At 72.6% G+C, this 56613-nt stretch carries 47 protein-coding genes (1 of these 47 running past the window's edge); 31 read left to right on the forward strand and 16 right to left on the reverse strand.

Annotated elements, in window-relative coordinates; all coding sequences use genetic code 11:
* Nucleotides 1-291 precede the first annotated feature (291 nt).
* Both cobT and ACH4KB_RS05935 read left to right on the forward strand, forming a co-directional pair.
* Nucleotides 292-1419, forward strand: coding sequence for a nicotinate-nucleotide--dimethylbenzimidazole phosphoribosyltransferase (gene cobT, locus ACH4KB_RS05930; protein ID WP_398063954.1), 1128 nt, complete (start codon nucleotides 292-294; stop codon nucleotides 1417-1419).
* 173 nt (nucleotides 1420-1592) lie between these two features.
* Complete coding sequence (locus tag ACH4KB_RS05935) at nucleotides 1593-2357, forward strand: hypothetical protein (RefSeq protein ID WP_398063957.1); 765 nt, start codon at nucleotides 1593-1595, stop codon at nucleotides 2355-2357.
* Here the strand turns inward: ACH4KB_RS05935 and ACH4KB_RS05940 are convergent.
* A complete protein-coding gene (locus ACH4KB_RS05940; protein ID WP_398063959.1) occupies nucleotides 2255-3019 on the reverse strand; it encodes a hypothetical protein in 765 nt (254 codons plus the stop codon). The two genes, ACH4KB_RS05935 and ACH4KB_RS05940, sit on opposite strands and share 103 nt — an antisense overlap.
* Nucleotides 3020-3107: 88 nt before the next feature.
* Between ACH4KB_RS05940 and ACH4KB_RS05945 the strand changes: the two genes are divergently transcribed.
* The 8 genes from ACH4KB_RS05945 (at nucleotide 3108) to ACH4KB_RS05980 (ending at nucleotide 14958) form a co-directional block, all read left to right on the forward strand.
* On the forward strand, nucleotides 3108-3890 hold the full coding sequence (locus tag ACH4KB_RS05945; protein ID WP_398063962.1) for an adenosylcobinamide-GDP ribazoletransferase: 783 nt from the start codon (nucleotides 3108-3110) through the stop codon (nucleotides 3888-3890).
* 212 nt (nucleotides 3891-4102) lie between these two features.
* The gene (locus tag ACH4KB_RS05950) at nucleotides 4103-5659 is read left to right on the forward strand and encodes a leucyl aminopeptidase (protein WP_398063964.1); all 1557 of its coding nucleotides are present in this window, start codon (nucleotides 4103-4105) and stop codon (nucleotides 5657-5659) included.
* 369 nt (nucleotides 5660-6028) lie between these two features.
* Entirely contained in the window at nucleotides 6029-7417 is a 1389-nt protein-coding gene (lpdA, locus tag ACH4KB_RS05955) for a dihydrolipoyl dehydrogenase (protein ID WP_398063967.1), read from the forward strand.
* 62 nt (nucleotides 7418-7479) lie between these two features.
* Complete coding sequence (gene sucB, locus ACH4KB_RS05960) at nucleotides 7480-9291, forward strand: 2-oxoglutarate dehydrogenase, E2 component, dihydrolipoamide succinyltransferase (RefSeq protein WP_398063969.1); 1812 nt, start codon at nucleotides 7480-7482, stop codon at nucleotides 9289-9291.
* Between the two features lie 308 nt (nucleotides 9292-9599).
* A complete protein-coding gene (locus ACH4KB_RS05965) occupies nucleotides 9600-10223 on the forward strand; it encodes a GntR family transcriptional regulator (protein ID WP_398063971.1) in 624 nt (207 codons plus the stop codon).
* Between the two features lie 386 nt (nucleotides 10224-10609).
* Nucleotides 10610-13282, forward strand: a complete 2673-nt coding sequence (gene aceE, locus ACH4KB_RS05970) for a pyruvate dehydrogenase (acetyl-transferring), homodimeric type (protein ID WP_398063973.1) — start codon at nucleotides 10610-10612, stop codon at nucleotides 13280-13282.
* Between the two features lie 108 nt (nucleotides 13283-13390).
* On the forward strand, nucleotides 13391-14374 hold the full coding sequence (locus tag ACH4KB_RS05975) for a helix-turn-helix transcriptional regulator (RefSeq protein ID WP_398063975.1): 984 nt from the start codon (nucleotides 13391-13393) through the stop codon (nucleotides 14372-14374).
* 62 nt (nucleotides 14375-14436) lie between these two features.
* The gene (locus ACH4KB_RS05980; RefSeq protein ID WP_398064652.1) at nucleotides 14437-14958 is read left to right on the forward strand and encodes a DUF4240 domain-containing protein; all 522 of its coding nucleotides are present in this window, start codon (nucleotides 14437-14439) and stop codon (nucleotides 14956-14958) included.
* A 58-nt stretch (nucleotides 14959-15016) separates the two neighbouring features.
* Here the strand turns inward: ACH4KB_RS05980 and ACH4KB_RS05985 are convergent, their stop codons facing one another.
* Complete coding sequence (locus ACH4KB_RS05985) at nucleotides 15017-15547, reverse strand: GNAT family N-acetyltransferase (protein WP_398063977.1); 531 nt, start codon at nucleotides 15545-15547, stop codon at nucleotides 15017-15019.
* Between the two features lie 62 nt (nucleotides 15548-15609).
* On the opposite strand from ACH4KB_RS05985, the gene ACH4KB_RS05990 reads away from it, so the two are divergent.
* Both ACH4KB_RS05990 and ACH4KB_RS05995 read left to right on the forward strand, forming a co-directional pair.
* Nucleotides 15610-16509, forward strand: a complete 900-nt coding sequence (locus ACH4KB_RS05990; RefSeq protein ID WP_398063979.1) for a TIGR01777 family oxidoreductase — start codon at nucleotides 15610-15612, stop codon at nucleotides 16507-16509.
* Nucleotides 16510-16856: 347 nt separating this feature from the next.
* On the forward strand, nucleotides 16857-18251 hold the full coding sequence (locus ACH4KB_RS05995; RefSeq protein WP_398063982.1) for an FAD-dependent oxidoreductase: 1395 nt from the start codon (nucleotides 16857-16859) through the stop codon (nucleotides 18249-18251).
* A 90-nt stretch (nucleotides 18252-18341) separates the two neighbouring features.
* Here ACH4KB_RS05995 and ACH4KB_RS06000 read toward each other — a convergent pair whose 3' ends face one another.
* The gene (locus tag ACH4KB_RS06000) at nucleotides 18342-19928 is read right to left on the reverse strand and encodes a regulator (protein WP_398063984.1); all 1587 of its coding nucleotides are present in this window, start codon (nucleotides 19926-19928) and stop codon (nucleotides 18342-18344) included.
* A gap of 335 nt (nucleotides 19929-20263) precedes the next feature.
* Here ACH4KB_RS06000 and lipB point away from each other — a divergent pair, with 335 nt between their 5' ends.
* From lipB to ACH4KB_RS06020, 4 genes are all read left to right on the forward strand, one after another.
* Nucleotides 20264-21091 (forward strand): lipoyl(octanoyl) transferase LipB, encoded by an 828-nt coding sequence (gene lipB, locus ACH4KB_RS06005; RefSeq protein ID WP_398063986.1) that lies wholly within the window; start codon nucleotides 20264-20266, stop codon nucleotides 21089-21091.
* Nucleotides 21092-21339: 248 nt separating this feature from the next.
* On the forward strand, nucleotides 21340-22320 hold the full coding sequence (gene lipA, locus ACH4KB_RS06010; protein ID WP_398063988.1) for a lipoyl synthase: 981 nt from the start codon (nucleotides 21340-21342) through the stop codon (nucleotides 22318-22320).
* Nucleotides 22321-22591: 271 nt separating this feature from the next.
* Nucleotides 22592-22792 (forward strand): hypothetical protein, encoded by a 201-nt coding sequence (locus ACH4KB_RS06015; RefSeq protein WP_398063990.1) that lies wholly within the window; start codon nucleotides 22592-22594, stop codon nucleotides 22790-22792.
* 30 nt (nucleotides 22793-22822) lie between these two features.
* A complete protein-coding gene (locus tag ACH4KB_RS06020; protein ID WP_398063991.1) occupies nucleotides 22823-23530 on the forward strand; it encodes a DUF4191 domain-containing protein in 708 nt (235 codons plus the stop codon).
* Between the two features lie 133 nt (nucleotides 23531-23663).
* On the opposite strand, the gene ACH4KB_RS06025 is transcribed toward ACH4KB_RS06020, so the two are convergent.
* Nucleotides 23664-24071, reverse strand: coding sequence for an RDD family protein (locus ACH4KB_RS06025; RefSeq protein ID WP_398064654.1), 408 nt, complete (start codon nucleotides 24069-24071; stop codon nucleotides 23664-23666).
* Between the two features lie 281 nt (nucleotides 24072-24352).
* On the opposite strand from ACH4KB_RS06025, the gene glnA reads away from it, so the two are divergent.
* Entirely contained in the window at nucleotides 24353-25762 is a 1410-nt protein-coding gene (gene glnA, locus ACH4KB_RS06030; protein ID WP_398063994.1) for a type I glutamate--ammonia ligase, read from the forward strand.
* 619 nt (nucleotides 25763-26381) lie between these two features.
* Here the strand turns inward: glnA and ACH4KB_RS06035 are convergent.
* The 4 genes from ACH4KB_RS06035 to ACH4KB_RS06050 all read right to left on the reverse strand — a co-directional run bounded on the left by ACH4KB_RS06035 (nucleotide 26382) and on the right by ACH4KB_RS06050 (nucleotide 28943).
* Nucleotides 26382-26948, reverse strand: coding sequence for a GNAT family N-acetyltransferase (locus tag ACH4KB_RS06035; RefSeq protein ID WP_398063997.1), 567 nt, complete (start codon nucleotides 26946-26948; stop codon nucleotides 26382-26384).
* A 39-nt stretch (nucleotides 26949-26987) separates the two neighbouring features.
* On the reverse strand, nucleotides 26988-27533 hold the full coding sequence (gene cpt / locus ACH4KB_RS06040; RefSeq protein WP_398063999.1) for a chloramphenicol phosphotransferase CPT: 546 nt from the start codon (nucleotides 27531-27533) through the stop codon (nucleotides 26988-26990).
* 60 nt (nucleotides 27534-27593) lie between these two features.
* Complete coding sequence (locus ACH4KB_RS06045) at nucleotides 27594-28421, reverse strand: M55 family metallopeptidase (RefSeq protein WP_398064000.1); 828 nt, start codon at nucleotides 28419-28421, stop codon at nucleotides 27594-27596.
* A gap of 216 nt (nucleotides 28422-28637) precedes the next feature.
* Entirely contained in the window at nucleotides 28638-28943 is a 306-nt protein-coding gene (locus tag ACH4KB_RS06050; RefSeq protein WP_050357980.1) for a hypothetical protein, read from the reverse strand.
* 120 nt (nucleotides 28944-29063) lie between these two features.
* Between ACH4KB_RS06050 and ACH4KB_RS06055 the strand changes: the two genes are divergently transcribed.
* The gene (locus ACH4KB_RS06055; RefSeq protein ID WP_012381235.1) at nucleotides 29064-29429 is read left to right on the forward strand and encodes an arsenate reductase family protein; all 366 of its coding nucleotides are present in this window, start codon (nucleotides 29064-29066) and stop codon (nucleotides 29427-29429) included.
* 28 nt (nucleotides 29430-29457) lie between these two features.
* On the forward strand, nucleotides 29458-30417 hold the full coding sequence (locus ACH4KB_RS06060; RefSeq protein ID WP_398064002.1) for a hypothetical protein: 960 nt from the start codon (nucleotides 29458-29460) through the stop codon (nucleotides 30415-30417).
* Nucleotides 30418-30495: 78 nt separating this feature from the next.
* On the opposite strand, the gene ACH4KB_RS06065 is transcribed toward ACH4KB_RS06060, so the two are convergent.
* Nucleotides 30496-31014 (reverse strand): carboxymuconolactone decarboxylase family protein, encoded by a 519-nt coding sequence (locus ACH4KB_RS06065; RefSeq protein ID WP_398064004.1) that lies wholly within the window; start codon nucleotides 31012-31014, stop codon nucleotides 30496-30498.
* Nucleotides 31015-31061: 47 nt separating this feature from the next.
* On the opposite strand from ACH4KB_RS06065, the gene ACH4KB_RS06070 reads away from it, so the two are divergent.
* On the forward strand, nucleotides 31062-32480 hold the full coding sequence (locus ACH4KB_RS06070) for a PLP-dependent aminotransferase family protein (RefSeq protein WP_398064006.1): 1419 nt from the start codon (nucleotides 31062-31064) through the stop codon (nucleotides 32478-32480).
* A 170-nt stretch (nucleotides 32481-32650) separates the two neighbouring features.
* On the opposite strand, the gene ACH4KB_RS06075 is transcribed toward ACH4KB_RS06070, so the two are convergent.
* A complete protein-coding gene (locus ACH4KB_RS06075) occupies nucleotides 32651-33571 on the reverse strand; it encodes a Gfo/Idh/MocA family protein (RefSeq protein ID WP_398064009.1) in 921 nt (306 codons plus the stop codon).
* Nucleotides 33572-33904: 333 nt separating this feature from the next.
* Between ACH4KB_RS06075 and ACH4KB_RS06080 the strand changes: the two genes are divergently transcribed.
* The 4 genes from ACH4KB_RS06080 (at nucleotide 33905) to ACH4KB_RS06095 (ending at nucleotide 38792) form a co-directional block, all read left to right on the forward strand.
* Nucleotides 33905-35431: a hypothetical protein gene (locus ACH4KB_RS06080; RefSeq protein ID WP_398064011.1), complete on the forward strand. Its 1527-nt coding sequence runs from the start codon at nucleotides 33905-33907 to the stop codon at nucleotides 35429-35431.
* Nucleotides 35428-36570, forward strand: a complete 1143-nt coding sequence (locus ACH4KB_RS06085; protein ID WP_398064014.1) for an ARPP-2 domain-containing protein — start codon at nucleotides 35428-35430, stop codon at nucleotides 36568-36570. The genes ACH4KB_RS06080 and ACH4KB_RS06085 overlap by 4 nt, the downstream gene beginning before the upstream one ends.
* Before the next feature lie 163 nt (nucleotides 36571-36733).
* Nucleotides 36734-37768, forward strand: coding sequence for a glutamine synthetase (glnII, locus tag ACH4KB_RS06090; protein ID WP_398064017.1), 1035 nt, complete (start codon nucleotides 36734-36736; stop codon nucleotides 37766-37768).
* Between the two features lie 361 nt (nucleotides 37769-38129).
* Nucleotides 38130-38792, forward strand: coding sequence for a winged helix-turn-helix domain-containing protein (locus ACH4KB_RS06095; protein WP_398064019.1), 663 nt, complete (start codon nucleotides 38130-38132; stop codon nucleotides 38790-38792).
* A 79-nt stretch (nucleotides 38793-38871) separates the two neighbouring features.
* Here ACH4KB_RS06095 and ACH4KB_RS06100 read toward each other — a convergent pair whose 3' ends face one another.
* On the reverse strand, nucleotides 38872-41019 hold the full coding sequence (locus ACH4KB_RS06100) for an MMPL family transporter (protein ID WP_398064021.1): 2148 nt from the start codon (nucleotides 41017-41019) through the stop codon (nucleotides 38872-38874).
* A gap of 296 nt (nucleotides 41020-41315) precedes the next feature.
* Here ACH4KB_RS06100 and ACH4KB_RS06105 point away from each other — a divergent pair, with 296 nt between their 5' ends.
* Both ACH4KB_RS06105 and ACH4KB_RS06110 read left to right on the forward strand, forming a co-directional pair.
* Nucleotides 41316-42584, forward strand: coding sequence for a sensor histidine kinase (locus tag ACH4KB_RS06105; protein WP_398064023.1), 1269 nt, complete (start codon nucleotides 41316-41318; stop codon nucleotides 42582-42584).
* Nucleotides 42569-43216 carry a LuxR C-terminal-related transcriptional regulator gene (locus ACH4KB_RS06110; protein WP_398064026.1) on the forward strand — a complete coding sequence of 216 codons (648 nt, stop codon included), beginning with the start codon at nucleotides 42569-42571 and terminating at the stop codon, nucleotides 43214-43216. Before ACH4KB_RS06105 ends, ACH4KB_RS06110 begins: the two co-directional genes overlap by 16 nt.
* 87 nt (nucleotides 43217-43303) lie before the next feature.
* Here the strand turns inward: ACH4KB_RS06110 and ACH4KB_RS06115 are convergent, their stop codons facing one another.
* Nucleotides 43304-43798, reverse strand: coding sequence for a MarR family winged helix-turn-helix transcriptional regulator (locus tag ACH4KB_RS06115; RefSeq protein WP_398064028.1), 495 nt, complete (start codon nucleotides 43796-43798; stop codon nucleotides 43304-43306).
* A gap of 53 nt (nucleotides 43799-43851) precedes the next feature.
* Here ACH4KB_RS06115 and ACH4KB_RS06120 point away from each other — a divergent pair, with 53 nt between their 5' ends.
* Nucleotides 43852-44394, forward strand: a complete 543-nt coding sequence (locus ACH4KB_RS06120; RefSeq protein ID WP_398064031.1) for a carboxymuconolactone decarboxylase family protein — start codon at nucleotides 43852-43854, stop codon at nucleotides 44392-44394.
* A gap of 73 nt (nucleotides 44395-44467) precedes the next feature.
* On the opposite strand, the gene ACH4KB_RS06125 is transcribed toward ACH4KB_RS06120, so the two are convergent.
* Complete coding sequence (locus ACH4KB_RS06125; protein ID WP_398064034.1) at nucleotides 44468-45220, reverse strand: class I SAM-dependent methyltransferase; 753 nt, start codon at nucleotides 45218-45220, stop codon at nucleotides 44468-44470.
* 90 nt (nucleotides 45221-45310) lie between these two features.
* Between ACH4KB_RS06125 and ACH4KB_RS06130 the strand changes: the two genes are divergently transcribed.
* The 4 genes from ACH4KB_RS06130 (at nucleotide 45311) to ACH4KB_RS06145 (ending at nucleotide 48790) form a co-directional block, all read left to right on the forward strand.
* The gene (locus tag ACH4KB_RS06130; protein WP_398064036.1) at nucleotides 45311-46216 is read left to right on the forward strand and encodes a metal-dependent hydrolase; all 906 of its coding nucleotides are present in this window, start codon (nucleotides 45311-45313) and stop codon (nucleotides 46214-46216) included.
* Nucleotides 46217-46219: 3 nt separating this feature from the next.
* Nucleotides 46220-47302, forward strand: a complete 1083-nt coding sequence (locus tag ACH4KB_RS06135) for a PDR/VanB family oxidoreductase (protein WP_398064038.1) — start codon at nucleotides 46220-46222, stop codon at nucleotides 47300-47302.
* A gap of 149 nt (nucleotides 47303-47451) precedes the next feature.
* On the forward strand, nucleotides 47452-48021 hold the full coding sequence (locus ACH4KB_RS06140) for a TetR/AcrR family transcriptional regulator (protein WP_398064040.1): 570 nt from the start codon (nucleotides 47452-47454) through the stop codon (nucleotides 48019-48021).
* Between the two features lie 43 nt (nucleotides 48022-48064).
* A complete protein-coding gene (locus tag ACH4KB_RS06145; RefSeq protein WP_398064042.1) occupies nucleotides 48065-48790 on the forward strand; it encodes a TetR/AcrR family transcriptional regulator in 726 nt (241 codons plus the stop codon).
* Nucleotides 48791-48805: 15 nt separating this feature from the next.
* Here the strand turns inward: ACH4KB_RS06145 and ACH4KB_RS06150 are convergent, their stop codons facing one another.
* The 3 genes from ACH4KB_RS06150 to pulA form a co-directional block, all read right to left on the reverse strand.
* A complete protein-coding gene (locus tag ACH4KB_RS06150; protein WP_398064045.1) occupies nucleotides 48806-49510 on the reverse strand; it encodes a DUF2470 domain-containing protein in 705 nt (234 codons plus the stop codon).
* Nucleotides 49511-49638: 128 nt separating this feature from the next.
* The gene (locus tag ACH4KB_RS06155) at nucleotides 49639-51870 is read right to left on the reverse strand and encodes an ATP-binding protein (RefSeq protein ID WP_398064047.1); all 2232 of its coding nucleotides are present in this window, start codon (nucleotides 51868-51870) and stop codon (nucleotides 49639-49641) included.
* A gap of 179 nt (nucleotides 51871-52049) precedes the next feature.
* A protein-coding gene (gene pulA, locus ACH4KB_RS06160; protein ID WP_398064050.1) for a pullulanase-type alpha-1,6-glucosidase crosses the window boundary here: on the reverse strand, nucleotides 52050-56613 show its 3' portion. Its footprint extends 755 nt past the window's final position; the window shows 4564 of its 5319 coding nt (coding positions 756-5319); its start codon lies beyond the right edge, outside the window; the stop codon is at nucleotides 52050-52052.

A 56613-nucleotide genomic window follows, 5' to 3' on the forward strand; every position in this document is an offset into this window, starting at 1 on the left:
TGCGCAGGCAGGGGCCGGTGCTGCGCAGGCAGGGGCCGGTGCTGCGCAGGCAGGGGCCGGTGCTGCGCAGGCAGGGGCCGGTGCTGCGCAGGCAGGGGCCGGTGCTGCGCAGGCAGGCGGCTCGCGGCGGGGGCGGGGGTCCGGCCCTTCCCCTCCCCTGTGCCCCCGTCCGGGGCACGGTCCTCCGGGCGGGCCGACCGGTACTGTTCCGGCTGGGGCGGACACGCCCTGGGGGCCCGCCGCCGGGTTCCCGGACCGGACCCGACGTGACGACCCGCGAGGCAGACCTCCGTGAACCTGGACGACTTCTCCGACCTGATCCAACGCCCCGACGGGGGTGTGCGGCGCGACGCCGAGGAGCGGCGCGAGCGACTGACCGTACCCCCGGGGGCCCTCGGGCGCCTCGACGAGCTGGGCGAGTGGCTCAGCGCCGCGCAGCAGTCCGTGCCGGTCAGGGCCGTCGAGCAGCCGCGTCTGGTGCTCTTCGCGGGTGACCACGGGGTGGCGGAGCTGGGCGTCTCCGGCCGGCCCGCGGGAAGCGCGTACGAGCTGGTGCGCGCCGCCCTCGACGGGGCGAGCCCGGTCTCGGTGCTGGCGCGGCGCTTCTCGGTGCCGATGCGGATCGTGGACGTCTCCCTGGACTGCGATCCGGAGCTGCTGCCCGAGTCCGTGGTGCGGCACCGGGTGCGGCGGGGTTCGGGGCGGATCGACGTCGAGGACGCGATCAGCGCGGAGGAGGCCGAGCAGGCGGTCCGTCTGGGCATCGCGATCGCCGACGAGGAGGCGGACTCCGGCACCGATCTGGTGGTGCTCGGCGACCTCAGCGTGGGCGGGACCACGGCCGCGGCCACCCTCGTCGCGGCGCTCTGCGGAACGGACGCCTCCGTGGTGACCGGTCGCGGCGGTGCGGGCATCGACGACCTGGCGTGGATGCGCAAGTGCGCGGCGATCAGGGACGCGCTGCGCCGGGCTCGGCCGGTGCTCGGTGACCAGCTGGAACTGCTGGCGGCGTCGGGCGGGGCGGATCTGGCGGCGATGACGGGCTTCCTGTTGCAGAGCGCGGTGCGCCGGATGCCGGTGATCCTGGACGGGGTCGTCTCGGCGGCCTGCGCGCTGGTGGCGCAGCGGGCGGCGTTCCGGGCGCCGGACTGGTGGCTGGCCGGTCAGGTCAGCGGGGAGCCCGCGCAGACGAAGGCGCTGGACCGGATGGCGCTGACCCCGCTGCTGGACCACGGTGTGACGGTGGGCGAGGGCAGCGGTGCGCTGCTGGCCCTGCCGCTGGTGCGGGCCGCGGCGGCGCTGGCCGCCGAACTGCCTGAGCGGGAACCGGAGAAGACCGCGGAGGAGAAGGACGCGGAGGGCGCGGAAGCCCCGGAGTCGGGGCCTGGGTCGGAGGCGGCGGCCCTCGACGAGGTCTGAGGCTCCCGGCTTCCCAGCCCACCGCGGACGAGATCGGCGTCACTCGGGTGTCGCTCAACTTCGCCGTCTCCCGGTCCGTCTTCGAGAGGGGATCGCGGCTCGGCGCGCTTCCTCGCCGAACCGCGTACCGACCGACCGGGGGCCCGTTCCATGCTCATGTTCGAGAAGCGCGGATGAGCCGTCTCCCGGCCCTGCGCCGGGCGGCGGTCCGGGAGTGGGGCCCGCTGTTCACGGCCGTACGGCAGGGGGTCGCCGGACGCGGTGCGCGGGCGCTCGCGCTGACGCTGACGGCGGTGACGCTGACCGCGGCCGTCCAGCTGACGCAGAACCAGGCCTGGGGCTACCGGCCGGTGCGGGCCCTCGGAGCCGTACGGGCCGAGGACCCGCTCTGGCTCGCCCTCCTGCGTACCCCGCTGTCCCTGTTCGTGCCCGCGCTCGATCTGCCGGTGTGGGGTGCGCTGGCCCAGATCCTGCTGGTGTTCGGCGTCGCGGAGGTGTGCCTGGGGCGGTGGCGCACGCTCGCGGTGGCGTACGTCGCGACGCTGGCGGGGACGCTGTACGCGCGGATCGGTATCGCGCTCGGGCCGGGGACGTTCCTCGGGCTGCCCGCCTCCGACGCGCAGGTGGTGGACACCGGCCCTTCGGCGGCCGTCGTGGGGCTCGCGGTGTACGTCTGTCACCGGCACCGCGCCTGGTTCACCGGGGCGCTGGTGGTCCTCGCGATGGTCGTGGAGGTCCTGGTCAAGGACAACCTGGCGGGCCGTGAGCATCTGGCCGCCATCGCCGTCGTCCTGGTGGTGTGCGGCGTACGGGAGTGGCGCGGGCGGCGGCGCGTTCAGGATCCGGGCGCGGGCGGCGGCGGGACGCGGTCCGGGGCGCCGACGATGAGGTCCTGGAACTTCCGGCGCGGCCCGGCCCAGCGCACGTCGTGGTGGTAGGCCCGCAGCAGTGCCCGGGAGCGGGCCCGGTGGCGGTGGCGGTAGAAGCGCCGGGCCCAGGGCGAGGTGGGGCGGGCCAGCCGGATCGCGCCGACCAGGGCGACGAACGGGACGAGGGTGCCGAGCACCGCCATCCGCACCTTGCCCTTGAACAGGGCGATCAGGACGAAGCAGAAGTTGATCACGTACGTCGTGATGAGGCCGAGCCTCCCCTGTTGCTCCTCGTCGGTGACGTCGTCGACGCCGAGCGGCGAGAAGCCCGCCAGGACCAGCGCCACCAGCGAGACGGTCAGCACGACCACCTCCACGCTCCGGCGGCCCTCCTCGGTCCAGTACACGTCGTCCAGATGGAGGATCAGGGCGAACTCGTCCAGCACCAGCCCGGCCCCCACCCCGAAGATCACCGCGCAGATCCCCGCGGCCACGCCGTGCCGCCCGCCGGCCACCGCGCCGAATCCGCCGATCACCGTCAGCACGACCCCGGGCACCACGTGGTGGATGTGCACCCCGCCCGGGGTGATGTCGCGGAACGGACCCTTCCCGGCGCGGATCATGCGGGTGATGGTGCGGGTGATCGCGAAGGTCAGGACGAAGGCGGCCAGCGCGAGGAGCAGGGGCGTCTTGCCCGGCTCCGCGATGTTGTCGTGCCACCAGTGACCCATGCCACCCACTCCCGATACGTCAGGTTTCACGGAGATTGGCGTGTTTCGCCCAATCTATCGGTGGGGCCCAGCGGCTAGCCTGCGCGCGGTGACCTCCCTGAACAGCCACGGCATACGTTTCGCCTTCGGCACCCTGACCGTGCTGCCCGTCCGCGTGTCCCGCTGGGACCGCGCGACCGCCCGCTCCGGAATGCTCTGCGCCCCGCTCGCCGGGCTCGTCGTGGGGCTGCTCGCCGGGGCCCTCGGCTCGCTGTCCCTGCTGGCCGGCTCGGGGCCGCTGCTCGCGGCGGTCGCCTCCGCCGCCGTGCCCGCCGCCCTCACCCGGGGGCTGCACCTGGACGGCCTGGCGGACACGGCGGACGGCCTCGGCAGCGGAAAGCCGGCCGAGGAAGCGCTGCGGATCATGAAGCAGTCCGACATTGGGCCGTTCGGTGTCATCACGCTGCTCCTGACCCTGCTGGCCCAGGTCGCGGTCCTCTTCGAGCTGTACGGGGAGAGCTGGGCCCACGGGGCCCTCGCGGCCGTCGTCGCGGGCGTCGCCGCCCGCCTCGCGCTGACCCTGGCGTCCCGTCAGGGCGTCCCGGCGGCCCGGCCGGAGGGGCTCGGCGCGGTGGTGGCGTCCACGGTCCCGGGCGGGCGGGCGCTGCTCGCGGGGGTGGTGACGGTGGCGCTGTGCGCGGCGGCGGGCGCGCTGCTCGGTCCGTACGGGGCGCTGCGCCACGCGCTCGCGGTGCTCGGTGCGCTCGCCGCGGGCGAACTGCTGCTGCGGCACTGCGTGCGGCGGTTCGGCGGGGTCACCGGGGACGTCTTCGGGGGCGTCGAGGAGACGGCGGCGACGGCGGCCCTGGTGGCGCTGACGCTCGGGACCTGACGACGCGGCACATCGACCGCCGCGCTTCCCGGGCCGTTCCGGACCGCAGTGACGGTCGGAGAAGGCCCCGGGAGCCCCGCCGCCGTCATGGAGCAGGAACCGCGCGCGTAGGCTCATTCCCGGCACATCGTCGGGGCGTCTACGATGCGCCGGGCACGGTCGGCCCACCCCTCGACCGAACTCGAACTCAACGGAAGCGAGATTTCACCACCGTGACTGCTCTCACTCTCAGCACTGCCGGTGCGGCGACGCTGCGCGCCGACGCACTCGTCGTCGGCGTCGCCAAGGGCGCTGGGTCCAAGTCGGGTCCGGTCCTCGCGCCCGGCGCCGAGGCCGTGGACAAGGCGTTCGACGGAAAGCTCGCCGCCGTCCTCGCGACCCTGGGCGCCACCGGTGCCGAGGGCGAACTGACCAAGCTGCCCGCCGCGTCCGGCCTCAAGGCCCCGGTCGTCGTCGCGGTCGGTCTCGGTCCGGTCCCGGACAAGGAGGACGCCTACGACGCCGAGGCGCTGCGCCGAGCGGCGGGCACCGCGGCCCGTGCGCTGCACGGCTCCAAGAAGGCCGGCTTCGCGCTGCCCGCCGCCTCCGTCGAGGACGCCGCCGCCGTCGCCGAGGGCGCGCTCCTGGGCGCGTACGCCTTCACCGCCTACCAGGGCGGCGAGAACAAGCTGGCCCCCAAGGACGCGAAGTCCAAGGACAGTGGCCCGAAGCTGCCGCTCGCCGAGGTGGCCCTGCTCGGCGCGAAGCCGCGTGACAAGGCCTACAAGGCCGCCGTCGAGCGCTCCCTGGCCCTGGTCGAGGAGATCAACCGGGCCCGCGACCTGGTCAACACCCCGCCGAACGACCTGTACCCGGAGTCCTTCGCCGCCGTGGCCACCGCCGCGGGCAAGGAGCACGGCGTCAAGGTCCAGGTCCTCGACGAGAAGGCCCTGGTCAAGGGCGGCTTCGGCGGCATCCTCGGCGTCGGCCAGGGCGCCGAGCGCGGCCCGCGCCTGGTGAAGCTCGCCTACACGCACCCGAAGGCGGAGAAGACCCTGGCCCTGGTCGGCAAGGGCATCACCTACGACTCGGGCGGCATCTCGCTCAAGCCGGCCGGCCACAACGAGACGATGAAGTGCGACATGGCCGGCGCCGCCGCCGTGTTCGCCGCCGTCGTCACCGCCGCCCGTCTGGGCCTCAAGGTCAACGTCACCGGCTGGCTGGCGCTGGCCGAGAACATGCCCTCCGGCAACGCCACCCGCCCCGGTGACGTGCTCCGCATGTACAGCGGCAAGACCGTCGAGGTCCTCAACACCGACGCCGAGGGCCGGCTCGTCCTGGCCGACGCGCTGACCCGCGCCTCGGAGGAGAAGCCGGACGCGATCGTCGACGTGGCGACGCTGACCGGCGCGATGGTGCTGGCGCTCGGCAACCGCACCTTCGGCGTGATGGCCAACGACGACGCCTTCCGCACCTCGATCCACGAGACCGCCGAGGAGGTCGGCGAGCCGTCCTGGCCGATGCCGCTCCCCGCCGACCTGCGCAAGGGCATGGACTCCCCCACCGCCGACATCGCCAACATGGGCGAGCGGATGGGCGGCGGCCTGGTGGCCGGCCTGTTCCTGAAGGAGTTCGTGGGCGAGGGCATCGCCTGGGCGCACCTGGACATCGCGGGCCCGGCCTTCCACGAGGGCGCGCCGTACGGCTACACGCCCAAGGGCGGCACCGGCTCCGCGGTCCGCACCCTGGTGCGGCTCGCCGAGCGCACCGCCGACGGCGACCTCGGCTGAGTTCCCGCCTTCCGTCGCGTACGGCCCCGGGCATAGGTCCGGGGCCGTACGTGTTCTCGGAGCGTAAGCGGCAAGGATGAGCGGCACAGGACGGATGGGCGACGGTGGGCGAGCGGGTTTCGCTCTCGACGAACACCGGCCGAAACCGTAGGTATCTACGCAGCAGTAACCCTCCGGAACGGACGATCATCCGTTCCGGATCCGGGCCCCGCGTCCCGCCCACCGTCGACAAGTGCGAAGATGGGTTCTCGGCAGGACAGGGCCCCCACCACAGGGCCGAAGACAAAAGCGGCCGCACACCAGCCGACCGGCCGGTCACACCCCAGCGACGGGGCCCGGCGTACGGCGCACATGCATGGAGGACGTGACGTGGCGAACGACGCCAGCACCGTTTTCGACCTAGTGATCCTCGGCGGTGGCAGTGGCGGTTACGCCGCGGCCCTGCGCGGAGCGCAGCTGGGCCTGGACGTCGCCCTGATCGAGAAGGGCAAGGTCGGCGGCACCTGCCTGCACAACGGCTGCATTCCCACGAAGGCACTGCTGCACGCGGGCGAGATCGCGGACCAGGCCCGCGAGTCGGCCCAGTTCGGCGTGAAGGCGACCTTCGAGGGCATCGACATGGAGGCCGTCAACAAGTACAAGGACGAGGTGATCTCGGGCCTGTACAAGGGTCTCCAGGGACTCATCGCCTCGCGCAAGGTCCACTACATCGAGGGTGAGGGCAAGCTGTCCTCCCCCACCTCGGTGGACGTGAACGGCCAGCGTGTCCAGGGCCGCCACGTGCTGCTGGCGACCGGCTCCGTGCCGAAGTCGCTGCCCGGCCTGGAGATCGACGGCAACCGGATCATCTCCTCGGACCACGCGCTGAAGATGGACCGCGTCCCGAAGTCCGCGATCGTCCTGGGCGGCGGCGTCATCGGCGTCGAGTTCGCCTCGGCGTGGAAGTCCTTCGGCACCGAGATCACCATCGTCGAGGGCCTCAAGCACCTCGTCCCGGTCGAGGACGAGAACAGCTCCAAGCTTCTTGAGCGCGCGTTCCGCAAGCGCGGCATCAAGTTCAACCTCGGCACCTTCTTCGAGAAGGCCGAGTACACCGAGGACGGCGTCCGCGTGACGCTCGCCGACGGCAAGACCTTCGAGGCGGAGCTGCTGCTCGTCGCCATCGGCCGCGGCCCGGTCTCGCAGGGCCTGGGCTACGAGGAGCAGGGCGTCGCGATGGACCGCGGCTACGTCCTGGTCGACGAGTACATGCAGACCAACGTCCCGACGGTCTCGGCCGTGGGCGACCTCGTCCCGACCCTCCAGCTCGCCCACGTCGGCTTCGCCGAGGGCATCCTGGTGGCGGAGCGTCTCGCCGGTCTGAAGACCGTCCCGATCGACTACGACGGCGTGCCCAAGGTGACGTACTGCCACCCCGAGATCGCCTCCGTCGGCATCACCGAGGCCAAGGCCAAGGAGATCTACGGCGCGGACAAGGTCGTCGCCCTCAAGTACAACCTCGCGGGCAACGGCAAGAGCAAGATCCTGAAGACCGCGGGCGAGATCAAGCTCGTCCAGGTCAAGGACGGTGCCGTGGTCGGCGTCCACATGGTGGGCGACCGCATGGGCGAGCAGGTCGGCGAGGCCCAGCTGATCTACAACTGGGAAGCGCTGCCCTCCGAGGTCGCCCAGCTCATCCACGCACACCCGACGCAGAACGAGGCGATGGGCGAGGCTCACCTGGCGCTGGCCGGCAAGCCTCTCCACGCCCACGACTGATCCCCCGGTCCCGGGCGCGACGACCGACCACTTCCGCAATTTCGTAAGGAGCAACTGAAACCATGTCGGTTTCCGTAACCCTTCCGGCGCTCGGCGAGAGCGTCACCGAGGGCACTGTCACCCGTTGGCTGAAGGCCGAGGGCGAGCGCGTCGAGGCCGACGAGCCGTTGCTCGAGGTCTCGACCGACAAGGTCGACACCGAGATCCCGGCCCCCGCGTCCGGTGTTCTGGCCTCCATCAAGGTCGCCGAGGACGAGACCGTCGAGGTCGGCGCCGAGCTGGCCGTCATCGACGACGGCTCGGGCGCGCCGGCCGAGGCCGAGGCTCCCGCAGCCGAGGCCCCCGCCGCCGAGCCCGCCTCCACCCCGGCCCCGCAGGCCGAGGAGGCGCCCACCGCCCCGTCGACCGAGACCGAGGCTCCGGCCCAGGCCCCGACCGCCGAGGCGACCACCGGCGGTTCGTCCGCCGAGGGCACCGACGTCACCCTCCCTGCGCTCGGCGAGAGCGTCACCGAGGGCACCGTCACCCGCTGGCTCAAGGAGGTCGGCGAGGAGGTGGCCGAGGACGAGCCGCTGCTGGAGGTCTCGACGGACAAGGTCGACACCGAGATCCCCGCCCCGGTCGCCGGTGTGCTGCTGGAGATCGTGGTCGGCGAGGACGAGACCGCCGAGGTCGGCGCGAAGCTCGCCGTCATCGGCGCCCCGGGCGCGGCTCCGGCGCAGCCCGCCGCTCCGGCGCAGGAGGCCCCGAAGGCCGAGGCCCCCAAGGCCGAGGAGCCGAAGCAGGAGGCCCCCGCGGCTCCCGCCCCGGCCCCCGCCGCTCCGGCCGCCCCCGCGGCTCCGGCTCCGGCCGCCGCTCCGGCCCAGGCCCCGGCGGCTCCGGCTGCCCCGGCGCCGGCGCAGCCCGCCCCCGCCGCCCCGGCGCCGGCCGCGCCCTCCGGTGACGACGGCGCGTACGTCACGCCGCTGGTCCGCAAGCTCGCGTCCGAGAACAACGTGGACCTGAGCGCGGTCCAGGGCACCGGCGTCGGTGGCCGTATCCGCAAGCAGGACGTCGTCGCCGCCGCGGAGGCCGCCAAGGCCGCCGCGGCCGCTCCGGCCCCGGCCGCTGCTCCGGCCGCCGCCAAGGCGCCGAAGCTGGAGGCGTCCCCGCTGCGCGGTCAGACGGTCAAGATGACCCGCATGCGCAAGGTCATCGGCGAGAACATGATGAAGGCGCTGCACTCGCAGGCCCAGCTGACCACGGTCCTCGAGGTCGACATCACCAAGCTGATGAAGCTGCGCAACCAGGCGAAGGCCGCCTTCGCCGCCCGCGAGGGCGTCAAGCTGTCCCCGATGCCGTTCTTCGTGAAGGCGGCGGCCCAGGCGCTGAAGGCCCACCCGGTCGTCAACGCCCGGATCAACGAGGACGAGGGCACCATCACGTACTTCGACTCGGAGAACATCGGCATCGCCGTGGACGCCGAGAAGGGTCTGATGACCCCGGTCATCAAGGGTGCGGGCGACCTGAACCTCGCCGGCATCGCCAAGAAGACCGCGGAGCTCGCGGGCAAGGCGCGCGGTGGCGGCCTGAAGCCGGACGACATGTCCGGCGCCACCTTCACCATCAGCAACACCGGTTCGCGCGGCGCCCTGTTCGACACCGTCATCGTGCCGCCGAACCAGGCCGCCATCCTGGGCATCGGCGCCACGGTCCGCCGCCCGGTGGTCATCGACCACCCGGACCTCGGCGAGACCATCGCGGTGCGCGACATGACGTACCTCTCGCTCTCCTACGACCACCGTCTGGTGGACGGCGCCGACGCCGCCCGCTACCTGACGTCGGTCAAGGCGATCCTTGAGGCGGGTGAGTTCGAGGTCGAGCTCGGCCTCTGAACGCCCCGGCTGTAACCAGCCTCACCAGCGGCGCCCTCGTCCGGAACTCATCCGGGCGGGGGCGCCGCCGTATTGTCTAGGACGGAGCGGCACGTGGAGGGCGGAAAAAGGAGCGAGGCTGGGTGCGTGCAGCTGCAAGGCGGAGAATTGAGGCATGGCGGAGCCATGGTGATTGACGACAACGCCGCAGATGCGCGTGCCCAGCCTCGCGACGCCGCCCGCCACGTGCCGCTCCGTCCGACACCACAGAAGGCCTACCGCCGCCGTGATGATGTAGGCAGCACCGGTCTGCCCTGAAGGAGCCCTCCATGACCCCGCCCGTCGTCCACTCGCTGCGCGAACAGATCCGCGAGCACATCGTGGAGGGGATCGTCAGCGGGCGCTGGAAGCCGGGTGAGCGGATCGTGGAGCGCCGCATCGCCACCGAGCTGGAGGTCAGCCAGACGCCCGTGCGCGAGGCGCTGCGCGAGCTGGAGACTCTGCGGCTGATCGAGTCGGCCCCCAACAAGGGCGTCCGCGTCCGCAACCTCACCGCGGCCGATCTGGAGGAGAGCTACCCGGTCCGGGCCGGCCTGGAGCAGATCGCGGCGGAGCTGGCGGCCCCGCGGCTCGGCCGGGACTGCTCGGCGCTGGCCCCGCACGTGGCCGCGCTGTACGAGGCGGACCGGCTGGCCGACGGCGAGGCGCAGGTGCGGCACACGGTCGGCTTCCACCGGGAGCTGGTGCGGGCGGCCGGGAACGCGGTGCTGCTGCACACCTGGGAGGGGCTGGGCATCGAGGTGTTCACGGCCCTGTCGATCCGCTGGCTGGGCACGGTGCAGAAGTCGTACGCGGAGGAGCACCAGGCGCTCATCGACGCGTTCCTCGCCGAGGACCCGGGGATCGGGTCCCTGGTGAAGGCGCACGTGCTGGGCTGCGCGCCTCGCGCCTGAGCCTTCCCGGCGCCTGCGAGCCTTTACGGCTCCCGCGAGCCTTCCCGGTCCCGGCGAGCTTTCCTGGTACCTGCGAGCTTTTCCGGTGCCTGCGAGCTTCTCCGGTGCCCCGCGCCCGACCGCTTCCGCGAAGCCCCGATCATCTGGCGCCCGGCCTGCTCTTCCGTGCAGGTCAGCGCCCTATTTGCACGCTATTTCGCGTCACTCCGTGCCCTCTTTCGAGGCACCCCATGCCACTTTTCTTCGTATCGAGAAGTTTTGCCTTCAATCCTTTGATCGATCATCGATCAGCGCCTTACAGTTCATCCGCGGGCCCACCGGCCCCATCGCCCTGTCCTGCCAGTCAGGGCCTTCTCCACCCCCCTCCTCTCCGGAAGGCGGCGATCATGACCGACCCCGTAGGAAAGCTTCCGAGCGAGCTCGACCAGCTCCCGGACCGTGACCCCGAGGAGACCGCCGAATGGGCGGCCTCCCTGGACGCCGTCACCCAGGCCGCCGGCCCGCACCGTGCCGCGTACCTGATGCGCCGCTCGCTGCAGCACGCCGAGGGCGCCGGTCTCGCGCTGCCCAAGCTGCTGGAGACCGATTACGTCAACACCATCCCGACCGCCGCCGAGCCCGCGTTCGACGGCGACCTGGAGATGGAGTCGAGGATCACCGCGTGGAACCGCTGGAACGCGGCCGCGATGGTGACCCGGGGCGCCCGGTACGGGGTCGGCGGCCACATCGCCACCTTCGCCTCGGCCGCCTGGCTCTACGAGACCGGCTTCAACCACTTCTTCCGCGGCAAGGAGGGGGACGGCTCCGGCGACCAGCTCTACATCCAGGGTCACGCCTCCCCCGGCATCTACGCCCGCGCCTTCCTCGACGGCCGGCTCAGCGAGCAGCAGCTCGACAACTTCCGCCAGGAGGCGGGCGGCGACGGTCTGCCCTCCTACCCGCACCCGCGGCGGCTGCCCTGGCTGTGGGAGTTCCCCACCGTGTCGATGGGCCTCGGCCCGCTCTCGGCCATCTACCAGGCGCGCTTCAACCGCTATCTGGCCAACCGCAGCATCAAGGACACGGCCAACTCGCACGTCTGGGCGTTCCTGGGCGACGGCGAGATGGACGAGCCCGAGTCGACCGCGGCCCTCGCGCTGGCCTCCCGTGAGCAGCTCGACAACCTGACCTTCGTCATCAACTGCAACCTGCAGCGCCTCGACGGCCCGGTCCGCGCCAACTTCCGCGTGGTCCAGGAGCTGGAGGCGCAGTTCCGCGGGGCCGGCTGGAACGTCGTCAAGACGCTCTGGGGCAACGCCTGGGACGAGCTGTTCCAGCTGGACACCACGGGCGCGCTGCTGCGCCGCCTGCGCGAGGTCCCGGACGCGCAGTTCCAGACGTACGCCACCCGCGACGTCGCCTACATCCGCGAGCACTTCTTCGGCGCCGAGCCCGCGCTCGCCGAGCTGGCGAAACTGCTCACCGACGCGAAGATCGGCGAGTGTTTCTACACCTCGCGCGGCGGCCACGAGGCCCGCAAGGTGTACGCGGCCTACCGCGCGGCCGTGGAGCACAAGGGCGCGCCGACCGTGATCCTGGCCCAGACGGTCAAGGGCTACACGCTCGGCAAGGGCTTCGAGTCCAAGAACGCCAACCACCAGATGAAGAAGCTGTCGATCGACGAGTTCAAGGGCATGCGCGAGCTGCTCGGCCTCCCGATCCCCGACAGCGCCTTCGAGGACGGTCTCGTCCCCTACGGCCACCCCGGCGCCGACTCCCCCGAGGTCCGCTACCTCCAGGAGCGCCGTGCCGCCCTCGGCGGCCCCGCCCCGGCCCGCCGGATCCACGCCGCGGCTCCGCTTCCGCAGCCCGAGGAGCGCGCGTTCAAGGCCCTGTACAAGGGGTCCGGCAAGCAGGAGATGGCCACCACCATGGCGTTCGTCCGCCTGGTGAAGGACCTGATGCGGGACAAGGAGACCGGCAAGCGCTGGGTGCCGATCGTCCCGGACGAGGCCCGTACCTTCGGTATGGAGTCGCTCTTCCCGTCCGCCGGCATCTACTCGCCGCTGGGCCAGACGTACGACCCGGTCGACCGCGACCAGCTGATGTACTACAAGGAGGCCAAGGACGGCCAGATCCTCAACGAGGGGATCACCGAGGCCGGGTCCATGGCCGACTTCATCGCCGCCGCCACGTCGTACGCGACGCACGGCGAGACGATGATCCCGTTCTACATCTTCTACTCGATGTTCGGCTGGCAGCGGACCGGCGACCAGATGTGGCAGCTCGCCGACCAGCTCGGCAAGGGCTTCATCGTCGGCGCGACGGCCGGCCGTACGACCCTGACGGGTGAGGGCCTCCAGCACGCGGACGGCCACTCGCACCTGATCGCGGCCACCAACCCGGCCTCGCTCAACTACGACCCGGCGTTCGCGTACGAGGTCGCGGTGATCGTCAAGGACGGTCTGCGGCGGATGTACGGCCCCGAGGCCGAGGACGTCTTCTACTACCTGACGGTCTACAACGAGCCGAAGCCCCAGCCCGCGATGCCCGAGGGCGTCGAGGAGGGCATCGTCAAGGGCCTGTACCGCTTCAAGGAGGGCACGCCCGCGAAGGCGGACGCGCCGCGCATCCAGCTGCTCTCCTCCGGTACGGCGATCCACTGGGCCCTGGAGGCCCAGGAGGTGCTGGCCGCCGACTGGGGCGTCACGGCCGACGTCTGGTCAGCCACCTCGTGGGGCGAGCTGCGCCGCGACGCGCTGGAGGCCGACGAGGCGCTGCTCCGCGGTGAGCAGCGGGTCCCGTACGTGACGCAGGCGCTCTCCGGCGCGCCGGGCCCGGTGCTCGCGGTCAGCGACTGGATGCGCCAGGTCCCGGACCAGATCAGCCAGTGGGTGGAGCAGGACTGGTCCTCGCTCGGCACGGACGGCTTCGGCCTCTCCGACACCCGCGCCGCGGCCCGCCGCCACTTCGGCGTCGACGCCCAGTCGATCGTGGTGGCGTCGCTGGCCCAGCTCGCCAAGCGCGGCGAGGTCCCGGCCTCCGCGATCAAGGAGGCCCGGGAGCGCTACGGCCTCTGAGCCGCCGGCCCGACCCTGCCCCCCGGCTGCCGGGGTGGAAGTGCCCGACAGCGCTTCCGCCCCGGCAGAAGCGCTGTCGGGGGGGTCCGCTACCGCCACAATGGGGCCATGCGCGCTGCCCGGCTGATCAAGATGGTGCTGCTCCTTCAGGCCCGCCCGGCGATGACCGCCGCCGAGCTGGCGGCCGAGCTGGAGGTGTCGGAGCGTACGGTCACCCGGGACGCGCAGGCGCTCTCCGACGCGGGCGTCCCGGTGTACGCGGAGCGCGGCCGGGCCGGCGGCTACCGGCTCGTCGGCGGCTACCGCACCCGGCTGACCGGCCTCGCCCGGGACGAGGCGGAGGCGCTGTTCCTCTCCGGACTGCCCGCCGCGCTGCGCGAGATGGGGCTGGAGGACGCGGCGTCGGCCGCCCGCCTCAAGGTGTCGGCGGCGCTGCTGCCCTCCCTCCGTGACGCCTCCTCCTCCGCTGCCCGGCGCTTCCACCTGGACGCGCCCTCCTGGTACCACGAGCCGGAGCCCCCCGAACTGCTGCCCGTCATCGCCGACGCGGTCTGGGACGACCGGCTGCTGCGGGCCCGCTACCGCAGGGGCGGGGGCCGCGAGCAGGAGGGGACGGAGGTGGCGCGGGAGCTGGCTCCGTACGGTCTCGTCCTCAAGGCCGGCGTCTGGTATCTCTGCGCCCGGGCGGGCGAGGACTTCCGGGTCTACCGGATCGACCGCTTCACCGCCGTGGAGCCCGACGAGAGACGCTTCGACCGGGACGAGACCTTCGACCTGCCCGGGTTCTGGGAGGAGCGGGCCGCCGGGTTCGCCCGGTCCCTGCTGCGCAGCGAGGTGACCGTACGGGTGTCCGGGCGCGGGGCGCGGATGCTGGCGTACGCCGGTGACCGGGCGGCGGCCGCCACCGCGCTCGCGGAGGCTTCCGAGCCGGGCCCGGACGGCCTGCGCACCCTCACGCTGCCGGTGGAATCGCTGGACGTGGCCTACGGCCAGCTGCTGGCGCTGGGGCCCGAGTTGGAGGTCCTGGCGCCCGAGTCGCTGCGGGTGCGCTTCGCCGAAGCGGCCGAACGTCTGCGCGAGATGTATCGCTGAAAGGCTTCAATTCGGTGTCTGCGCGTGCGGGAGCCCCCGGCAGGCTGGATGCTGGACCCGTGATGGACGAAACGGAATTCTGGGAGATCATCGACAGCACCCGCGAGGCCGCCGAGGGCGACCCCGAGGACCACGCCGACCTGCTGGTGGAACGGCTGGTGCAGCTCGATCCCGATTCCGTGCTGGACTTCGCCCGGCACTTCGAGGCCCGCTACAACCGCGCCTACCACTGGGATCTGTGGGGCGCGGCGGCCGTGCTGCTGGGCGGGGCGAGCGACGACGCGTTCGACTACTTCCGCTGCTGGCTGATCGGCCAGGGCCGGGAGGTCTTCGAGGGGGCGCTGCACGATCCGGACGGCCTGGCGGAGTCGCTGGAGGACTTCGACGAGCAGATCGACGGGGACGGCGAGGAGCTGGGCTACGCGGCCGACGAGGCGTACGAGCAGCTCACCGGCGTGGTCGCGCCGGACCTGGGGCTGCCGCCGCAGGCCGCGGAGCCGCTGGGCTCCCCGGTCGACTTCGAGGACGAGGAGGCACTCGCCGCCCGCTTCCCCGAGCTGTGGGACCGCTTCGGGCCCCGGTGACCCCCGGCGCCAGATCCTCGGCGCCCGGGCCCTCGGCGCTCGCTCGGACCCCCGGCGCTCAGGCGGGGCCGAGCGAGCGTCCCATGCAGACATCGTCGACGTAACGTCCGTTCAGGAAGAACTCCCCGGGCAGCACCCCCTCGACGGCGAAGCCCTCGGAGACGTACAGGGCGCGGGCGGGGTCGTTGTGCGCGAGCACCCGCAGCGTGATCCGGTTGGCGCCCTGACGGCGGGCCTCGGCGAACGCGGCCCGCAGCAGGGTCCGCCCCACGCCGGCCCCGCGCGCCCAGGTCGCCACGGCGAGGCCCCGGATCTGGCGGACATGGGCGTTGGCGGCTAGCGGGGTGGGCGGGACGATGCCTATGTACCCGGCGATCCTTGGTGCGCCGCCCGCCGTCTCCGCCGCGTCCGCCTCCACCACCAGGAACTCCTCCGGCGGGTTCCGCTCCCCGAAGAAGGGGTCGAACGGGGGCACGGGCTTCGGCAGGACCGCGTGCAGGGTCGACCAGGTGGACCGGTCGAGCTCGGCGAGCTGGTCGTCGTCGGCGGGCGCGGCGGTGCGGACGGGGCGGAGGGTGAGTGCGGCCATGGGGTCACTTTGTCACGCGGTGCCCCCGGTGTTCGAGGCGTTTCATGGGGCAGGATGGGCCCATGCCGAGCTCCCGTATCGCCGTCAGCGGATCGTCCGGACTCATCGGGGCGGCGCTGGTGCGCTCGCTGCGCGCCGACGGGCACGAGGTGGCCCGCCTGGTGCGCCGCCCCGCCAGAACCGGCGACGAGGTGGAGTGGGACCCCAGGCGCGGTTACGTGGACGTGGCCGGCCTCGTCGGCTGCGACGCCGTCGTGCACCTGGCCGGGGCCGGGGTGGGCGACCACCGCTGGACCGACGCCTACAAGCGGGAGATCCGGGACAGCCGGGTCCTGGGGACCGCCGCGGTCGCCGAGGCCGTCGCCTCGCTCGACACCCCGCCGCGCGTGCTGCTCGCCGGGTCCGCCATCGGCTTCTACGGCGACACCGGGGACCGCCCGGTGGACGAGGGCGCGCCGCCCGGGGACGGGTTCCTGCCCTCGGTCTGCGAGGAGTGGGAGGCGGCCACCGCCGCCGCCGAGGAAGCGGGCGTCCGCACGGTGCACGCGCGGACCGGGCTGGTCGTCGGCCGCGAGGGCGGGGCCTGGGGGCGGCTGTTCCCGCTGTTCAGGGCGGGGCTGGGCGGGAAGCTGGGCAACGGCCGCCAGTACTGGAGCTTCATCGCGCTGCACGACCAGGTCTCGGCGCTGCGCCACATCCTGGACACCGAGGCGCTGACCGGCCCGGTGAACCTGACCGGGCCGAAGCCCGTCACCAACGCCGAGGTGACCGCCGCGATGGGGCGGGTGCTGCGCCGCCCGACGCTGTTCCCCGTGCCGGCGCCCGCGCTGCGGCTCGCGCTCGGAGAGTTCGCGGAGGATGTGCTGGGCAGCCAGCGGGTGATCCCGGCGAAGCTGCTGGACTCCGGCTTCTCGTTCGCCTTCCCGGGCATCGACGAGGCGATCCGCGCCGCGCTGCCCTGATCCGGCCGCACGTCCACCGGTCCCTCGCAGTCACGCGCCGTTCTTCGCGGCGCCGGCCGGTCACGGGCCGTTCTTCGCGGCGCCGGCCGGTCGCGCTCGCGGTTTCTCATGGCCCCAACGGTCGCGCCTCGCGGTTTCTCACGAGGCCGACCGGCCGGGCTCACGGTTTCCCACGGGCCGACGGTCGCACCGGGGGCGCGTGTGCGACCCCGTGCCCCTGTGCTCCCCGGCACGCGCGTCTGACCGAGTATCAGCCATCGTCCTAGCTTCGTTGCGAACTCCGGCATTCCGGGGGCCTGTTGGGGGCAAGAGCCCCCCACCAGTCGCACCGACTCGGGGAGGGGCACGTGCGCAGCACGGCACACCACGCAGACGTGATCATCATCGGGGCCGGAATCGCCGGCCTGTCAGCGGCCCACCTGCTCGTCCGGGCGGGGCTCGGCGTCAGTGTCCTGGAGGCCGAGCCCCGGGTGGGCGGCCGGCTCACCACCGACGAGACGGACGGGTTCCGGCTCGACCGGCTCGGGCCGCTCCTCTGCACCTCCTGGCCCGAGCTGACCGGCACCCCGGGGCTCGGCGTCCCGGAGCTGCGGGAGTTCGCGCCGGGCGTTCTGGTCCACAGCGAGGGCCGCCGCCAGCTCACCGGCGATATACGGAGCGCGAGGGGCGCATTCAAGGCAGTGCGCACCCGTTCGAGCGCCCCCCGAGCCGCCCGGGCTTCCCGCACGCCCTGGGCACCGCAGAGCGCGTACGGGCACGAGCACGGCGCCCCGGCGCGCGGGGGCGGCCGGGGCGCCGTGGTGACCGGTGCGATCGACCGGGCCCGGCTGAGCGCGGCGCTGTCCCGGCTGGCGGCCACCCCGCAGGCCCGGCTCCTGGCCCGCCCGGAGCGGACCACCGGGGGCGCCCTGCCCGGCGTCGGCCTGCCCGCCCGTACGGTGGACGGCGTCCTGCGCCCCCTGCTCACGGCCCTGCTCAGCGACCCCGTCCTCACCACGTCGAGCCGGCGCGCCGATCTCGCCCTGCGGGACTACGCACGCGGCGGCCTGTGCGTACCGGCGGGCGGGTCGTCCGCGCTGCCGGAGCTGCTGGCGGCCGCACTGCCGCCGGGCACGGTCAGGACCGGGGTGCACGTCACGGCCGCCGACATCACCTCCGTACGCACCAAGGAGCACGGTGAACTGGGGTGCCGCTCCCTGCTGCTGGCGACCGGCGCGGGGGCCGCGGCCGAGCTGCTGCCCGGTCTGCGGGTGCCGTCCTTCCACCCGGTGACGGTCCTTCACCACACCGCGCCCGCCCCGCCGCCCACGGGCAGGTCGCTGGTGCTGGACGGCGACCGGTCGGGCCCGGTGGCGTACACCGCGGTGATGAGCGAGGTCGACCCCTCGCGGGCGCCGGAGGGCCGGACGCTGATCACCTCGACGGTGCTCGGGACCCCGCCGCCGGGCCTGGACCGCTCGGTGCGGGCGCACCTGGCGGCGCTGTACGGCGTACCGACGGGCGGCTGGGAGCTGCTGGCGGCCCACCACGACCCGGAGGCGGTGCCCGCGATGGAGGCCCCGCACGATCCGCGCCGACCGGTGCGGGTGCTGGCCGGGCTGTACGTGTGCGGCGACCACCGCGACACGAGCACGGTCCAGGGCGCGCTGCACTCGGGGCGGCGGGCGGCCGAGGCGATCCTGACCGACCTGGCGGTCCCGGGCACGCACGAGGGGAGCCCGCGCCTGCCGGAGGCCGCGTGACGCACCCGGACGCACCCCTTGCCGCGGCCTTTGCCGTGCTCCTGACCGCGCCCCGGCCGGGGCGGCCGAGAGCTTCCGCCGAGGGGCGGTTCAGCCCAGGGCGGCGACCCGGTCGCGGTAGCCGCGTACGGCGACCGCGTCTCGGTAGGGCTCCAGGCTGCGCTCGAAGGCGCGTACGTACTCGGTGGCGCGCACCGAGCGCATCTCGGCCGCCTGCTGCGCCGCCTCCGCGCCCAGCAGGCAGGCCTGGTCCAGCTCGCCCAGGCCCAGCCGGGCCGAGGCGAGAACCACCCGGCAGAACAGCCTGCTGCGGGCGTACGCCGGTGCGCGCAGCTGGAGCGACCGCTCGGCGTGCTGGGCGGCGGCCCGGTACTGCTGGAGGTCGCGATGGCAGTGGCCCAGCTCGTCGGCGAGCTGCGCCTCGTCGAAGGTGCGGGCCCAGTGCGGCACCTCGTCGCCGGGGCGCGCGGTCTCCAGGGCGTGTTCGGCCCGGGTCAGGGCGGCGGTGCAGGAGCGCGCCTCGCCGAGCACGGCGTGGCCGCGCGCCTCGACCGCGTGCAGCAGCGCCTGGACGAGGAGCGGGGCGGCCGAGCCGACGCCCTGCTGGGCCACGCGGGCGAGCTGGACGGCTTCCCTGCCGTGCCCGAGGTAGACCGCCTGGCGGCTCATCGTGATCAGGACGTAGGCGCCGTACGCACGGTCGCCGGCCGCCTGGGCGAGCCGCAGCGCCTGGACGAAGTACCGCTGGGCCAGGCCGTGGGCGGCGATGTCGTACGAGGTCCAGCCGGCCAGCCGGGTCAGGTCGGCCACCGCGGCGAACAGCCGCCGTCCGGTGGCCTCGCCGTACGTGCCCCGGAGCATCGGCTCGGCCTCGTGCTCCAGATACCGCACGAGGGCCTGCCGGGCATGGCCGCCGCCGTAGGCGTGGTCGAGGGTGCGGAACAGCTCGCCGACCGAGCGCAGCGCGGCGACGTCCCCGCCGCCGACCCGCTGGCCGGGGCCGCGGTCCGTCTGGCGCTGGCGCGGGACCATGGGCAGCGCCCCGGTCCCGGGCGACGCCCCGGCGGCGGGCGGGTGCGTGGCGGACGGGCCCGGGGGCGCGGGCCTTGGCGGGCCGGTGGCCGGGCGCGGGAGTCCACGGGCCTCGGTGCGCGACGCCCTCTCCGGGCGGCCGGGCGGGGTGGCCGTGGACTCTCCCCCGGCCCGGCGGGCGGCGGCGCCGTCCCGGGCCACCCATTCGTCGGCCCGGCCGATCAGCCAGTCACGGCTGGGAACGACGAGTCCGGCCGGGGTGAAGGCGATCTTGCGCAGCTCGACGTGGGTGCCGGAGTCCTTGCGCCAGAGACCGCTGACGATGTCGACCGCCTCGGCGGGGGTGGCGGCGAACTCCAGCCCCGCGTAGACGGGCGCGCAGGCGTCGAGCCCGAGGTCCTGCGCGGAGAGCCGCCTCCCGAGCCGCCGGGTGAACACCTCGGCGATCAGCGCGGGCGTGGTACCGCGCGGCTGCTGCCCCCGCAGCCAGCGAGTGACCGAGGTTTTGTCGTACCGCAGGTCGAGGCCGTGTTCGAGTCCGAGCTGATCGACCCGGCGGGCCAGGCCGGCGTGCGAGAAGCCGGCTTCCGCGATGAGTGAGGCGAGTCTGCGGTTGGGCGTGCGCTGCGGGGGTCGTTCCGACATCAGCTGTACGGTCTCCTGCCTTCGGGGCCGGACGGGCAGCCCTCATGGGAACGGCGCGAATTTAGCGGCCACCGGAGGGGTCACAGCCACCCTTTGCTCCTCGTTCATCCGATCGTGTGAGGATTCCGGGCGGAGCTGACGGAAACGTCCGGCTCGTGGACGATCCGGCCCCGCGCCGCGAACCGGTGCGGGGCCGGTCCCCCGCGCCGGCCCCGCACCTGCCGGGGGGCTGTTCGGGCGACGGTCGTACAGTGGACGAGGGCGCGATCAGTGCAGGGTTCCGTCACCCCGGGGACACCCCTCCGGGCACGCGGAACCCACATAGGGAGGCATCGGTGAGCGAACTGCGGTTCGTCCGTCTGGGCTTCGGCGAACAGGCCGTCGAGTACACGGAGGCTTGGCAGAAGCAGCGCGAGGTGCACGCGGACCGGTTCGAGGACCGGGTGCCGGACACCTGTCTGCTCCTGGAACACCCGCCCGTCTACACCGCGGGACGTCGCACGGCGGAGAGCGAGCGTCCGCTGGACGGCACCCCGGTCATCGACGTGGACCGCGGCGGGAAGATCACCTGGCACGGCCCCGGGCAGCTCGTCGGCTACCCGATCCAGAAGCTGCCGCGCCCGGTCGACGTCGTCGCGCACGTCCGCCGGCTGGAGGACGCGCTGATCCGCACGGCCGCGGACTTCGGCGTGGAGACCTCCCGGGTCGAGGGCCGCAGCGGCGTCTGGGTGCTCGGTGACCCGGTCGAGCAGCGCCGGGCGCTGGGCGGCCTCTCGCTGGACTTCGACCCGAGGCTCCAGGACGAGGAGTTCGACGCGCGGCTGAACGGCCCCGAGTACGCCCCGTCCAACGCCGGCCAGCGCCGCGAGGACCGCAAGCTGGCCGCGATCGGGATCCGGGTCGCCAAGGGCGTCACGATGCACGGCTTCTCGCTCAACGTGAACCCGGACAACACCTGGTTCGACCGGATCGTGCCGTGCGGCATCCGCGACGCGGGGGTCACGTCCCTCGCCAACGAGCTGGGCCGGGAGATCACCATCGAGGAGGTGCTGCCGGTCGCCGAGAAGCATCTGCGCGACATCCTGGAGAACGCGGAGCTCGCGCCGCGCGTGATCGAGCGGCCGGAGGCCGCGTCCACGGTTCCGGCCCCGGCCCCCGCCTGAGGACCACGAGCCGAACCGACCTACCGACCTGCCGACCTGCCGGCTTACCGGCCAGTAGCCCCGAGCGCCGCCACCGGCCGGGGAATAGGCCCCGTCGGCCGCAGGTTGGGCAGGCGTAAGACCGTTTGATGTACGGGCGTACCCTGGTGTTCGCCAAAGAATCCCAAGCGATTCCCTCGCGCATCGCTCGCGCATCCCACGCGAACCCGACGCGAATCCAACGCAGCAGAGAGCAAAGGGGAGCCGGAGTGTCCGCTGTCGCACCCGACGGGCGCAAGATGCTGCGCCTGGAGGTCCGGAACAGCCAGACCCCCATCGAGCGCAAGCCCGAGTGGATCAAAACGCGGGCGAAGATGGGCCCCGAGTACAAGCAGCTGCAGCAGCTGGTGAAGGGCGAAGGGCTGCACACGGTCTGCCAGGAGGCGGGCTGTCCCAACATCTTCGAGTGCTGGGAGGACCGCGAGGCCACCTTCCTCATCGGCGGCGACCAGTGCACCCGGCGCTGCGACTTCTGCCAGATCGACACGGGCAAGCCGCAGGCGCTGGACCGTGACGAGCCCCGCCGCGTCGGCGAGTCGGTCGTCACGATGGACCTGAACTACGCCACCATCACCGGCGTCGCCCGCGACGACCTGGAGGACGGCGGCGCCTGGCTGTACGCCGAGACCGTCCGCCAGATCCACACGCTCACCGCGGAGCGGGAGGCGGGGGCGACCAAGGTCGAGCTGCTGATCCCCGACTTCAACGCCGAGCCCGAGCAGCTCGCGGAGGTCTTCTCCTCGCGCCCCGAGGTGCTCGCGCACAACGTGGAGACGGTGCCGCGGATCTTCAAGCGGATCCGCCCCGGCTTCCGTTACGAGCGTTCCCTGGAGGTCATCACCCGGGCCCGCGAGGCCGGTCTGATCACCAAGTCGAACCTGATCCTCGGCATGGGCGAGACCCGCGAGGAAGTCAGCGAGGCGCTCCAGGACCTGTACGACGCGGGTTGCGAGCTCATCACGATTACGCAGTACCTGCGCCCCTCGGTACGGCACCACCCGGTCGAGCGCTGGGTGAAGCCGCACGAGTTCGTCGAGCTGAAGGACGAGGCCGACGCGATCGGCTACTCCGGCGTGATGTCGGGCCCGCTGGTGCGGTCCTCGTACCGCGCGGGACGTCTCTTCCAGCAGGCGATGGAGGCGCGCGGCGTCGCCGTCGTCGGGAGCACCCAGGCCGCACAGGCCGTGTGAATCCGCTCACGAGCGAATACCGAGCAGTAACCGCATCGCCCGAAGCGGTCCGGACGCTCCCCGCAGGTCGGGGACGCGTACGGACCGCTTCGGCGTGCGCGGCGCCGGAATCAAGGCTTCATTGGTGTTTGACCGCCCGGTCATGCACTGGTAACACCAAACAGTGACCCTGGGTACACGTGCGGCAGCGGCTCCGGCAGCCGTCGCCGCCACCGCTTCCCACACTCATCCGCGCCCCGGAGGCGCATCCGTTCCGAGGGGGAACACCACGATGCAGGCCGCACCGGTCCGCGCCCACGCCCTTCCGTCCGTCACCACCGCCCTGCGCGCCGTCGAGTCGCTGCTGCTCAGCAGCGGCCAGCGCACCGCCCGTCGCAACGCCTGGACGGCCGTCCTGGAGGACCGCCGCCGCGCCAAGGACCGGGTGGAGGCCGAGCACGTGCTGGAAGCCGTGGCCGACCAGCGTTCCTAGGTCGCTCCCACGCCACGTAAACTTCCGTACATGGCGAGGAAGGCAAAAACTGAAGGCGCGGACAGCGCCGAGAACGCAGGGCGGCTCAAGCAGATCGCCCTGACCTACAAGATGACCAGGCGGACCGACAGCAAGATCGGTCTTGTCGTCGCGGGTGTCGGAATCGTCACGTTCGGTGTCCTCCTCGGCATCGGCTTCGCGATCGGACACCCGGTCTATCTGGGCATCCTGGGCTTCGTCCTGGCCATCCTCGCGATGGCGATCATCTTCGGCCGGCGCGCCGAGCGGGCGGCCTTCGGACAGATGGAGGGCCAGCCCGGAGCGGCGGCCGCCGTCCTGGACCGGATCGGACGCGGCTGGACCACCACCCCCGCGGTGGCGATGAACCGCAGCCAGGACGTCGTCCACCGGGCGGTCGGCAAGGCCGGCATCGTCCTGGTGGCCGAGGGCAACCCGAACCGGGTGAAGAGCCTGCTCGCGGCCGAGAAGAAGAAGATGGCCCGCATCGTGGTGGACGTGCCGGTGCACGACATCATCGTCGGCAACGGCGAGGGCCAGGTGCCGCTGAAGAAGGTCCGCACCAAGATGCTGAAGCTCCCCCGCGTCCTGACCGGCCCGCAGGTGACCTCCACCAACGACCGGCTGCGCGCGATGGGCGACCTGATGAGCAACATGCCGCTGCCGAAGGGCCCGATGCCCAAGGGCATGCGGATGCCGCGCGGCGGGAAGATGCGCTGAGTCACGGCGGGAACATGCGCTGACTACGGCGACAGTCGTGAAACGGGGCGGCCCCGGACCGGTGAACGGTCCCGGGGCCGCCCCGTTTCTCATACGCGGGTCGGGGAGATCACATCCGCGCGGGCCGGGGGTGTCACATCCGGACCTGCACGGCACGCGACAGCCGGTCGTGCAGTCCGCGTCCGTCGCGGTCCCAGACCAGCGCGGGGATGACGAGCAGGAGCAGTGCGGTCCGCACGGCGACGCGCACGAACCCGAGGCGCCCGCCGTCCTCGGCGACCACCCGTACGCCCAGGATGCGCTTGCCGGGCGTGCGGCCGATGGTGCCGACGGTCAGCAGGCTCATCACGAGGAAGACCCCGAGCGCCCAGTTCCCCGCCGCCTGCTGGTCACCGCGAGCGAGCAGCCCGTATGCGATCAGCATGCAGAGTGTCCAGTCGATGAAGAGAGCCCCGAAGCGCCGGCCGAGCGGAGCGACCGAGCCGGGCCCTTCCTCGGGCAGCCCGAGCCCCTTGCCGCGGTAGCCGAAGTCGGCGCCCATCTCCTCGGCGGCCGCGCGGGGCCCCGAGAGCCACGATCCGATTGCTTGCCTGTTGTCCACCCGTCCACGGTACTGCGCCCGTGTTTGCCCCCGGCCGGGCGGGGCACCGGAAACAGTCGCGGAGATGCCGCCCACCACCGCCCCGGTTAACTTGGGCGAAACAAATGGGTCACGCTTGAGAAATCACGCCTGCCTATGGTCGGGTCCAGCGTGCGCCACCGCACTGGCCGCACCACAAGCTGCAACCCCGTCCCGCCCGGGCCGGGAGTAGGAGGAGTTGGATGTTCCAGAACGCCGACGAAGTGCAGAAATACGTAGCGGACAACGACGTGAAGTTCATCGATGTCCGGTTCTGCGACCTGCCCGGGGTGATGCAGCACTTCACGATCCCGGCAGCGACCTTCGACCCGGCCGAGGAACTGGCCTTCGACGGTTCGTCGATCCGCGGCTTCCAGGCCATCCACGAGTCGGACATGGCGCTGCGCGCGGACCTGTCGACGGCTCGGGTGGACCCCTTCCGCCGTGACAAGACCGTCAACATCAACTTCTTCATCCACGACCCGATCACGGGCGAGCAGTACAGCCGTGACCCGCGCAACATCGCCAAGAAGGCCGAGTCGTACCTCGCCTCGACCGGCTTCGCGGACACCGCGTACTTCGGCCCGGAGGCCGAGTTCTACGTCTTCGACAACGTCCGCTTCCAGACGTCGGCGAACGAGAGCTTCTACCACATCGACTCCGAGGCCGGCGCCTGGAACACCGGGTCGGAGGAGAACAACCGCGGCTACAAGGTCCGCTACAAGGGCGGCTACTTCCCGACCCCGCCGGTCGACCACTTCGCCGACCTGCGTGCCGAGATCTCCCTGGAGCTGGACAAGAACGGCCTCCAGGTCGAGCGTCAGCACCACGAGGTCGGCACGGCCGGCCAGGCCGAGATCAACTACAAGTTCAACACCCTGCTCGCCGCGGCCGACGACCTGATGCTCTTCAAGTACATCGTGAAGAACGTCGCCTGGCGCAACGGCAAGACCGCGACCTTCATGCCGAAGCCGATCTTCGGCGACAACGGCTCGGGCATGCACGTGCACCAGTCGCTGTGGCAGGGCGGCGTTCCGCTCTTCTACGACGAGCAGGGTTACGCCGGCCTCTCGGACATGGCCCGCTACTACATCGGCGGCATCCTGAAGCACGCCCCGTCGCTGCTGGCCTTCACCAACCCCACGGTGAACTCCTACCACCGCCTGGTCCCCGGCTTCGAGGCCCCGGTCAACATGGTGTACTCGCAGCGCAACCGCTCCGCCGCGATGCGCATCCCGATCACCGGCTCGAACCCGAAGGCCAAGCGCGTCGAGTTCCGCGCCCCGGACCCGTCCTCGAACCCGTACCTCGCGTTCTCGGCTCTGCTGATGGCGGGCCTGGACGGCGTGAAGAACAAGATCGAGCCGGCCGAGCCGATCGACAAGGACCTCTACGAGCTGGCTCCCGAGGAGCACGCCAACGTCCAGCAGGTCCCGACGTCCCTCCCGGCCGTGCTCGACGCCCTGGAGGCGGACAACGAGTACCTCCAGGCGGGCGGCGTCTTCACGTCGGACCTGATCGAGACGTGGATCGACTACAAGCGCACCCACGAGATCGCCCCGATCCAGCTGCGGCCGCACCCGCACGAGTTCGAGCTGTACTTCGACCTCTAGAAACACCACGGGCGGGGCTCGCCCGCGCCCGGGCCACCGAGGGCCGTCACCTCCTCCTGGAGGTGACGGCCCTCGGGCGTGTTGTCAGGCGCGCCTGACGTCGCCTGTCGACGGTGATCTCTTGGCCTTGCGCGTCCATCGAAAGCCCCGCCCCCGGGTGATGGTCGCGATCAACACCGAGGACAGCGGAATAAGCAACCTGGTCTCAGGCGGAACGACGCACGGACCCGTCTTCCAGGCGCGCTCAATCCATGTGCAGTTTCAACAGGACCAGGCCGAAGACGAACCCGCAGCGCTGCACACAGCCCCGTGGATGCGGGCCGCTATCCATTCCTCTGTGTGGGATCACGTACCACCGAACCGGGACTTGTCGGCGTTCCAAGACCACGTCATCGGCGTGATGGAAAGAACTGACCCTGCTGCGCGATGGTTACCAAACCAACCCGGCACAAGATCCATGGCAGGACCCGGGCATGGCAGTACGATTCGCGGAACGCGTTGAATGGCTGCTGGGGAAGACGACGCTGAAGGCATCGTCAAGGAGGCACACACTCCGCGACCGTCGCCCCGCACGTTTCGGCTGATTCCAGGCGCAGGGCGACCAGTTGCCGCCTCGTCCTCACCGCAACGAAGGCCGCGCCCGCCCCGCCCAGTACTCGTCCGCCGTGATGCCCAGCAGGACCACGTCGTGGTACGTGCCCGCGAAGAACTCGTGCTGGCGCAGGCGGCCCTCCTCCACGAAGCCGAGTTTGCGGTAGAGGGCCAGGGAGGCGTCGTTGAAGGCGTAGACCTCCACCTCGCACTTGTGGCAGCGCTGTTCGGCGAACATGTAGGTGAGGACCAGCTCGGAGGCCTCGGCCGCGTAGCCCTGGCGGCGGTGTTCCCGGGTGACCTCGATGCCCGTACGGAAGCGGCCTGCCCGGGCGTCCGTCTCGCCGACCGACACCGCGCCGACGAAGGCGTGCTCGAAGCGGGTCTCGATGACCAGGTGGTACGCGGCCGGGTTCGGGGCGCGGCCGGCCCGTTCGGCGACCCAGGCGCGGAAGCTCTCGTCCGAGCGGGGCGGCTCGACCACGTCGGCGTTGCGGGCGTCCACGGTGTGCAGGGCCAGGGCCCGGAAGCCCTCCCAGTCCTGCGGTTCGACGCCCCGCAGGCGTACCCTCTCGCCGGTCCACAGGTCGGTCATCTCGCTCCAGCCAGGTAGGGGGGTGCAGGGACAGGTCGGTCAGTCGGTCGGTCGGGTTACGTGGGCCGCGATCTCGCGTGCGCAGGTCAGGGACTCCGCGTGGGTCGTGTCGACCTCCAGGTCGTACACCACGCCCCGGTGGACCGCCTCCGCCTGTGCTGCGGCCATGCCCCTCGGGCGGTCCCCCCGCGCCATCTCGCGGGCCTCGGCTGCCGTGCCCTCGCAACGGACGCCCACCCAGAGGACGTCCAGGCCCGTCAGCGCCTTCCGCCACGGCTCCTGGGAGGCCGGGCCGCCGAGGAACACGTCGTCGACGATGACCTTGGCGCCCGCGCGGACCATCGCCGCGACGCCCTCGCGCCAGGCCGCCTCCAGCCTGCGGAACTCCGGGCCGACCGCCACGCCGCCGTCCTCGGCGAACTCGATACCCGCGTCCGAGGTGCGCAGGGACGCGGGCAGCGAGTCCACGAACGTGTCGATCGCGGCGGCGAGCCACGGGTCCGGCAGTTCCGCCTGGAGGCAGCGGACGATGCCCGACTTGCCGGAGCTGGAGCCGCCGTTCAGCACGATCACCTCGGTTGCCACCTGGTCACAGTAGAGGGAACCGGGGGCGTGTTCGACGCGTTTTCGGGCGACGGCCGTGGGTCAGGCGGGCTTGATCGTGGCCAGTTGCGCGAGGAGGAGGATCAGCCGGTACGCCGTCGCGTAGTCGGGGGACGTGAAGGTGACCGTACGAGCGCCCCGGGCGCGCGAGACGCCCGGGACGAGGGTCGCCAGGTCGATGGTGTGGGGGCTCACGAGGTCGACTTCCACGTCCAGGGCCCCGGTGAGGGCCAGGGGCGGGATCTCGGCGCGGCGGGTCACCGCGTCCGCCGCCGCCCGGCGCAGCCGGTCCCGGGCCTCCTCCGGGTGCAGCGTCACGGCCGCCGCCATGCCCAGGGCCTCCTTGACCGCGACGGTGACCGTCTCGGGGACCAGGGCGTTCATCTCGGCGCAGGCCGCGTCGTCGCCGCTGAGCAGGACGACCGGTACGCCGAGGTGGCCGGCCATGGCGGCGTTGAGCCCGGTCTCGCCCAGGGAGCGGCCGGCCACCCGTACGTCGAGGATCGCGTCGTTCATGGTGTGCGCCAGCACGCCCGGCCCCTCGCCCGCGCGGACGTGGTAGCCGACGAAGAGCGCGGCGTCGGTGGCCTCGTCGAGCCCGGCGAGCATGTGCAGTGTGCGCGGCTTGCCCCGGACCAGGCGGGCCCGGCGGTCCAGCTGTTCCGGCAGGAGGTTGCGGAAGGTGCCGTGCGCGTCGGCGACCAGTACCTCGGCCGTGGGATCCGCGTCCAGGACGCCCGCGACGACCGCGTTCGCGTCGGCCGTCATCAGCTCCCGGCCGCGCTGGTAGTCGTAGCGCTCGGGGTTCGTCTCGCTGGGATGGACGATTCCCGAGACGCCTTCCATGTCGACCGAGATGAGTAGCTTCATGGGTGCGGGAGCCTACCTCTCGTACGCGTGGCCGGGTCGGCGTGGTGGCGTGGTGGCGTTCCTCGACGCGTTCTGCCGAGCGCCGGGTGGCGTGCTGGGCGCGTTTCTCTGTTCGGTCGGGCCATGGTCCCTTACGGCGGAGCCCGGCAGCCGGGTGCCCCCGGACACGTCGCTCGACGGTCCGGGGGCTGTGGTCGGGGCTCCGGTCGGTTCCGGTCAGCGGCCGTAGCGGATCAGGGCGCGGACCATGCGGCAGGTGGTGTCGGACGGCGGGTGGATGCCCAGGCGCTCGGCGGTGATCCGTATCCGGTGGTTGCCGGCGCTGGAGGGCTGGTAGACCCCGCTGTCGAGCAGGGCGATGGCCAGGCGCATGGCCTTGAGGCGGCGGTTGTGGGAGACGTACCACTCGCGGGGGCGGCCCGCGGGCAGTCGCTTCTTCGGCAGCGGGGTGGGAAGCGGCGGGTGGAAGGGCATCGGGAGCTGTCGGTCGAGCGGCTCGGTCGTGACTGTGGCAACAGCCATTCGGCATCCTCCTGGCAGCGTGGTGGAACCCTCACGAACTCCCTCCATTTTACTGCCCCCCACTGACAATCGCCCCTGGCCAGAGCCTATTTCGGCAGCCCCTCGCGTAACCTTGGCCCCATGGAGATCTGGATCAATCCGGCCTGTTCGAAGTGTCGCGGCGCGCTCACCCTGCTCGACGCGGAAGGGGCGGATTACACCGTCCGCCGCTACCTGGAGGACGTGCCATCGCCCGAGGAGATCCGGGCCGTGCTGGACCGGCTCGGTCTGGAGCCGTGGGACATCACGCGGACCCAGGAGGCGGCGGCGAAGGAGCTGGGGCTGAAGGAGTGGCCGCGGGAGGCCGGTTCGCGGGAGCGGTGGATCGCCGCCCTGTCCGAGCACCCGAAGCTGATCCAGCGGCCGATCATCACCGCCGAGGACGGTACGGCCGTGGTGGCGCGGAGCGAGGAAGCGGTGCGGGACGCGCTGGGGCGCGGTGTCTGACTCCGTATCCCGTCAGGTCTCCCCGGGGATGAGGTTCTTCACCGACTTCGTCGTCACCGGTGCTGTGGGCGGTGCCGACGCCACGAGTACGCCCGCCGAGGTCACCGGCCTCCTGGGCCACGGGTTCGTCGAGAGCTTCACCGGGCCAGGGCAGTTGCTGCGCTGCTACGACCTGGTTGAGCTGGCCTGGCAGCGGGGCGCAGCCGGGGAGCCCTGGCAGGGCCTCTACGTCACGGTGCAGGCCCACCGGCTCGACGTGCCGTTGCCGGTCGACCGGCTCTCCGCGGCGCTGGACCGGATCGGCTTCCCGCTGGTGGAGGTCGCGCCCGACGGGGTGGGGTGCCGCCGCCTCGTCCGGGCCGACAGCAGGGTCGGGGTGCTGGCCGACGAGACCACCGGCCAGGTGCTGCAGATGACGGCCCCCGCCTGGTTCGCACCCGGTCCCCGGGGCGAGCCCGCGCCGTGGTCCCGGAATGCCGGACGGGACCGGGTGCGTCATCTGGCCGGGCTCGGTGCACCGGAGCGGGAGGCCTGGGCGCGGCGGCGGCAGCCCGAGGAGTCGGGTGAAGCAGCCCGTTGGTGGTGGTCCCTGTGGGTCGCGTGCGGACAGCGCATACCGGCCGAGGGCGAGCGGAGCGCCGGCCTCAACCGGTCAGCTTGGCTGGAGGCCGCGCTCTGGCTGCTCGGGAAGTGCGAGACCGCCGGAGTTCTCGACCGTACCGAAGCCGTCTGCGAGATCGCCCGCTACGGGCTGCTTGCCCCGGACGCGGCCGTACGGGCCTGCCTTGAGGCCATCCCGGTGTCCCGGGCGGACGTGGCGACCCGGGAGGCGACCCCGTACAGCGAGGGGCACCTGGTTGCGGTCAATGCCTCCCGGGCGGCCAAGCGGCTCTCCCTCGCAGCCGGTGCGCTGCTGCCCCGGGTGCGGGACCCGGAGCTGCGGGCCGAGGTGCGGGCCTGGCTGGATCTCCGGCCCCGGTTGATGTGACCACCGGGCCGGGCCCCGGGCGCCGAGGTCCCTTCCAGCGGAGCCGGGGACCTCGGCGCCCGGGGCCTGCCACGGTGCTCAGCGTTCGTCCGTGCCCGCGCGCTTGGCGGTGGACAGAGCTATGCGGTTCCAGGTGTTGATCGTGAGGATCAGGGCCAGCAGGTGGGCCAGCTCCTCCTCGTCGAAGTGGGCCGCCGCGCGGTCGTAGACCTCGTCGGGGACGCCGGCGTCCCCGATCCGGGTGACCGCGTCCGTCAGGGCCAGGGCGGCCTGTTCCCGCTCGGTGAAGAAGTGGTCCGCCTCGTGCCACACCGCGACCATGTGCAGGCGCTCCTCGCTCTCGCCCGCCTTCCGCGCGTCCGTCGTGTGCATGTGCAGGCAGTACGCGCAGCGGTTCAGGTGCGAGGCGCGGATCTGGACCAGTTCGACCAGTGTCGGGTCCAGGCCCGCGCGGGCCGCCGCGTCCAGGCCGATCACGGCCCGGAAGACCTTCGGGGCGCTCCTCGCGAAGTCGAGCCTGCCGGTGGCGTTGCTACTCCGGACGGTGGTGGCCGGGGTGGTGGTGCGGTCGTTCGTCTTGATCTGCGTCGTCGTCATGGGTACGAATCTAGGGCGACGGGCGACTGGGTGCGGGGTGCATTTCTGTGATCAATTCATGGGTCAATTCGGCGGAGATCCTGGGCAGCGATCTGCCCCTTGAGCTCTCCGGAACCGGTAACCGCCGGGCCCTGCTGATGGACGCGCTGCGCGAGGCCGTGCGCAGCGGACGGCTCGCCCCCGGTACCCGGCTGCCGCCCTACCGTTCCCTCGCCGCCGATCTCGGCCTCGCCCGCAACACCGTCGCCGACGCGTACGCCGAGCTGGTCGCGGAAGGGTGGCTGGCCGCCCGGCAGGGCTCGGGGACGCGGGTCGCCGAGCGGGCCGTCCCGGTCACCCCCGTGCACCGGCCGCGCACCCCCGAGCGCGCCGCCCGCCCGGTCCACGACCTGGTCCAGGGGCAGCCGGACCCCTCGGTCTTCCCGCGCACCGCCTGGCTGGCCTCGGCGCGGCGTGCGCTCGCCGCCGCCCCCGACGACGCGTTCGGGCCCGGCGATCCGCACGGGCGGCCCGAGTTGCGGCGGGCCCTCGCCGGCTATCTGGCCCGGGTGCGCGGGGTGCGGGCCGCGCCGGAGCGGATCGTGCTGTGCTCGGGGGCCGCGCACGGGCTGCGGCTGCTGGCGGAGGTGGTGGGCGGTCCGTGGGCGGCGGAGGAGTACGGCCTGCCCTTCCACCGTGCGCTGCTCGGCTCCCACGGGGTCGGCACCCGGCCGCTCGGCGTGGACGCGGACGGCGCCCGGGTCGACGGGCTCACCCGGCACGACCGTGCCGTGCTCCTCACGCCCGCCCACCAGTTCCCCACCGGCGGACCTCTGCACCCCGCGCGGCGGGCGGCCGTCGTCGACTGGGCCCGGGCCACCGGCGGGCTCGTCGTGGAGGACGACTACGACGGGGAGTTCCGCTACGACCGGCAGCCCGTGGGTGCTGTCCAGGGGCTCGATCCCGAGCATGTGGTGTTGGTCGGGTCGGTGAGCAAGAGTCTGTCCCCCACCCTCCGGATCGGGTGGATGGTGCTGCCCCAGCGGCTCGTCGGCCCCGTCGTCGCGGCGAAGGGCGAGCGGGAGCTGTTCTCCAGCGCGACCGAGCAGCTGACGCTCGCGGACTTCGTGGAGTCGGGCGCGTACGACCGGCAGGTCCGCCGGATGCGGCAGCGCCACCGCCGCCGCCGGGACCAGCTGGTGGCGGCCCTGGAGCGGCGGGCCCCGCACGTCCGGGTCACCGGGATCGCCGCCGGCCTGCACGCGCTGCTGGAACTGCCGCCCGGCACCGAGCGTTCGGCGGTCCGGGCGGCGGCCTGGCAGGGGCTGGCGGTCGAGGGCCTCGCCGACTACCTGCACCCGGGCTCGGAGCGGGCGGGGCCGGCGGAGGACCCCCGGGACGGCCTCGTCGTCGGGTACGCGACGCCCGCCGAATCCGCCTACCCGGAGGCGTTGGAGGTCCTGTGCCGGGCCCTGCCACCGGGGTGAGCCGGCGGCAGGGGCGGCGGGGGCGCACGCCCGTGGGCGCTGGAGGCGTTGGAGGCCCCGGAGGCGTTGGAGGCCCGGAGCCCCCAGGCCCGGAGGCGCTGAAGGCCCGGCCCGGAGCCCCCAGGCCCGGTAGCAGGGGGCCGCACGCCCGTGCCCCTCGCTCCTGCCGGTCAGCCCGCCTGTGCCTGCGTCTCCGCCGCCACCAGCAGCTCCGTGAGGTGGAGGCCGAAGCGCGCGTCGCAGGCGTGCGGCACCCCCGTGCGTGCCGCTTCGGCCAGGGCGTCCACCGCGCCCCTGAACGCGGTCTCCGCGCCGTCCCACCCGGGGAGCGACGCCGTGCCCCGCTCGCCCCGGAACTCGATCTCGGCGCCCGCCGCGCCGGGCGGGGCGCTGAGCCCGAGGGTCACCGTGCTGGAGGCGCCGGAGGTGTGACGGAGAATCAGGTGGGTGGTGTCGGCCGGCCCCCGGGCGGCGGTGAGGTGCTCCACGTCGCCCAGGACCGGGATCAGCACGGAGAGCACGTGCGGGCCGACGTCCCACAGGCCGCCCTTCTCGCGCCGCCACGGGGAGTCCGCGTACGCGCTGGTCGAACCTGCCGCGTAGAGCGATCCCAGCCATTGGGCGCGAGCCGTGAACCAGCCGTCCACCGCCGCCTGTTCGGCGATCCACGCGGAGGTCTCGGGCGCGAACCGGAGCGTGCAGAAGACGATCGAGGCCACCCCCGCCTTCTCCGCCGCCCCGGCCACCGCACGGGCCCCCTCCACCGTCGTGGCCACCGGCTTGTCCATCAGGAGGTGACAGCCCGCCTCGGCGGCGCGGACCGCGAGCGGGGCCTGCACGTCCGGCGGCAGCGCGAAGGCCACCGCGTCGCTCGCCTCCAGAAGCGCGTCGATGCCCTCCTCCCCGGTGTACGCGCGGGTCCCGTGGACGGCGGCGAGGGCATCCGCCGCCTCGCCCCTGCGGCCCCACACCCCGCTCAGTTCGACGCCGGGATGGGCGGCCAGCGCGGGGCCCTGGGTGTTGTGCGCCCAGGGGCCGGTGCCGAGGAGGCCGATGCGGAGAGGTGGCGTGGTGGCGGCAGATGAGTCCATGGGGCCAGTCTGCCGGGTGCGCCGGCCGGCCGTGCGGGGGGCCGGGGCGTTCGCACCCGGGCACGGGCCCGCCCGCGCACGAGGAGCCGGCTCTTCGCGCGGGACGTGGCCGGGCGTCCGAATGCGGTGGCGCGGAGCGGGCCCGCCCCGTTACGTTTCCGGGGCCGGCCGCGGGACTCCGGCGCGACTTCCGAGACGTGCCTATGAAGCGATGATTTCGTTGTTCGCGCCTCCATTCCCCGGCCGGCATCTCTGCTTCTCCCAGGGGATTTCATGAACACGCCCGAATACGCGGGAGCGTCCGAGGCGGCACGCCCGTCTGAGGCCGTACGCGTGCCTGAGGCCGCAGGCGCGGCCGAGACCGTACGCGCGGCCGAGACCGTCGCCGACCTCGTCGCCGCCGAGGACGTCCTGCTCTTCGTGAACGCGGCGATCACCGCGACGGGGCAGCGCGAGTTCCGCTCGGGCACCGCCGGCCAACAGCTGTCCCTGGACTTCCTGCACGCCTACGTACGGGTCAACTACCGCCGGGTGTACGCGGCTTCGCTGGCCCTGGACATCAACCACCACAACGCGGCCCTCATCGTGCGCCGGCTGCTGGAGACGGCGGGCGAGGCGAGCCCCGGGGAGCGGCGTACCGAGGGGCGGCTCATCGCCGCCCGGCTGGCGCTGCTGCCGCCGCCACGCGTCTACCGGCTCTTCGGCGAGCTGCGCCGCGGCAAGGTCAACAACCGGCGCACCCGGGCGATCATGCGGGACTGGCTGGCGGCCCGGCCGGATCTGGGCCATGACGCGGTGAAGTACCGGGCCGGGCTGAAGACGGCCGTCCGGCACATCCACCTGCCCTGCCCGGACGGGGGTGAGCCGCTCGCCGAGGTCGGGGCGTTCCTGTTCCGCCCCGGCCGGCTGCCGCGCTACGAGCACGGGCTGCTCGACGCCTGGCGCCGCGCCCACTACGAGCAGAGGGCCGTGGCCGAGCTGCCGTTCACGGTGGCGGAGGGGTTCGCCGCCCAGCACGGGATGCGGCGCGAGGTGTTCCTGAAGCGGGCCGCGCCCCGGATGACCCGGCTGGAGCGGCTGCGTACCCAGGAGCAGCAGGCCGCGGTCCGGCGGCGAGACGCCCCGGCGGCGCAGGTGGATCTGACCGTGATGCCGCTGACCCGGCTCGCCCTGTACGTGCTGTCGCTCGGCTTCGAGCAGCGCGCCGAGCGGCGCGCGGAGCTGACCGGCGCCCTGCGCGCGGCGGCCCGCCGGGCGGCGGGCGGACACGCGGGGAGCTGGGGGCGGGTGCACGCGGTGCTGGACGACAGCTTCTCCTCGTCCGGTTCGGGTCAGAAGCGGCGGCGGCCCCTCGCCGTGGCGCTGGCCTGCCACCACCTGCTGGAGGTGCTCGCCGCGCCCGGCGCGTACCGGGGGCTGTGGACCTCGGGCGCGGACGACGCGCTGCTCGTACGCCCGTGGGGGCCGACCCCGCTGGGGACGCGGGTCCTGGACGCGCTGGAGCCGGGCCCCGGCGGCGCGGCCCCGGACCGGCTGATGATCGTCTCGGACGGCTGGGACAACGCTCCGGCGGGGCTGGCGGGCGAGGTGTTGCGGGTGTGGCGGCGCCGGCTGGATCCGGAGCGGCGGACGGCGGTGGTGCACGTCAACCCCGTATACGACGCGGAGGGTTTCGACGTGCGGCGGCTGGCGGCGGGGGTGGCGACGGCCGGGATCCGGGACGCGGAGGATCTGCCCGCGCTGGTGGAGATCGCCCGGTTCGCGGAGGGGCGCACGGGGCCGGCGGAGCTGTACGCGTATCTGGACCGGCGAGTGGCCCGGTTCACCGGAGCAGGCGAAGAGGAGGGGGTGGCCCCGTGAACCGGCTGGAGCTGACCGGGCTGACCGCCCGGCCCTCGCAGGTGTGGGGCGGTGTCCGTCTCGTCCCGCTGGTCCGCGAGGCGCCGGTGGAGGGGCTGCGGCTGCACCGCGAGGTGTACGAGGGTCTCGGCGCGGGGATCGTCGAGCTCGGGCCCCGGGCCCGCTATGTCTCGTACATCCCGCACGGTCTGGTCGCCGACTGGTCAAAGGAGGACGGCCCGGCGCCGGTGGCGGGCCGCCGCCAGTCGGCCGCGTACGGTACCCAGTTCGGCGGGGGCGGGGCGCCCCGGGCCGTCCCGCTGCCGCCGCTGCCGCATCACCGGATGGCCAAACGGCGCCCCGGCGACCGGCTGCGGTTCCTGCCGTTGCACCTGGCGCTGGAGGGGTATCTCGCCCTGCACTTCGGCGGTCCGTCGACCGCCTGGGAGGAGTGGTCGCGGACGGCCCTGCGCGACGGGCTCTCGCCGCGCGCCGAGGACGCCTACCTCGGGCGGTCGGTGCGCGGGCTCGCGGACGCGCTGCGGATCTTCGAGATCCACCCGGGCCAGTGCGGGGTGATGGTGTACGTCTCCGACGCGCTCGCCGCCGCGTTCGTCGTCCCGCATCCGGACGACTACCGCCTTCTGCACGCCTCGCTGGTGGAGGACCTCTACGGGGAGCTGGTGCACCAGTACGCGCTGTACGGGGCGCCGGTGCCCCAGGTGCCGGTGCGGATCGGGGGCGAGGAGCACATCCGTACACTCGCCGAACTGCGGTCGGCGGCGCGGGAGCGGGAGCGGGCGTGGGAGGAGGCGCACGGCACCCTGTTCGCGCGGGAGCTGCTGGACACCTCGTACGCGTTCGACCGGGCGTACCGGATGAAGTCCTTCACCCTGTGGCGCTTCCTGCCGCCGTTCGTCCGGGACGCGGGCGGGCAGCACATCGGGGAGACGATCACCGATCACCGGGGGCGGGTCGCCTACCTCAAGACGTTCCGGCTCTCCGACGCCCAGATCCGCCGGGGCCATATCCTGCGGACCGTGGCCGGGGCCGGCTGGGAGCTGGACCGGGCGGCCGCCGCGCTGGGGTCGAGCCGCCAGGAGCTGGTCCGCCGGCTGCGGGCGGCCGGGTTCTCGGCCCTGCTCAAGGGCGGTGTCTGAGCTTCTCCCGTCGCCCCCGGGCCCTGGGCGACGGGCCTGGGCACGGGCCCCCGTAACGCAGGAAGCCTCGGTAACACGGGGTTCACATCCGGGCAACGGACGGGAAATCGCGTCTTGCCAAGCTGCGGCGCATAGACCGCTGCACCCGCAAAGGATGGCGTCCGTGACGTTCAAGGCTGAGTACATCTGGATCGACGGCACCGAGCCGACCGCCAAGCTCCGTTCCAAGACGAAGATCATGGACGGCGCGCCGTCGGGCGACGTGGCGGATCTGCCCATCTGGGGATTCGACGGCTCCAGCACCAACCAGGCCGAGGGCCACGCGTCCGACCGGGTACTGAAGCCCGTCTTCACCTGTCCGGACCCGATCCGCGGCGGCTCGGACATCCTCGTCCTGTGCGAGGTCTTCAACATCGACATGACGCCGCACGAGTCCAACACCCGGGCCGCGCTGCGCCCGCTCGCCGAGCGGTTCGCGGGCCAGGCCCCGATCTTCGGCATCGAGCAGGAGTACACCTTCTTCGACGGCCACCGGCCGCTCGGCTTCCCCGAGGGCGGCTTCCCGGCCGCGCAGGGCGGCTACTACTGCGGCGTCGGCGCGGACGAGATCTTCGGCCGCGACATCGTGGAGAAGCACCTCGACAACTGCCTGGCGGCGGGGCTCGGCATCTCCGGCATCAACGCCGAGGTCATGCCCGGCCAGTGGGAGTTCCAGGTGGGACCGCTGTCCCCGCTGGAGGTCTCCGACCAGCTGTGGGTGGCCCGTTGGCTGCTCTACCGCACCGCCGAGGACTTCAACGTCTCCGCCACCCTGGACCCGAAGCCGGTCAAGGGCGACTGGAACGGCGCGGGCGCGCACACCAACTTCTCCACGCGGGCGATGCGCGAGGGCTACGACGCGATCATCACCGCGTGCGAGTCGCTGGGCGAGGGCTCCAAGCCGATGGATCACGTGAAGAACTACGGCGCGGGCATCGACGACCGGCTCACCGGCCTGCACGAGACCGCCCCGTGGAACGAGTACAGCTACGGGGTCTCCGACCGTGGCGCCTCGGTCCGCATCCCGTGGCAGGTCGAGCAGGACCAGAAGGGCTACATCGAGGACCGCCGCCCCAACGCCAACGTCGACCCGTACGTCGTCACCCGGCTGATCGTCGACACGTGCTGCACCGCGCTGGAGAAGGCCGGCCAGGTCTGACCCCGACGCCGGTCACGCGAGGAGGGGCCCGCCGGTTCGCCGGCGGGCCCCTCCCCCGTGGGCGGTGACGGCCGGGCGTGAGAAGCGTTACGCAAAGGGTCCGTATCGACGGGTGGGAGGAGTCTGCTGTACGGCCGCGATGTCTGCTTCAATGGAGCACATGGCCAGCTACCAGCACATCGCGTCGGGTCGCAGCGACCTCGAACCGTTCTGGCCTTCCCGTCAGCACCATGATTTCGACCGGGTGTGTTGCCGCGCGTGGAACGCGCAGGCCCACTAAAGCCGCTCACCCCGGCCTTCGGTCCGCGCGCACGACGTAAGTCCGTCCCTGACGACTCCTCGCGCGAAAGAGCTGACCCTCATGGCGAACACCCGTACTTTCTCCGCCGCGTCCGCCGCCACCGCGGCGTCACCGGCGCCTGCTGCGGCCCGTCCCACCGCCCGTTCCCTCCCCGCCCACCCGAACCGGCACCGGCTGCGCGCGGTCGACCGTGACGAGGTCGCCGGGCCGCCGGCCGGCGTGGCGGACTTCCTCCCGCCCGGGGCCACTTGGCTGCCCGCCCCGCAGCACACCCTGCCCGCCCTGCCCGGTCAGCCGCCGATGATCGGTTACCTGGTGCTCGTGCCGGCCGACCAGCAGCAGGCGCTCGCGGGGGCCGTCGCGGCCTCCCGGCCCCGGCCGGGCGGCTCACCCCTCCCCCCGCGGCCGGAGCCCGACCGGTCGGTCGGCGAGGGGGCGCCCGCCGGTCCGGTCCGGATCGACGCCACCCGGCGTACGGCTTCGGTCGACGGCGTCGCCCTCGACCTCACGTATCTGGAGTTCGAGCTGCTGTCGCATCTGGTGGCGCACCCGCACCGGGTGCACACCCGCGACCAGTTGGTGACGACGGTGTGGGGTTACGGGCATGTGGGCGACGGGCGCACCGTCGACGTCCATGTCGCGCGCCTGCGCCGCAAGCTCGGTGCCCAGTACCGCCGTTCGATCCAGACGGTCCGGCGGGTCGGGTACAAGTACACGCCCTGACCGGCTCGGTCCACCCGGAACGTCCGGCGGCCCCGGACCGCGGTTCCTCCTCACCGTGGTCCGGGGCCGTCCGGGCGTCTCAGAGCTGCCGGCCCGCCGGGACGGGGGTGCTCACCGGGCCGGCCGGCTCGTCGTACCCCTCATGGCTCTCCTCCGCCAGGCTCGGCAGGCGCGAGAGGAGGCGCGGCGTACGCCAGTTGCGCTCGCCCAGGAGCAGCATCACGGAGGGCAGCAGCACCATCCGTACGACGGTGGCGTCCAGCAGCACCGCGACGGCGAGGCCGACGCCCATCTGCTGCATGTCCTGCATGGACAGGGTGCCGAACACCGCGAACACCGCGACCATGATGGCCGCCGCTCCGGTGACCGCCCCGGCCGTGCGCCGGATGCCGGTCTCGATCGCGGCCCGGTTGTCCAGGCCGCCGCCGCGCGCCTCCCGGATGCGGGAGACGACGAACACGTGGTAGTCCATGGACAGGCCGAACAGGACGACGAGGACGAAGAGCGGCATCCACGCCTCGATCGCGCCGACCCCCTCCGAGCCGATGAGCGACGCGCCCCAGCCGTGCTGGAAGACGGCGGTCATCACGCCGTAGGAGGCGGCCACCGAGAGCAGGTTGAGGGCGATGGACGTCACGGCGATGACGTAGCTGCGGAAGCAGAACAGCATCAGCAGGAAGGTGACCGCGGTGATGAAGGCGAAGACCGGGACGATGCCGCGCCGGAGCTGGTCGTTGAAGTCGACCGATCCGGCGGTCTCCCCGGTGACGTGGGCCTTCGCACCGGTGGAGTCGAACGCGGCGGGCAGGCGCTTCTCGCGCAGTTCGGTGAGGTCGGTGGTGCCGCCCGGGAGCGGGATCTCGATCTCGGCGACGTTCTCGGCGCGGTGGACGGTGACGTCCTCGAAGCCGTCGAGGGCCCTGGTGACGTCCGGGGCGGTGATGTCGGGCGCGGTGACGACGACGAGGGCGGGGGCGGGGCCGCCGGGGAAGCTCTCGGTGATGCGGCTGTGGGCGATGGAGAGCCGCGAGTCGGAGCCGAACTGCTTCTCCAGGCCGAGGGATTCGGTCTTCATGCCGAGGGCGGGCGCGGCGAGGGCGAGCAGCAGGACGACGGCGGCGACGGCGAAGGCGCGGGGCCGGGCGAGTACGGGGCCCAGCACCCGGCCGACGATCCGGCCGCTGCCGGCCTGGCCGTGCTGGGCGCGGCGGTTGAGCAGCGGGATGCGGCCGGCGTCGATGCGGTCGCCGAGCCAGGAGAGCAGGGCGGGCAGGACGGTGACCGAGCCGAGCATGGCGATGAAGACGACGATGATCGTGGCGAGCGCGAACCCCTTGAACAGCAGGAGTCCGGAGAGGAACATGCCACCCATCGCGACCATCACGGTGAGGCCGGAGACGAGCACCGCCCGGCCGCTGGTGGCGGCCGCGATGCGCAGGGCGGTCTCGGCGTCCCGTCCGGCGGCGCGTTCGTCGCGTTCGCGGCGCAGGTAGAAGAGGCAGTAGTCGACGCCGACGGCGAAGCCCATCAGGAACATCACCGAGTAGGTGGTCTGGAACAGGTGCAGCTGGTGGCTGGCGATCGACAGGAGGCCGAAGGCGGCCATGCACGCGGTGAGGGCGAGCCCGACCGGGAGCAGGGCGGCGACGACCGCGCCGAAGGCGACGAGGAGTATGCCGAGGGCCAGGGGTACGGCGGTGAACTCGGCCTTCTTGAAGTCCTCGGCCAGCAGGTCGCCGAGCCACTTGCCCGCGCTGGCCTCGCCGAACTGGTGGATCTCGGTGTCCGGGTGGTCCTCGCCCACGGCGGCGACCGCGTCCAGGACGGGCTGGATCCGGTCGGACGAGGTGGCGGCCTCGCCCTTCATCTCGAAGGCGATGAGGGCCTCCTTGCCGTCCTCGGAGGCGACGGGCGGGGCGATGTTCTGTGCTTCGCCGGTCTGCCGTACGGCGTCGGCGAGGGCTTCGGCGGCCGGCTTCCAGTCCCCTGCGGCGGGGGCGGAGACCATGACGAGTTCGCCCGCGGGTTTGTCGAGTCCGGCGTCGAGGAGGATCTGCTCGGCGCGGGCGGACTCGCCCGCGCCGTTCTCTGCGTTGGTCATCTCGACCATGCCGGTGGCCCCGCCGATGCCCGTGGCGAGCACGACGAAGAGCAGCCAGCCGAATACGGCCGTCTTGCGATGACGGGTGCTCCACACGCCGATGCTTGCGGCGAGATTGCGCCTCATGCGGTTTCCGGGCCTCGTGCGGTTTCCGGGCATCGTGCGGTTTCTGCGCCTCATGCGGTTCTCCCCCGGAGGTAAGCGTCAGGTAAGTGATCGGGACGCTTCGAATCTAGGAATCGGACGCGGTCCGCCCCAGCCGTCGGGGCCCCCGGTCGCGGAGGCGTAGGGGGCGGATGCGGGGTGGTGCCAGGTACACCCCCTCCGGGTGGCGGACCGGCTGACGCGGCGGGGCGGGGCCGGGTGAGACTGGCACCCGGACCGGGACCAGCCCGGCTCCGGTGAGGGGGGAGAGACCCGCGATGAAGGTGTTCTCTGGACGGCTGCGGTCGGCGGCGCTGGCGGCGGGGCGCGGACTGTTCCTGTCGGTGGCCGGCCTGGCGGCGTCCATCACTCTGTTCGTGCTCGCGGTGCTCTCGATCGCCTTCATCCTGCTGGGCGTCGGCGTGTTCACCACCCCGGTGGTGCTGGAGGCGGTCCGCAAGCACGCCAACCAGCGGCGGCTGTGGGCGGCGACCTGGTCGTACGTGCGGATTCCGGTCCCGTACCGGCCGTTCCCGAAGGATCTGCGGCCGGGCGTCACGGGTCAGGTGGAGCGCACCACGCTGATGCTGAAGGACCCGGCGACCTGGCGGGACCTGCTGTGGCTGCTGATGGACATGACGGCCGGCACGGTGCTGGCCGTGGTGTCCGCCGGGCTGATGCTCTACCCGATCGAATCGGTGGTCCTGGCGGCGGGGCTGTGGCGGGTGTTCCAGGACGACCCGTACTGGTACATGTTCGTGCCGGTGAGCAGCCAGCTGACCGGTCTGGCCGCCCTGGCGCTGGGCATCGTGCTCTTCCACCTCGGCATGCGCGGTGCCGAGCCGGTGCTCCGGGCGCACTTCCTGCTCGCCCGTACGCTGCTGGGGCCGAGCCGGGACGAGAAGCTGGCGCAGCGCGTCGAGCGGCTGACCGAGACCCGGCACGAGGCCGTGGACACCGCCGCGTCCGAGCTGCGCCGCATCGAGCGGGACCTGCACGACGGGGCGCAGGCCCGGCTGGTCGCGATGGGCATGAACCTGGGCACGATCGAGGCGCTGATCGAGAAGGATCCGGCGCAGGCGAAGAAGATGCTGGCGATGGCCCGGGAGTCCTCGGCGGAGGCGCTGACCGAACTGCGCGACCTGGTGCGCGGCATCCACCCGCCGGTCCTCGCGGAGCGGGGCCTCGGCGACGCGGTCCGGGCGCTGGCCCTGCGGCTGCCGGTCGCCTCCGAGGTGACGGTGGAGCTGCCGGGGCGGGCACAGGCCCCGGTGGAGTCGGCGGCGTACTTCGCGGTCAGCGAGGCCCTGACGAACACGGTGAAGCACGCGGGGGCGGAACGGATCTACGTGGACCTCCACCACGCGGAGGGGATGCTCCGGATCTCGGTGACGGACGACGGCAGGGGCGGTGCGGTCGTCGGATCGGGCTCGGGGCTGAGCGGAATCGAACGGCGACTGGGTACATTCGACGGCGTCCTGGCCGTCAGCAGCCCCGCGGGCGGTCCCACCATGGTGACCATGGAGATTCCTTGCGAGTTGTCCTAGCCGAAGATCTTTTCCTGCTGCGCGACGGCCTGGTGCGCATGCTGGAGGCGTATGGCTTCGAGATCGCCGCGGCTGTGGAGACCGGGCCCGAACTGACCAGGGCCCTGGCAGAGTTGGAGCCGGACGTCGCCGTCGTCGACGTCCGGCTCCCGCCGTCCCACACGGACGAGGGCCTCCAGTGCGCCCTGGCCGCCCGCCGGGCGCGTCCGGGGCTTCCGGTGCTGGTGCTCTCGCAGCACGTGGAGCAGTTGTACGCACGGGAGTTGCTGGCGGACGGCGACGGCGGCATCGGCTATCTGCTGAAGGACCGGGTCTTCGACGCGGACCAGTTCATCGATGCCGTACGGCGGGTGGCGGCGGGCGGCACGGCGATGGACCCGCAGGTCATCTCCCAGCTCCTGTCCCGCCGTTCGCAGGACCGGCCGATGGGCGGACTCACCCCGCGCGAGCGGGAGGTGATGGAACTCGTGGCCCAGGGCCGCTCCAACGCCGCCATCGCCTCGCAACTGGTGATCACGGAGCGGGCGGTGGCCAAGCACACGTCCAACATCTTCGGCAAGCTCGATCTGCCCCCGTCGGACGACGACAACCGCCGGGTGCTGGCGGTGCTGGCCTATCTGGACCACGGCTGATCCGTCGTACGCGGCCGGGGGCGCAGGGTGTCGATCAGCCCGCGAACCAGCCCGCCGCGCGCGGCCGGGGTGTGCGCAGGGTGTCGATCAGCCCGTGAACCAGCCCGCCGCGTCCAGCCGGAACGCTCCGGCGGGGGCCATCGCGCGCAGGTCCCGCTCCAGGGCGGCCAGCCGCTCCTCGCCGAGTGTGCGGGCCCATTCCGCCCGCAGCCGGTCGAAGCCCTCGGCGGACCGGGTCAGCAGGTCGCCGCCGTGCGGGGTGAGGCGGATCAGGGTGCGCCGGCCGTCGGCGGGGTCCGGGGCGCGCTCCACGTAACCGAGCGCCTCCAGCTTCTCGACGGTCTTTCCGGCGGCCTGTTTGGAGACCCCGAGCCGCCGCCCGATTTCGCCGATGGCCGCGCCGTCGCGTCCCACCGCCTGGAGGGCGAAGCCGTACGCGGGCCGGGCCCCGGGGTGTCCGTGCTCGGCCAGCTCCCGGTGCAGGGCATCGATGATCGAGCGGAAGCCGGCGAAGAGCAGCAGCGGCAGCTCGAAGCCATTGCGAGGTTCGACAACCTGGTTTACCTTTTTTTCGTCAACCATGTTGTCGACCTTAGTCGGCCCTGCCCGATCCGCCCACGTAGTGAGGCATCGCCATGCCCTTTCCCGATCTCACCCCCGAGACCGCCCCGCCCGGTTCCCGGCGGGCCATGGAGGCGGTGACCGAGCGGCTGGGCTACCGGCCCGCCGCCATCGCCCGGCTCGCCGCCTCGCCCCACACCCTGGACGGCTTCCTGAAGATCAGCGCGATTTTCGAGGCCTGCACCCTGGACCCGCTCTCCCGCGAGGTCCTGATCATGACGATGGCCACCCGCAACGACTGTCACCTCTGCGTCGCGATGCACACCGCGAAGCTGACCGCCCTGGACGCCGATGCGGCGCTCGTCGCCGCCCTGCGCGACCGCACCGGCCCCCCGCTTCCCGACGAACGCCTCGAAGCCGTGCGGCGGTTCACCCTGGCGGTGCTCGATTCGGCGGGCGCGGTGGACGACGCGACCCTGCGGGACTTCCTGGCGTACGGCTACACCGAGCAGAACGCCCTCGAAGTGGTCCTGGGGATCGGCGCGTACACCCTGTCGACCCTGGCCAACCGGCTCACCGGAGCCCCCGTGGACGCCCCCTTGGCCGCCTTCGCCTGAGGGTCGGCGGTCCGGTCCGCTTCCGGCCGGAGCTTTCCACGAACCGGCCGGGACGCCGAAACCGGAAGGGGGTTCAGGGGTGGGCGACGGCGAGACTCACCACGTACGCCTCCTCGACCTCGCCGTCCGGGAACTCGGCGGCCAGCAGCGCCCTTTCGCGGTCGAAGAAGTCGCGGACCTCGACCGGGTCGCCGATCAGGAAGTCGGAGTGGGTGGCCAGGTTGGCGATATGGGCGTCGATCGGTACGCGCCGGCTCCATGCCACCTGCCGGGTGCGGAAGTCGAGCCCGTCGGGCAGTCCGGCCCGGAAGCGGGCCCGGTGGGACGGGACGGCGGGGACCTCCACGCCGAAGAAGACCCGCATCCGGTTCTCCTGGTCCACCAGCCATGGCACGGACGGGTCGCCGTCGTTCCACCAGAGCGCCAGCGCCCCGCCCGGGCGCAGGACCCGGCGGGCCTCGGGTATCGAGCGTGCCGGGTCGGTCCAGTGCCAGGCCTGGGCGTACGTGATCAGGTCCATGGAACCGGTCCGCAGCGGCAGGTTGTTCCCGTCGCCCCGGACCAGGGAGACGTCCGGCAGCCCCCGGCGGAACTGCTCGGCCATCCCGTCGCCCGGCTCCACCGCCGTGACCCGGGCGCCGCGCTCGTACAGCCGTGCCGTACCGAGCCCCGTCCCCGCTCCGACGTCCGCGACCCGGGCTCCGGCGAGCGGCACTCCGGCCAGCTCCTCGACGGCGTCGAACAGGGCGGGCGGGTAGGAGGGGCGGTGCGCGTCGTAGTCGGCGGCGATGGCGTCGAAGGAGCGGGCCTGCACGGGTTTCGTCATACGGCAATCATCGCGCGGAGCCTTGGGGAACGGCACGGAACTCTCTGCACGCCTCTGGTTCCCCCGCATACCCGTCAGTACATTGACATCATGTCTAATACGCAGCCAGCGGCGGTCGCGTCGGAGCGGACGCCCCTCAAGGCCCGCAAGGTCTCCTTCGCCTGGGAGAAGACTCCCCTGCACTGGGTGCCGGGCGACCCGTTCACCACGCACACCATCAACGTGCTCCACCTGCTGCTCCCGGCCGGGGAGCGGTGGTTCATCCACGTCTACCGGCAGATACTCCCGTACATACACGACGACCGACTGCGCGAGGACGTCCTCGGGTTCATCGGCCAGGAGGCCATGCACTCCCAGGCGCACGACGATGTGCTGCCGCATCTGCGGGAGTTGGGGCTCGACCCGACCCCGTACACCGCGCAGGTCGACTGGTTCTTCGAGAAGCTGCTCGGGGACCGGACCCTGCCGCCGGGGCGGGCCTCGAAGTGGTGGCTGATGGAGCGGGTGGCGATGATCGCGGCGATCGAGCACTACACCGCGTTCCTCGGCGACTGGATCCTCAACGCCGAAGCCCTGGACCGCCGGGGCGCGGATCCGACCATGCTCGATCTGCTGCGCTGGCACGGGGCGGAGGAGGTCGAGCACCGGTCGGTGGCCTTCGACGTCTTCACGCACGTGGACGGCGGCTACCGACGGCGGGTGCGCACCTGGGCGGCGGCGTTCTCCGCGCTGGTGTTCCTCTGGCAGCGCGGCACCCGCTTCTTCATGGAGAACGACCCCACGCTGCTGGGCGGCAAGGCTTCGTTCAAGGCGTTCCACGCGAGCGGAAAGCAGGGCACGCTGCCCAGCACGGGCGCGATCCTGCGGTCCGTGCCGAGCTATCTCAGCCGGTCCTACCACCCCTCCCGGGAGGGCAGTACGGCCCAGGCCGTGGACTACCTCACGCACTCCCCCGCCGCGCTTGCCGCCGAGACCGCCACGACGGGAAGGTTCTGAACCATGGCCCTGCCTCGTCTGCGTACCGTCGTGCTCGTCTCCGGCGCCGCCCTGCTCGCCCGGCGCGCCCTGAAACGCCGGATCGCCCGGTCCCCGCTGTGGCCGCTGCCCGCCCTGCCCGAGCCGATATCGGGCCACTCGAAGCGGCGCGCGGCCTCGGTGCGCCGACTGCTGATCACCGGGCGGAACGAGGTCGCCGACGGTGTCGTGCAGCTCCGGCTGGAGGGGGCCGTTCTGCCGCGCTGGGAGCCGGGGGCCCATCTGGACCTGGTGCTGCCGTCCGGTCTGGTGCGGCAGTACTCGCTGTGCGGCGACCCGGAGGACACCGGCGCGTACACGGTGGCGGCCCGGCTGGTGGAGGACGGCCGGGGAGGCTCGCGGGAGGTGCACGAGCAGCTCCGGGAGGGGCTGGAGATCGAGGTGCGCGGGCCGCGCAACCGTTTCCCGCTGGCCGAGGCCAGGGCTTACGTCTTCGTCGTCGGCGGCATCGGGATCACCCCGGTGTGGCCGATGCTGCGGTCGCTGGCCGCGTCGGGGGCCGACTGGCGGCTGCTGTACGGGGGCCGGTCGCGGAGGTCGATGCCGTTCCTGGCGGAGATCGAGAGGCTCGGCGCGGACGGGGACCGGGTCACGGTCGTCGCCCAGGACGAGGCGGGCCACCCGGGCGTCGCGGCGACGCTGGGCGGTCTCGCCCCGGGCACGGCGGTCTACTGCTGCGGGCCCGAGCCGCTGATGGACGCCGTGGCCGCCGCGCTCCCGGAGGGGCTCCCGCTGCATCTGGAGCGGTTCTCCGCCGCGACGGAGGACGCGGCGGGCCCGGGCTCCGGGGCGTTCGAGGTGGAGTTGCGGCGCAGCGGGCGCACGGTGCCGGTCGCGGCCGGGCAGTCGGTGCTGGCCGCTGTCCGAACGGCGGCGCCCCATGTCGCGTACTCCTGCGAGCAGGGATTCTGCGGGACCTGCCAACAGCGGGTCCTGGAGGGCGAGATCGATCACCGGGACGATCTGCTGACCGACGACGAGCGGGGCGACTCGATGCTGATCTGCGTCTCGCGGTGCCGGGGCGGGCGTCTCGTCCTGGACCTCTGAACGGCTACGGCGAAGTCACGCACTGATCCCTGTCCGGCACGGGTCTGTCACGGCCACCCCCCATCTGTACGACCTCGTACAGATGAGAGCCCAGCACCCATCTATACGATGTCGTACAGATGGGTGGTCGGAGCGGAACGGAGCAGATCATGGCGGTGGCTCGCACCCCGCGTCACAAGTGGATCGACGAAGGATTGCGTGCGCTCGCGGCGGGCGGCCCGGACGCCGTCCAGATCGAGACGCTGGCGAAGACTCTCGGCGTCTCCAAGGGCGGCTTCTACGGATACTTCGCCGGTCGGCACGCCCTGCTGGAGGAGATGCTCGACCGGTGGGAACGCGAGATCACCGAGGACGTGGAAGCACGTGTCGAGGAGGAGGGCGGCGACGCGAAAGCCCGGCTGCGCCACCTGTTCGCGATCGTCGACTGGGGGCACGGGCTCGGTACGGACATCACGACCGACCTGGCGATCCGTGACTGGGCCCGGCGCGATCCGGCGGTCGCGACACGCGTTCGGCGCGTCGACAACCGCCACATGGACTACCTGCGTTCACTGTTCCGCGCGTTCTGCGCCGACGAGGACGAGGTCGAGGCACGCTGCCTGGTCACCTTCTCGCTGTACATCGCCGACCAGTTCATGTTCGCCGAGCACGGCGGTCGCAGCCGTGTCGACATCCACGAACTGACGACGAAGTGGTTGCTCCACTCCGTCGGCGACTGACGGGAGCGGGCGGGGGCGTGCGCAGCCCGGATAGGCTGTCCGCATGACGACCGGGGTGCGGCGCAGGATGGGCGTCGACGAGCGCAGAGCGCAACTGATCGGCGTCGCGCTGGACTTGTTCAGCCGCCGCTCGCCCGAGGAGGTGTCGATCGACGAGATCGCCGCGGCCGCGGGCATCTCCCGTCCGCTGGTGTATCACTACTTCCCCGGGAAGCAGAGCCTGTACGAGGCTGCGCTGCGGCGGGCCGCGGACGAGCTGGCGGCCCGCTTCCTGGAGCCCCTGGAGGGACCCCTGGGCGCGCGGCTGCTCCGGGTGATGGGGCGGTTCTTCGACTTCGTCGACGAGCACGGCCCCGGCTTCTCGGCGCTGATGCGGGGCGGGCCCGCGGTCGGTTCCTCGACGGCGAACGCCATGATCGACGGGGTGCGGCAGGCCGCGTACGAGCAGATCATCACGCACCTCGGAGTGACCGAACCACCGGCCCGGCTCGAACTGGTGGTCCGTTCCTGGGTCTCGCTCGCCGAGTCGACGGCGCTGATCTGGCTGGACGGGCGGCGCATCCCGCGCGCCGAGCTGGAGACACAGCTGGTGCACGACTTCGCGGCGCTCGCCGCGGTCAGCGCCGCGCACGACCAGGAGATGGCGGGCATCGTGCTGCGGGTGCTGTCGCAGGAGCCGGCGGACGGCCCGTTCGGTGACCTGCTCGCCCGGCTCTCCGCGTTCGCCCCGGACGTGCCCGCCGTGCCCGCGCAGCGCCTGCCGCGCTGACCCCCGGGACAGCCCTCAGACCGGCAGGCCGTTGCGGTGGGAGACGCGGCGGGCGGCGGCCAGCAGGGCGTGGATCTGCGGGCCCGCCTGGTCGATCTCGGTGACCGGGCGGGGGAACGGCAGGCGCACATCCTCGTGGGTGCTGGGGTATTCGAGCCGCAGGGTCACCCCGAAGCGGTCCATCGCCAGCGGCACGGCCCGCGTCATGCCGCGCTCCGGACGGGGGTGGACGAGGCGCAGGAGCAGGGGGACGAGTTCGGCGTGGTCGTCCACCAGATGGGTGAGCATGCCCGCCTCGCAGGCGGCGATCGGGTCGGTCTCCACCTCTTCGAGCTCCTCCAGGGTGATGAAGGCGCGCCCCTCGGCGTCCTCCAGGACGGCCTGCCCGAACTCCATGCAGGTGCTCTGCTCGGTGTCGGTGGTGTACGGGGCGGCCAGCAGCCCGGTGACCGTGACGCGGGCGCGCAGCCGGTCGCGTACGGGGGTGGGGGCGATGTCCGTGAACTCCAGGCGGGCGGGGACGCGTTCGGCGCTCGGCGCGTGGCTGCCGTCGTTCGGCGCGTGCAGGTGGATATGGCCCATCGCGCCCGTGCCGTCGAGGCGGCGGACTTCGGTGTGCAGTCCGTCGCTGACCACCGTCATGGAGTGGGCGACGGTCAGGATCGACCGGACGCGCTCGGCGCGGGTCGGCTGCGAGGCGCGGGGGCGGGAAAGACGCATCCGGGTTCTCCAGGAAGGGTCAGCGGAACCCAAGCGGCTACTTAGGTATGCCTAACCTTACTCACTCGGTCCGGGTGTGGGTAGTCCGGGACTCCCCCGTGCACCAGTCCCCCTCACGCCCAGGTCAGTCAGAGCTGTAACTCGGTACGCAGTGCGGCGGCGAGACCGACCTCCACGTTGTCCGACTGGCCGCGCTCGAAGGCGCGCTGGTAGGCCTCGTCGCCGACGGCCGCCCGCGCCTGGAGCTCGCACCTCTCACGGACCGGCCCCAGCTCGGGCGTGCCGCGCTGGGGATGGCCGACCATGCGCCAGTACGCGTGTCCGGTGCCGTAGACCCGGGCGGCCTGCGCGCCCGCGCCCTGGGCGGCGATGGCGGCGGCCAGGATGTCCAGCCCCAGCGCGATGCCGAAGCTGTCGCGGAGCCGGTGCTTGCCCGCGAGCATGGACCTGGCGTGCGTGGCGGAGGCTTCGGGGCGGCCCTGGAGCAGGGCGATCAGGGCGAGTTGGTAGTCCGCGTAGGAGCGGGTCCAGTGTTCGCCGCCGCGTTCGCAGGCCTGGCGCAGTGTGGTGGCCGCGGCCTCGGACTCGGTGAGCCGCCCGAGCGCGGTGAGCGCGAAGACGGTGATGAGGTGGCAGCGCAGCCGGTGGGCCGAGTCCACGGGCACGCCCTCGGTCATCCGCAGGACCCGCCCGGCCGCTTCCAGCGCCGCCTCGGGCTCCCCGGTCATCAGCTGGGTGAGACCCGAGAGATAGGCCGCGCCGAGCATGCCCTCGTCGTCCCGGTCGTACAGCGCGCCGGCCGTGCAGAGCGCGCCGGCCTTCTCGGCGGTCGCGAAGTCGCCCTGGAGCAGGGCCGCGACGCCGAGAACCCATTGCAGCCTGGTCCGGCGGGGTCCTTCGACGGGGCCCGCGTCCAGGGCCCGCCGGGCGTAGCTCCGGGCCTCGGAGAGGTGGCCGCAGCAGGCCCAGAAGAAGCCGACGCGGCCCGCCATCTCCTGGGCCCCGCCGACGTCGTGGAGGAGCAGGTGCTCCAGGGCGGCGCACAGGTCGAGGTGGGTGTCGGACACCTTGTGGTACCAGGACACCTGGTCCGGGCCGGTCCAGCCGTCGTGGGCGCGGCGGGCGAGGCCGAGGAAGCTCCGCGCGTGCCGGTCGGCGGCGGCGCGGGCCTCGCCCAGCTCGGTGAGCCACATCCGGCCGTACTCGCGGAGGGTGTCGAGCATCCGGTAGCGGTCGCCGTCACGCTGGACGACCGACTGGGCGACGAGGCCCTGGAGCGCCCGGTCCACCTCGTCCGGGGTGAGCGGGCCGCCCGCGCAGACCTCGCGGGCGGCCGCCTCGTCGAAGTCGGTCCGCAGCGGGGTGAGGCGGGCCCACAGGAGGCGTTCCAGCGGGGTGCAGAGCTCGTGGGACCAGCCGATGGCCGTGCGCAGGGTGCGGTGGCGGCGGGGCCACACCGTCGCGTCGGCGAGGAGGTCGAGGCGGGCCGTGCCCGGGTCCCCGCCGGCCCCGTCGAACCCGGGTGCGCCGCCGTCCACGCCCGGGCCCCCGTCGGCCCCGCCGAACCCGGGGGCGCCGGGGGCTCCGAAGCCGGGGGCTCCGAAGCCCGGAGCGAGGGCCAGGTCGCCGGCCCGGCCGGACGCGCCGAAGCCGGCGCTCCGGGCGTCGAAGCGGCTGCCGATCCGGGTGGCGAGCTGGGCCACGCCGTGCCGGCCTATGCCCGCGGCGGCCAGCTCGATGGCGAGCGGGATGCCTTCGAGGCGGCGGCAGATCTCGGTGGCCGCCGCCTCGTCGCCGGGGGCGTCGAGTCCGGCCCCGGGGTCGGTGGCGCGCAGCCGGTCGGCGAAGAGCTGGAGGGCGTCGGGCGCGCCGTCGACCGGGAGCGGCGGCACCTCGACGACGTACTCGCCCCGGGTTCCGAGCGGCTGCCTGCTGGTGACCAGGACGGTCAGGCCCGACGAGGTGGTCAGGATCTCGGCCAGCAGATGGGAGCAGGCGGCGCGGAGGTGTTCGGCGGAGTCGAGGACCAGCAGGAGGCGTTTGTCGCCGAGCCATTCGCAGAGCACCTCGACGGGCATCCGCAGGGTGTGGTCGGCGAGTCCGACCGCGTCCGAGACGGTGGGGAGCAGCAGCCGGTCGTCGGGGAGCGGGGAGAGGTCGGCCCACCAGGCGCCGTCCGGGTAGCGGTCGGCGGCGGCGCGGGCGGCCCGGAGCGCGAGCCTGGTCTTGCCGACGCCGCCGGGGCCGATCAGGGTGGTCATCCGGCGGATGGTCAACGCGGTTGCCAGCCGGACCAGTTCGGCCCGCCTCCCGACGAAGCTGCTCGTCTCGTCGGGAAGGTATCCCACCGTGGTCATCATCACCGTCCGGGCGCTGGGGCAGGGTGCGCCGGCGAGCCGACCGCCCCGGGTGGGGCTCCTGCCGCACGCACCGGGCCGGCCCCGCCTCCCCGAGGGGGAGAGCGGGGCCGGCCCGGTGACCAGGACGGCTGTCGCGGCTCCATTGCCGACGTCTGCCGTCACCGTAGTGCTGCCGGAGGTCAGCGCAGCGTGAAGACGGCCGCCGTGCGTCCCGGGACGGTGAAAGTGGCCGATTTCCCGTCGTACCTGGCTCGTTTGACAGTAGGGTCCGCGCCCTTGGCCTGGACGGGGTGCAGTGCGTACGTCTTCCCCGCCGGTGCGGCCAGCCGCTGGTCGGCGGCGGTCGGCGCGGCGTTGAGGACGACGACCAGCTCGCCGAGGCGCATGGTGATCACGCCGGGGGTCTCGGCCGTGCCGGAGAGCGGGAAGGACAGGGCGGACTGCACCTGGCCGGCGGTCCGCAGGGAGAACTCCTTCTCGGTGGAGCGGATGGTGAGCAGGTCGCGGTAGGCGGCCGAGGCCCCGTCGATCTGCGCGCAGTCCGGGGCGATGGTGCCGGCGGCGGCCAGGAGCGGCTTCGCGTACGCCCACTTGTCCCGGTTGTCGGCGGCGGGCGGCAGGCCCCGGCCGAAGCCGTTGCCGTCGCGGCAGTCCCAGTGCAGGGCGTTGAACCAGTCGCCGCTGTCGTAGGAGTTGCGGTCCAGGGACTTGGAGCGCAGCAGGTCGGTGCCGGCCTGGGAGAGCGAGGGGCCCTGGGAGAGGACGGAGGCGGCCATGGCCACCACCTGGGCCCTGGCCCGTTCGGCTGCCGTCGTGCCGGCCGGGAGCTTGAAGGCGAGGGTGTCGAAGAGGGTCTCGTTGTCGTGGGCGTCGGAGTAGGCGAGGGCGTCGCCGGGTGCGGCCGCGTATCCGGCGGGCGCTCCGTTGTAGTCGACCTCGGAGCCCTTGACCGTGCGGCCGGAGGTGTCGGTGAAGGTGTAGTCGGCGAGGTTGCCGGTGAGGCCGACCTTGATCAGGTCCTGGTAGTGCAGCAGCCGGGCCTTCTGCTCGGCGCGGGTGCCGTTGGCCGGGGAGGCGTTGGGGTCGGTGTAGAGGCCGGTGGCGAAGCCCTGGACGCCGGGGTCCTCGTCGAAGGGGCCGCCGCCGCGCACGGCGTCGCGGGCCCGGTCGGAGAAGGTGGCGATGCCGGTGCCGGCCATGTTCTTCTGGGTGGCCTGGACGAAGCGGGCGTCGTCCGCGATCTCGCCGAAGTTCCACCCCTCGCCGTACAGGATGATCTTCTTGCCGTCGACGCCGTCCTTGGCGAGGGTCAGCCCGTCCAGCGCCTCGCGGACGGCGAGGATGTTGTCCTTGGGGTGGTGGCCCATCAGGTCGAAGCGGAAGCCGTCGACCTTGTACTCCTTCGCCCAGGTGACGACCGAGTCGACGACGAGCTTGCCCATCATGGTGTTCTCGGGCGCGGTGTTGGCGCAGCAGGTGGAGGTGGCGACGCTGCCGTCCTCCAGGAGCCGCTGGTAGTAGCCGGGGACGATTCTGTCGAGGACCGACTTGTCGTCCTGTCCGGAGGCGACGGTGTGGTTGTAGACGACGTCCATGACGGTGCGCAGTCCGGCCTGGTTGAGGCCCTGCACCATCTGCCGGAACTCGACCGTGCGCCGGGTGCCGTCCGGGTCGGAGGCGTAGGAGCCCTCGGGGACGGTGTAGTGCAGCGGGTCGTAGCCCCAGTTGAAGCCGTCCTTGGCGGCGGCCTTGCCGACGCAGGCCTGCTGCTCCTCGGAGTCGGGGGCGTAGACGTGGAGATCGCAGGCGGGCTTGTGCTGGTCCGCCTTCTTCTCCGGAATGGTCCCGATGTCGAAGACGGGCAGCAGGTGGACGTAGCTGGTGCCGGAGTCGGCGAGCTTCTTCAGGTGCCGCATGCCCTTGGACCGGGAGTCCGTGAAGGCCAGGTACTCACCCGGGTGGGTCGCCGTGCGGTCCGTGACGGAGAAGTCGCGGACGTGCAGTTCCTGGATCTGGGCGTCCCGCAGCGGGGTGGCGGCGGGCTTCCTCAGACCGGACCAGCCGCGCGGGGCGAGCTTCGGGTCGGTGAGGTCGACGACGAGGCTGCGGGCGGAGTCGGCGGTCAGGGCGGTGGAGTAGGGGTCGGTGACCTTGTTGGTGACCATCTTCTGGACGGTGGGGGCCCAGACGGTCACGGCGTACCGGTAGGGCTTGCCCCGCCAGCTCTTCTTGCCGGTGACCGACCAGACGCCGGTGCGGTCGTCGCGCTTCATCGCGTGGGTGCGGCCGTCGAGTTCGAGCGAGACGGTACGGGCGGTGGGGGCCCACACGGAGAGCGTGGGCCTCGACTTGCGGAAGACGGGGCCGAGTTCGGCGGAGGCCGCCTTCTTCCCGTACAGGTCGTCCAGGATCCCGGCGGTCTGTACGCCGGTGGCGGCGAGCAGGGCGCCGTTGGCGGCGCGCTGGGTGGCGATGATCTGGCCGCGCAGGGAGGCACGGACCCGGTCCCGGTCGCGGACGTCGACGGTGAACGCCGGGTAGTCCTTGAGGTGCGGGTACTTCGCCTTCTGCGCGTCACTCAGCGCGGACCGCGTGAGCCGCAGCCACCGGCCCTCGTCGGAGAGAGCCCCGTCGACGACGGAGATGCCGCCCTCGGGGGCGTATACGAGCTGCTGGCTGGTGGCGTCGGTGGCCTTCACCTTCCAGACGACGGTGTCCTTGTCGAGCCACTGCGCCTCGGCCTTCGACAGGTCGGGGGCCGCGCCGCCGCCGGTCTGCGGGAGGAGGTAGCCGGGCTTGCCGCCGAGCATCCAGACCTCGTGGCCGTAGGTGGCCAGGTCCAGGGACTGGTCGGTGGGCAGGTCCTTCTCGTCACCCTTGTGCAGGATGTAGCTGAGTGTGGTGGCCCCGTCCACGAGCGGCACCTCGAAGGTGACCCCGTAGGCGTCCTTCCTCACCGGCATCAGCGGCTTGGACCAGTCGGTGGGTTCCTTGGCCCCGGCCCAGGTGTGCAGCCCCCAGCCGTCGTAGTTCCCGTCCGGGCGGTGGTAGTTGAGGACGGCCTTGCCGGTGTCCTGCGGCGGGGTCTCGGGGGCTTCGGCCCGCTGCCCGTCCTTGCCCTGCTCGATCCAGACCTGTCCGGTCACGCCGAGGTCGACGGTCCGTCGCGGGCCGTCGGCGGTGCCGTTCTTCTCGACGGTGTACGGGACGGAGTCGGTGCCCTTCTCCAGGTCGAGCCAGGCGAACGCGCCGTAGGCGTCCCGGCCGATGAACTCGGCCGTCTTCTCGCCGGACTTGAGCTGCCAGCCCTCGTAGTCGCCGTCGGGGCGCTGGTAGTGGACGACCGCCCGGTCGCGCTCGACGGCGACGGGCTTGGGCTTCGGCGGGGTCGCTCCGGCGGTGGTCGTGGCGAGGGCACTGGAGGTGCGGCCCGCCCGGTCGACGACGACGGCCTTGTAGCGCAGCGGGGTTCCCGCCTTCACCGTCTCGTCGAGGTACTGGGTGACCTTGTACGGGGCGTGGTCGGCCGAACCGAGCGTCTGCCACTTCCCGTTGCCCACCTGGGCGGCGAAGACGACCCGGTTGAGCTGTCCGCCGTCCACGTCGGCGGTGATCCCGACGGTGCCGGTGGCACCGGCGGCCGGGGCCTTCAGCGCGATCGTGGGCTTGGCGGTGGGAGCGCCCACGGCCCGGTCCGCCTTCAGCACGATGCTGGAGAGGGCGGGCACGGTGACGGTGACCTTCTTGTCCTCGCCGCTGCGGACGGCAGCGGAACCGCCGTACAGCGTACGGAAGTTCATGTCGGCCGACTCGGTGGTGAGCTGGACCTTCCGCGGGCTCGTGCCGTTGTTGGAGGCGACGAGGTATTCGTACGGGCGCCGGGTGTCGATGCGCGAGGTGGCGTACACCGAGCCTTCCGCGAACCGCTCGGTCTGGGTGCCGTCGCGCAGCGCCGGGTGGGCCTTGGTGAGCTTGGAGAGGGCGGCGATGGAGCGGTAGACCGGGTGCTCCGTGTCGTACGCGTCCGAGGCGTGCGTCCGGTCGGTGCCGAGCTGGTCGTCGTCGAGGTAGTCAGCGGTCTCCGAGGCGAAGAGCGTCTGGCGGGAGTCCTTGTCGCCGCCGGCTCCGGTGAAGCCCTGCTCGTCGCCGTAGTAGATCACCGGGTTGCCCCGGCCGAGGAACATCAGCTCGTTGGCGAGCCGGGCCCGCTTCAGCAGTTCGGCGTCGTCCGCCTTCGGGTTGTCCTGCTTCAGGAAGGTCCCGATACGGCCCATGTCGTGGTTGCCCAGGAAGGTGACCTGCTCGTAGGCGTTGGCCTTGTCGGTGGTGTAGCGGTAGTCGTTGCCGTACACGGAGGCGAGCCGGTCGGCGGGCGCGCCCTGGGAGGCGAACTGCCGGGCGGCGTCCTGGAACGGGAAGTCCAGCGTGGAGTCGAGGCGGCCCCGGGTGACGTACGGGGAGGTCACCTCGGTGTCGGCGGAGTACACCTCTCCGAACATGAAGAAGTCGTCCCGGCCGCGCTTCGCGGCGTACGCGTCGAGCGCGGTGGCCCACTGGGTCCAGAAGTCCAGGTCGACGTGTTTGACCGTGTCGATGCGGAAGCCGTCGATGTCGAAGTCGCGGACCCACTTCTCGTAGATCTTCTCCATGCCCTTCACGACCTCGGGACGCTCGGTCCACAGGTCGTCGAGCCCGGAGAAGTCGCCGTACTCGTTGGACTCGCCGGCCCACGTCGAGTCGCCC

It is taken from the genome of Streptomyces sp. NPDC017520, assembly GCF_044329855.1.
GTDB lineage: Bacteria > Actinomycetota > Actinomycetes > Streptomycetales > Streptomycetaceae > Streptomyces.

Excerpts from the sequence above, each read along its gene's own strand:
- ACH4KB_RS06015 (WP_398063990.1), top strand. The coding sequence starts at position 22,592 with ATGCAGGCCGCACCGGTCCGCGCCCACGCCCTTCCGTCCGTCACCACC.
- ACH4KB_RS06000 (WP_398063984.1), bottom strand. The coding sequence starts at position 19,928 with ATGTCGGAACGACCCCCGCAGCGCACGCCCAACCGCAGACTCGCCTCA.
- ACH4KB_RS05990 (WP_398063979.1), top strand. The coding sequence starts at position 15,610 with ATGCCGAGCTCCCGTATCGCCGTCAGCGGATCGTCCGGACTCATCGGG.
- ACH4KB_RS06050 (WP_050357980.1), bottom strand. The coding sequence starts at position 28,943 with ATGGCTGTTGCCACAGTCACGACCGAGCCGCTCGACCGACAGCTCCCG.
- ACH4KB_RS06120 (WP_398064031.1), top strand. The coding sequence starts at position 43,852 with ATGCCCTTTCCCGATCTCACCCCCGAGACCGCCCCGCCCGGTTCCCGG.
- ACH4KB_RS06035 (WP_398063997.1), bottom strand. The coding sequence starts at position 26,948 with ATGACCGACCTGTGGACCGGCGAGAGGGTACGCCTGCGGGGCGTCGAA.
- ACH4KB_RS06105 (WP_398064023.1), top strand. The coding sequence starts at position 41,316 with ATGAAGGTGTTCTCTGGACGGCTGCGGTCGGCGGCGCTGGCGGCGGGG.
- ACH4KB_RS05980 (WP_398064652.1), top strand. The coding sequence starts at position 14,437 with ATGGACGAAACGGAATTCTGGGAGATCATCGACAGCACCCGCGAGGCC.
- ACH4KB_RS06060 (WP_398064002.1), top strand. The coding sequence starts at position 29,458 with ATGAGGTTCTTCACCGACTTCGTCGTCACCGGTGCTGTGGGCGGTGCC.
- ACH4KB_RS06075 (WP_398064009.1), bottom strand. The coding sequence starts at position 33,571 with ATGGACTCATCTGCCGCCACCACGCCACCTCTCCGCATCGGCCTCCTC.
- ACH4KB_RS06145 (WP_398064042.1), top strand. The coding sequence starts at position 48,065 with ATGACGACCGGGGTGCGGCGCAGGATGGGCGTCGACGAGCGCAGAGCG.
- ACH4KB_RS06045 (WP_398064000.1), bottom strand. The coding sequence starts at position 28,421 with ATGAAGCTACTCATCTCGGTCGACATGGAAGGCGTCTCGGGAATCGTC.
- ACH4KB_RS06135 (WP_398064038.1), top strand. The coding sequence starts at position 46,220 with ATGGCCCTGCCTCGTCTGCGTACCGTCGTGCTCGTCTCCGGCGCCGCC.
- ACH4KB_RS06155 (WP_398064047.1), bottom strand. The coding sequence starts at position 51,870 with ATGATGACCACGGTGGGATACCTTCCCGACGAGACGAGCAGCTTCGTC.
- ACH4KB_RS05940 (WP_398063959.1), bottom strand. The coding sequence starts at position 3,019 with ATGGGTCACTGGTGGCACGACAACATCGCGGAGCCGGGCAAGACGCCC.
- ACH4KB_RS05975 (WP_398063975.1), top strand. The coding sequence starts at position 13,391 with ATGCGCGCTGCCCGGCTGATCAAGATGGTGCTGCTCCTTCAGGCCCGC.
- ACH4KB_RS06125 (WP_398064034.1), bottom strand. The coding sequence starts at position 45,220 with ATGACGAAACCCGTGCAGGCCCGCTCCTTCGACGCCATCGCCGCCGAC.
- glnA (WP_398063994.1), top strand. The coding sequence starts at position 24,353 with ATGTTCCAGAACGCCGACGAAGTGCAGAAATACGTAGCGGACAACGAC.
- ACH4KB_RS06130 (WP_398064036.1), top strand. The coding sequence starts at position 45,311 with ATGTCTAATACGCAGCCAGCGGCGGTCGCGTCGGAGCGGACGCCCCTC.
- ACH4KB_RS06150 (WP_398064045.1), bottom strand. The coding sequence starts at position 49,510 with ATGCGTCTTTCCCGCCCCCGCGCCTCGCAGCCGACCCGCGCCGAGCGC.
- ACH4KB_RS05935 (WP_398063957.1), top strand. The coding sequence starts at position 1,593 with ATGAGCCGTCTCCCGGCCCTGCGCCGGGCGGCGGTCCGGGAGTGGGGC.
- ACH4KB_RS06055 (WP_012381235.1), top strand. The coding sequence starts at position 29,064 with ATGGAGATCTGGATCAATCCGGCCTGTTCGAAGTGTCGCGGCGCGCTC.
- ACH4KB_RS06095 (WP_398064019.1), top strand. The coding sequence starts at position 38,130 with ATGGCGAACACCCGTACTTTCTCCGCCGCGTCCGCCGCCACCGCGGCG.
- ACH4KB_RS06100 (WP_398064021.1), bottom strand. The coding sequence starts at position 41,019 with ATGAGGCGCAATCTCGCCGCAAGCATCGGCGTGTGGAGCACCCGTCAT.
- ACH4KB_RS06020 (WP_398063991.1), top strand. The coding sequence starts at position 22,823 with ATGGCGAGGAAGGCAAAAACTGAAGGCGCGGACAGCGCCGAGAACGCA.
- aceE (WP_398063973.1), top strand. The coding sequence starts at position 10,610 with ATGACCGACCCCGTAGGAAAGCTTCCGAGCGAGCTCGACCAGCTCCCG.
- sucB (WP_398063969.1), top strand. The coding sequence starts at position 7,480 with ATGTCGGTTTCCGTAACCCTTCCGGCGCTCGGCGAGAGCGTCACCGAG.
- ACH4KB_RS05965 (WP_398063971.1), top strand. The coding sequence starts at position 9,600 with ATGACCCCGCCCGTCGTCCACTCGCTGCGCGAACAGATCCGCGAGCAC.
- ACH4KB_RS06025 (WP_398064654.1), bottom strand. The coding sequence starts at position 24,071 with ATGGGCGCCGACTTCGGCTACCGCGGCAAGGGGCTCGGGCTGCCCGAG.
- ACH4KB_RS06115 (WP_398064028.1), bottom strand. The coding sequence starts at position 43,798 with ATGGTTGACGAAAAAAAGGTAAACCAGGTTGTCGAACCTCGCAATGGC.
- ACH4KB_RS06065 (WP_398064004.1), bottom strand. The coding sequence starts at position 31,014 with ATGACGACGACGCAGATCAAGACGAACGACCGCACCACCACCCCGGCC.
- ACH4KB_RS06140 (WP_398064040.1), top strand. The coding sequence starts at position 47,452 with ATGGCGGTGGCTCGCACCCCGCGTCACAAGTGGATCGACGAAGGATTG.
- ACH4KB_RS05985 (WP_398063977.1), bottom strand. The coding sequence starts at position 15,547 with ATGGCCGCACTCACCCTCCGCCCCGTCCGCACCGCCGCGCCCGCCGAC.